Genomic DNA, 53,999 nt, shown 5'->3' with positions numbered 1-53,999 from the left:
TGTCCGGCACCGCTGCGAGGTCTACCCGGGCGCGCACCACGGATACACGCAGGCCGACACGGCCTCGTACGACAAGGAGGCCGCCGAGCGTCACTGGGAAGCGCTCCTCGACCTCCTCCAGCGGACCTTCTGACAAGCCGCCGCAGGCGCCCGGGGGTTCGTCCCGCGGGCGCCTTTCTTTTCCCTGACGTCGTCCTTATTGACATGCACGCAACTCCGGTGCCAGTTTGAGAGCGCTCTCAAGAACAGGTACGGACCAATTCGGCCCATCCCCTCGAGTGACCCCACACACGGAGGTGGAGCGTGCACCACAAACTCACCCGCCGTCTGACGGCCCCCACAGCCGCAGCGGCACTCATCGCCGCGGTGATCGCCATCCAGGCCCCCTCGTCCGCCGGGGCGGCGGTACCCGACACGATCCCGCTGCAGGTGACCAACAACTCCGGCCGCGGCGACGCGGTCTACGTCTACACGATCGGCACCCTGCTCTCGACGGGACAGCAGGGCTGGGCGGACGCGAACGGCACGTTCCACGCGTGGCCGACCGGCGGCAACCCGCCGACGCCCGCGCCGGACGCGTCGATCGCGGGACCGGCCGCGGGACAGTCGAAGACGATCCGGATCCCCAAGTTCTCCGGACGCATCTACTTCTCCTACGGACAGAAGCTCGTGTTCAAGCTGACCACCGGCGGTCTCGTGCAGCCCGCCGTGCAGAACCCGAGCGACCCGAACCACGACATCCTGTTCAACTGGTCCGAGTACACGCTCAACGACTCCGGCCTGTGGCTCAACAGCACACAGGTCGACATGTTCTCCGCGCCCTACGCGGTGGGCATCCAGGGGGCGAGCGGGAGCACGGCCACCACCGGTCACCTCAAGCCGGGCGGCTACAACGGCGTCCTGAACGATCTGCGCGGGAAGTCCGGCGGCTGGGCCGGGCTGATCCAGACCCGCTCCGACGGGACGGTGCTGCGGGCGCTGGCACCCGGACACGGACTGGAGTCCGGCGCACTGCCGGCATCCGTGATGGACGACTACATCAACCGCGTCTGGCAGAAGTACGCGTCGGCGACCCTCACCGTGACACCGTTCGGCGACCAGCCGAACACCAAGTACTACGGCAAGGTCTCGGGCGGCGTCATGAACTTCACCGACGGCTCCGGCAACGTGGTCACGACCTTCCAGAAGCCGGACGCGGACAGCGTCTTCGGCTGCCACAAGCTGCTCGACGCGCCCAACGACCAGGTACGCGGCCCCATTTCACGCACCCTGTGCGCCGGCTTCAACCGCTCCACTCTGCTGGTCGACCCCAACCAGCCGGACACCTCCTCGGCGAACTTCTACCAGGACGCGGTGACCAACCAGTACGCCCGCGCGATCCACGCGCAGATGGCCGACGGCAAGGCCTACGCGTTCGCCTTCGACGACGTCGGCAACCACGAGTCGCTCGTCCACGACGGCAGCCCGCAGCAAGCTGACCTGACCCTCGACCCGTTCAACTGACGGCAAGGGGCCTCACCCCCGCGGCGGACGAGGGTGAGGCCCGGATCCGCGCGGGCGCGATCAGCCGGTCGTGACGGCGGTGACGTCGACGCTGAGCGTGGCCTTGCAGCCGCTCGGAACGGTCACCGACTGGGACAGCGTGTCGGTGCGGCTGGAGCCGTGGCCGTCCAGCCAGGCGCAGTACGAGCCGCCGTGCACCGACTCACCACTGTCGTCAGATATGGACGCCCCTGGTCGCGGTGCCGGTGGCGCCGGCCGGGCTGTTGATCGACGGACCGGTGGGCAGCCCGCTCGCGGCGTACGTCAGCGAACCGCTGTGGGCACTGCCGGCCGAGATCTGCCGGCTCACCGTCGTGCCGACGGTGGAGGACTGGCCGGCCCGGGTTGATGACCCCGTGACACCCGACGAGGGCGGGGAGGCCGGCGTAGGTTCGCGCGTAGCGGGTGTGCAGGGTGCCGTCGTTGTCCTTGACCACCTCCCTCACGACCCGTTCCTCCTTGGCGCCCAGGCCGATCGTTCGGACAGTCGCGGTCGCCTTCTGCTTGGTGCTCTTGATGAGCGCGCTGCGCTGCGCCGGGGTCAGCTCTTCCTCCGGTCTCAAGGCGTGGAGGGGGGGTGGGATGGAGACCGGGGCTCCGACCGCTGTCCGCTTGCAGGGTTGCGTCTCACTCGTTCTCCACTGCAGCTGCCGCGTGGGGCCGCCTCTGTACGACGGGGCGGCCTGCCCGCTGGGGATACGGGCAGACCGCCGGGTGGTGCCGTCGAGGGGTCAGCTGAGGCCGAGGGAGGACAGAGCGGTGGTCCAGTCACTGGCGATGGCGCTGCGCGCGTCGTCGAGGCTGACGGTGCCGGCACAGACGGCCTTCTTGAGCTTGGTCTCCACCGAGTCCTTGCTGGCGGCGGTCTCGTCGCCGTACCGCGGCTCCGGCCACAGGTTCTGCGCGTCCTTGGGAGCGCCGCCGAGTTCGAGCGGCACGAGGTGGTCCTCCTCGTAGTCCGCCGTGCTGGTGTCCGAGTAGCCGTACTCCGCTATCTGCTTGACCTTCAGGGCGTTGGTGTACGAGCTGGAGGGGCGCACGGTGGCGGTCCAGCCGGACACACAGATCGTCGAGTCGATGGTGGACTGGGTGACGTCCGGGTTGTAGGCGCCGGGCTGGCAGGTCGGGTCCGGCAGCGGCAGGTAGGACTGCGAGCAACTGGCCGCGTGTGCGGCCGAGCCCGTGCCGATGATGAGGCCGGCGACGGAGAGGGTCAGGGATGCCGTGGTGGCGGTGAGGCGGCGCATGGCGCGCATGGGGGTTCTCCCGCGATGGGCCCGGGGTTCCGGGCGGGTGTGTGCATGACAGCAGCACCGGGTCTATGCGGGTAGAAATACGAAGTGAAGAATCAGTGACGTCGCTGAATCCTTGCCAGCCCTTGGCTTCCGGCTGCCCAACGTCTGGGGTGCGCTTGGGTGTTCGATAACACGGGGGTAACTCGGGGCTCGGCGCTTCGGGGATCGCGCTGAGCCTCGGCGGTCCAGGCTCGTGCCGCACCCACGCAGGAGACATGGGGGCGACACAGGCCGATGCGGCCCGCTGCCCGCGCGGGGCCGGGCGGGGAAGTGAAGCCAGGCTTGCAGGCCGCGCGACCCGAGAGGAGCCGGGTCATGTGCCTGCATCGAGCCCATCGCGAGCAGGCCAGTGGATCTCACCGACCCCGACTGGATGCGGACGACGCAAGAGAGCCCGAGCTCACTGGACGAGGCGGGCATCCGGCCGGAGGCCGGGGCGGCGTTGCGGGACGTGCTCTCACTCCACGAGGAGGGCGACGACGACATGCGGGCCGCACTGCGCGCCCTCTTGGGGTCCGGCTCGTCTGGGCGTCGAGTACGCCCCCTGGAGGTGATGGCCGCGAGCCGCACGGCCCGAAGACATCGGTGTTTGGCTGGAACTCGCCCCTTTGCGACCGGAGTCGACGCCTGAGAGTTGAGAGTTATTCAGTTACCAATGGTAGGCCCTTGCATTTACGCGGCTCTTACCCGTAGACCTGGCTCCACAAATTGCCAGTGCTCTGGGGGGAGTTGGCAGATGCAAGGCACGATTGACGGGTTCCGCTATGGTGCGGTGACCCCGGTGGCGGCCTATCTGATGGCCTGTCTGGGAGGGGCGCTGGGACTGCGGTGCATCGTGCGGTCCCTGCTGAACGAGGAGTCCTGGAAGCCGGGTTGGCTGGCGCTCGGCGCCGCCTCGATCGGCTGTGGGATCTGGACGATGCACTTCATCGCCATGCTCGGATTCCAGGTCGAGGAGACCGGGATCCGCTACGACACCGGGCTCACTCTGCTGAGCCTGGCCGTGGCGATCGTCGTGGTCGGCATCGGCGTGTTCATCGTCGGCTACCGGGGCGCCGGCAAGGTCACCTTAGGCATCGCGGGCGTGGTCACCGGCCTCGGCATCGCCGCGATGCACTACCTCGGCATGGCGGCGGTGGAGGTGAACGGGGACTTCCTCTACGACCCCCTCACCGTCGCCGTGTCCGTCGCCATCGCCATCGTCGCCGCGACCGCCGCACTGTGGGCGGCTGTCACCGTCCGGGGTTTCACGACCAGTCTCGGGGCCAGTCTGGTCATGGGGGTTGCCGTGTCCGGCATGCACTACACGGCCATGGCCGCCGTCAGCGTCCATGTGCACGGCAAGGGCAATGGGTCCTGGACGGGCGAATCGCCCAGCTCCTTACTGCTGCCCATGCTCCTGGGCCCCACCGTCTTCCTGCTGCTGGCCGGCGTTGTGGTCATGTTCGACCCGCTTCTGGTGCTGGGCGACGGCGAGTGGAACAAGTCGGCCCCGGCCCGCCGAACCTCCGTCGCCGATCACCCGGCCGCGCCCGCGCCTCAGCACGGCATCGCCTCGTTCGGCGGGTGGGTCGCTCCTGCACGGCCCCGGCAGGACCAGTACGGGACCCCCGCGCCGCAATGGGCACCTCCACCCAGCCGCGAGTGGTGACCTGCCGCCGGGTGCCGCTGGCAGCCGGGACGGACGGCCGACCCGAGCCGGGTGCGCCGGGCGGCACCCGCGGCCGGGGGGAGTCGCGCCGAACACCGGGAGCGGAAGACAAGCCGCTGAGCAGGTCGGTCCCTTCGCAGTTCCAGCTATTCGACTTCCGTAGTTCCGCGGCGAGTTGCCGCGGGGCGCGGTCGCCTGCCGTGCGCGGTACCGATGTGCGCAGGCACGCCCGGTCCGGCGCGCCGAGTGCCCGCACCCTCTTCCCGTCCGCCACTTGATCGTTGTTACGGTTCACGAGTGTCTGACTCTTCACGCGATACCGCCCAGGGCGCCGGCTGGGGCACCACAGAACGCGGCGACTACAAGCGGCTGATGCCGCAGCACGTCGAGAAGCTTTCCTGGCTCAATCCCAAGACGCTGTGGGCCGCCCGCAACGGCGTGCTGGCCTCCTGGTTCGGGGACCCCACGGGCCGTACCCGCAGCAGATGGGTGGCACAGCGCGAGGCGGCCGGCGCGCCCGCCGACAAGGTGATCCGGCGCGCGGACGCGGACCGGTTCTCCTTCATGGTGATCGGTGACACCGGCGAGGGTGACGATCCCCAGTACGCCGTCGTACCGGGGTTCCTGAAGGTCGGTCAGGGCACGGACTTCGCCGTCGTCGCCAGCGACGTGATCTACCCGGTGGGCAGTGCGGACGACTACGCCACGAAGTTCTTCCGGCCCTACCAGGACTACCAGGCGCCGATCTACGCGATACCCGGCAACCACGACTGGTACGAGGACCTCGGCGCCTTCATGCGTGTCTTCTGCGCGGACGCCCCGCCCCTCGCCCCCGAGCCGGCGCCGCGCCCCCTGAGCCGGGCCTGGATGCGCTCGCTCCTGTGGCACCGGCCGCGCCCCGGCGACGGTCAACACCTGGACGAGGCACGCCAGTTGCGCTCAGCGCCGGCCCAGCAGGCTGTCCAGCCCGGCCCGTACTGGGCCATCGATGCCGGACCGTTGCGGATCATAGGCATCGACACCGGTCTGCTCGGCACGATCGACGCCGAACAGGGCGCCTGGCTGCGGGAGGTGTCCCAGGGCCCCCGCCCCAAGATCCTGATCACCGGGTCGCCTCTGTACGTCGACGGTGAGCACCACCCCTGTGCCATCGAGGGCGGCAACGGCACCGTCGACGACATCGTCCGCGACCCCGACCACCACTATGTGGCGGCGATCGGTGGCGACATCCACAACTACCAGCGCTACCCGGTCCAGGTGGACGGCCGCACCATCCAGTACGTCGTCTCGGGCGGCGGCGGGGCGTTCATGCACGCCACGCACACCATCCCCCGCATCGGCATCGCGGACGTCACCGAGAAGGACTTCCGCTGCTATCCGCTGCGCGGCGATTCCCTCGCGTTCTACAGCAGGCTCTACGGGCGGCGGCTGCACCTGCGCCGCTTCTTCACCCTCACCGAGGACGAGGCGATGGCCGTGATCGCCGAGCGGCTCGGCATCCCGCCGACCCGCTCCCCGGGCACAGCGGTGCGCGTCACCCGCCGTATCCGGATCGTGGCCAGTCTGCTCGGCGCCGGCGGCCGCCCCGACCGCACGTCACGCTTCCGCCTGCCGGTGCGCAAGATCTACACGCAGCTGTTCTCGCCGAGTTCGGCGACGTACAGCCCGCCGTTCTTCAAGCAGTTCCTGCGTCTGGACGTCACGCCGGAGGCGGTCCACCTGCGCTGCTACGCGGCCACCGGCAACCGCGCGCAGGAGATCGAACCGCCTCTCGAGGACGAGGTCACGATCCCTCTGACCTGAGATGACCTGATCTTGACCTGAGCACGGGGAACAGTTCCCGCGCCCGCCTGGTTGGCACCGCCGTAATACTTGATACATCAAACAACCATGGAGGAGCCCGTGCCGCCGACCTCACGCCCCCTGCGCAAGCTCGGTTTCCTGACCATCGGCCTGTTCGACGAGGCGGATCCGCGCCGCGGCCACGAGTCCACGCTGGAGATCATCGAGCTGGGCGAGCGGCTCGGCTTCGACAGTGCGTGGCTGCGTCACCGGCATCTCCAGTACGGCATCTCGTCCCCCGTCGCCGTCATGGCTGCGGCCTCGCAGCGCACCAGCCGTATCGAGCTCGGCACGGCGGTCATCCCGCTCGGCTGGGAGAACCCGCTACGGCTGGCCGAGGACCTGGCGACCGTCGACATCCTGTCCGGGGGCCGCATCAATCCGGGCGTCAGCGTCGGCCCGCCGATGCACTACGACCAGATCAAGGAGGCGCTGTACCCGGACACGGCGGAGGCCGAGGACTTCTCCTACGAGCGGGTGCGGCGGCTGCTGGACTTCGTGCGCGGCAAGAGCGCCACGGATTTCAGCGGAGTGGAGGGGTTCGAGGTGTTCTCGGACCGGGTGCAGCCGCACTCCCCCGGCCTGGGGCGTCGCCTCTGGTACGGCGGCGGGAGCCTGAGTTCGGCGCGCTGGGCCGGCGAGCACGGCATGAACTTCCTCACCAGCAGTGTCGTCAAGGCGGAGAGCCCGCAGGGTACGGACGGGGAGGCGGACCTCGACTTCGCGGAGATCCAGCTGTCCCACATCCGCGCCTTCCGCGCCCATCATCCCGATGGCGACAATGCCCGCGTCTCACAGGGCCTGGTCGTCATCCCCACCGACTCCGCCTCGCCCGAACAGCGCGCGAAATACGAGGAGTTCGCTGCCAAGCGCACCCCTCGCACGGCCGCCCCGCAGGGCCCGGCCCGGCTGATGTTCGCGCCGGACATCGTCGGCAGCTCCGAGGAGATCGCCGAACGCCTCCACGCCCATGCCGCGTTCCGCGAGGTGGACGAGGTGGCGTTCGCGCTGCCGTTCACCTTCGACCACGAGGACTATGTGCAGATCCTCACCGACATGGCCACCAGGCTCGGGCCGGCGCTCGGCTGGCAGCCCACCGCCTGAGGCCCTGCGTCACCAGCGGCCGGGTTCGGTCCCGATGAGCGGCCGCGACGGCCTGCCGTCCACGCCGACCGGGACGTCACCCGTGAGCATCACCCGGTGCATGATCCGCGGGAAGCCGAGGTGGGCGTTGTCGCTGGGAGCGAGGTGGATGGTGGCCCGGTTGTCCCAGAAGGCCACACTGCCCGGCTCCCAGCGGAAGCGCACCGTGTACTCGGGCCGCACCGCCTGCTCCAGCAGCATGTCAAGCAGCGCCCGGCTCTCCGGGCGGGAGACGTCGGTGATCTGCTCGAGGTAATAGCCGTTGACGAACAGCACCCGCTCCCCCGTCTCCGGGTGGACCCGCACGAGCGGGTGCACGGAGGCGACCTGATGGTCCAGCAGGTGCCGCAGATAGGCGTCGTCGCCGGGCCGCGGCTGGTAGCCGACGCCGAGCCGGTGCTCGGCGCGCAGCCCGTCCACGAACTCCCGTACCGGGCCGGACAGTCCGGCGTACGCGGCCGCCAGGTTCGACCACGTCGTGTCGCCTCCGTACGGCGGGACGGTCTCGGCGCGCAGGATCGTCGCGGCCGGCGGGTCGATGCGGGCGCCGTGGTCGCAGTGCCAGCCGCGCAGCAGCGTGTGCCGGCGGCGCTGCAGCCACTCCTCGTGCTCCATGCCGAACTTCCCGCCGAGCTCCAGCCGGTCGGCGGTGGTCTCCACCTCGGGGAAGTCCGGCGGTGAGGCGCTGCCCCGCTTGCGCAGCACGACGGGCTCGCCGAAGCGGCGCGCGAACCCCACGTGCCCCGCGTGGTCCAGCCTCTGCCCGCGGAAGAACACCACCTTCCAGCGCAGCACCGCCGCCCGGATCGCGGCGACCACGGCGTCGTCCAGGTCACCGGCCAGGTCGACGCCCGTGATCTCGGCCCCGATGTGCCCGGCCACCGGTTTGACCTCGATGCCCGCGGTCCGTTCGACGCCCGCCACAGCATCCCGCTCAGTCGTCATGCGCACTCCGCCGATCGCCCGGACCGGCTCCGCTCGGCCGGTCGCCGTACCCGATCTTCGCAGGGAATACGACGGCCGTCCTGTGCCCCTGGTCCCGCACCTCCGCGCGCATCGGGAACGCTGCCGAGACATGGCCGGCCCCGCCCGGCGAGGCTGGTCCGCCCCCACGCCTCCTGTGGATCAGGCCCCAAATGCACGTGCGGGCTCCAGTGCCGCCGGACGTGCACCAGCCCGCCTTCCCATACGACGGCCGCCCTGTGCATCCCACTCCTCGGCGTGCACCGGAGCCGCTGCCGCGACACGGCCCGGCACACCCGGCGAGGATGGTCCGCCCCCCGACTGCCGGCCGTGCGGAGCCTCCTGCCGATCAAGCCCGCCACGCACGTGTGGGCTTCGGTGCCGTCCGGCGGTGGACGGTGCCGCCGGGCGTATACCAGCCCGCCTTCTTGCGCACCGCCGGAGAGAGGTCCTCGTCTCGGGCGCGCACCAGGGCGGCGACGGCTTGCGGGGCACTGTGCACCCACAGCCCGACGAGTTCGATGGCCATGGCCCTGACGTGGGGGTCCGGGTCGTGATGCAGGATCCGGATCGCGCGCGGCTGGAGCACGGCAGGGTCGGGGCGGCAGGCGTCCGCGTCCGGCTTGCAGCGGTCGCAGGACAGGGCGTGGAGCGCCGCCACCCGTACCCGGGCGTCCGGGTCGTCGAGCATGGCGGTCAGCTCGTCCGTCGCCCCGGGCACCAGCAGTTGGTCCAGCAGCCTGCAGCATTCCTCCCGCACTCGGGCAAGCGGATGCCTCAGCCCTCGGCGGATGTCGGGCACGGCTTCCGCCCCGCGCCGCAGGAGTTCACGAAAGGCGCCCGGCCGCCGTGGCTCACTGCCCAGTGCGTCGACGAGGGCGACGGTTTCGGCCGTCGGCATGTCGTCCTCCTTCCCCCCTCGTCGAGTCTGCGCGCCCGGCCGCGATGGCTCCAAGGGGTTTTCCGCGGCGCGAAGCGGTCGTCCTCACACGCTGAACTCCCGTATGACCGTGTTCCGGAACACCGCCGTCCCGTTGATCGTGAACAGCGCCAGACCGGTGTCGACCAGGTACGGGAACACCTCGCTGGAGTGCACGTAACGGCCGTCGTCGACGTACATCTCCACGGACGTCCGGTCCACGAGGATGCGCAGCTTCACCGTGCCCGCCGAAGGGCTGAACGGGGTGTGGCTCTCCTGCCACTTGCCGGAGGTCTCGGGGTTCACGGTGTTGCGGCGGTTGAGGAAGGCGTAGTCGTTGTAGATGCCGGCGTCGATGTGGCGTCCGCCGTCGGGTGAACGGCGCAGCTGGAGTCCGGCGCCGGTGAGCCGGTCCCAGGTGATCTCCGTGGTGAGCTCGTAGGAGATGCCCGTGTAGTCGAGCACCTTGGAGCCGTTGACGGTCACGTCGCCCAGGTTCACCGTGCGGGAGACGTACGCGTCGAGGGCGGCGACCGGCCGGGAGGCCAGGTAGTAGGTGCCGGCCGAGTCACGTTTCAGGGTGAGTTCGCGGACGATCGAGTCGGTGCCGTTGAAGCCGTCGCAGTCGATGGTGGGTGTGGTGCCCGCGTAGTCCCAGTTGTTCAGCCAGCCGATGGCGTGGCGTGCGCCGGGGTCCTGCGTGCCGTCTGGTTTCCGCTTCTCGAAGGTGACGGCGCCGTACCAGTCCCAGCCGTGGTCGAGCCATTGCGGGTCGGCGGCGTCGGCGGTGAAGGCGCTGCCGTCGAAGGCGCCCGTCCAGTACGCGTATGTGTTGGGCAGCCCCGAGTTCTTGCCGTTGGCGCTGACACCCAGCACCCATTTCACCGTGCCGTCCTCGGCGGTGATGCGGAACAGGTCGGGACATTCCAGCGTGCCGATCCCGTCCTTGATGAATCCGCCGGCGTACGTCCAGGACCTGAGGTCGGCGGAGTGGTAGAAGCCCACCTTGGTGCCCTCGGCGAGGGCCATCACCCAGCGGCCGCGGTCCTCGTCACGGATCACCTTGGGATCGCGGAAGTCGGCGACGCCGGGGTTGGGCAGGACCGGGTCGGTGCCGTGGTTGGTGAAGGTGCGGCCGCCGTCGGTGGAGTAGTACAGGAACTGCTCCTGGTGGTCGGTTCCGCCGCCGGGTGACATGGTGGCGATGACGATCACCGCGCCGGCTCCGAAACCTGCCGTGTTGTCGGTGTCCACAACCGCCGAGCCCGACCAGATGTCGCCGTTCGGGGTGGTGTCCTTCGGCACGGCGACGCCGCGGTCGGTGAAGGAGACCAGGTCGGTGCTGGTGGCGTGACGCCACGCGGTGCCCACGACGCCGCTCAGGTAATCGGCGTTGTAGAGGTAGTAGTAGTGGTACTCGCCGTCGATCCAGACCGGGCGCTGGGGGTCGTTCTTCCAGGCGTCGGGGACCGTGAAGTGGTAGGCGGCGCGGTAGCTCGCGCAACCCGCCTTGGTCGCCCTGGGTCTGGCGGTGGCCCGCGCTGCGGGAAGCAGCACAGCGGCTCCTCCGGCAGTCGTACCGGTCAGCAGGGCTCTCCGGGACATCCCACGCATCACTCTTCGTTCCTCTCGTCGTCGAGTGGAGAACGGCGGCTCATGTGGTGCAGGACTGTGCGGCCTAACTCGTTAAAGGTCAAGGGGTGCACGACTCTTGACAGGCCTGTCGCGGGCTTTCCATCATCTGGGGCATCAACCCTGATCTAACACGAGTTAGGCATGTTGGATGACCGACTCGCACGTCACCCGCCGCACCCTGCTGCGGTACGGGGCCTACGGAGCGGGTGCCGCCGTGCTGGCGGGCACCGCCGCGAGCTGGGACCGGCTCACCGGAGCCGACATCCCCGGCCGCGACGACGGCTCCCTCGTCGTCGCCACCCTCGGCCCCGCCTACGGCCCGGAGGCCATCCGCACCCTCACCGAGGGCTTCCGGACAGTGCACCCCGACATCAAGCTGCGGATCAACGCCGTACAGGCCGTCGACTGGTCGGACTTCTTCGCGAAGATCCTCACCCAGATCGCGGCGGGCACCGCGCCCGACCTCGTCTACGTCGCCACGGAGGGCGTGCAGCTGTTCGCGCGGCGCCTCGGGGTCCCGCTGGACCGCTGGGTGCAGCGGGACGCGGCCGAGCTCAAGGAGTACTTCGCCGACGTCCACCCCTCGCTGGTGGAGTCGATGATGTACGAGGGGCACCTCTACCAGCTGCCCGTGGAGTTCAACGCGGCCGACATGTATCTGAACCGGCAGGTGCTGGAGCGGGCGGGCGCGGACTTCCCGGCGCCCGACTGGACCCGCGACGACTTCACCGCACTGCTGCGGGCCATGAAGAAGTCGAGCGGCTCGCAGTTCACGCCGTACTTCTGGACCAACCGGCTGTGGGGCGGCGTGGTGCCCTGGCTCTTCGCGGGCGGCACCAATCTGCTCACGGAGTCCAAGGCGCCGGGCGGCGCCTGGCTGTGGGACTCCTTCTATCCGGCCGCCCAGCGGCAGGGCCGTGGCGGTGGCTTCCGCTGGACGCGCCCGCAGGCCACCGCCGGGCGCGTGGAGGAGGCGTACGACTATCTCGCCTCCCTCATCCAGGAGGGCCTGTGCACCCGCCCCGAGGGCGGCAACGGCCAGAACCTCGTTGGCGTGTTCTCCACCGGCCGGGTCGGCGTCACCCCGGCGGGCGGCTTCTGGGCGGGCGGCCTGCACCTGGCCGGGATGCGGCCGGACGCCTTCGACGTGCAGTACTTCCCGCGCTGGCGCACCCAGCGCCACCAGTTCGGCGCGGCGGGCTATGCGCTGCTGCGCACCTCCAAGAGGCAGGACGAGGCCTGGGAGTTCATCAAGTACGCCGCCCGACGGGACACCCTGATGCGGCTGTTCGACACCAACCAGACCACCCCGGCGCGCCGCTCGATGCTGACCGCCGCCCGCTACCGGGAGAGCGGCCCGAAGCACTGGCAGGTCTTCTACGACACCCTCGACAAGTTCCCCGACACCGGGCCGATCCCGGCCCCGCCGCAGGTCGCCGAGGTGACCGAGGTGCTGCTCAAGCACACCGGTACCGCCCTTGCCTCGCCGCGCTCGGTGCGCCCCGCACTGCGCCGGATGCAGGGCGACCTGGAGAAGGCCATGGAGCGTGACGCATGACGAACACCCAGGTCCCCGCCGTACGGCCGCGGGCCACCACGCCGGCCGTCAATGTGCCGCGGCCCTCTCCGCTGCGCACCCGCGGCACCCGGCTGCTCGCCGCCCTCTTCCTCGCGCCCACGATCGTCGGCATCGTCGTGTTCACGGTCGTGCCGATCGTGGGCTCGGTGGTGCTGAGCCTGTTCCACTGGAATGTGATCGACTCGCCGAGCTTCGCGGGGACGGCCAACTACCGTGAGGTCTTCACCGACTCGACCGTGCGGGTCTCCTTCCTCAACACGCTCGTGTTCATGGTCTTCGCGGTCGCCGCGCAGCTCCTGATCGCCCTCGCGCTGGCGCTGACCCTGAACGGGCGCATGCCGGGGTGGCTGCGCTCGGTGTTCCGCTCGGCGTTCTTCTTTCCTCTGGTGCTGTCCGCCGCGTCGATCTCCGTGGTGATGAAGTACCTGTTCAACCAGGACTTCGGGGTGGTGAACTGGCTGATCGGGCTGGTCGGGATCTCGCCGGTGCCGTGGCTGACCTCGGAGCACGCGGCGCTCGCGACCGTGATCATCGTCTATGTGTGGCAGCAGTTCGGCTTCTCGTTCCTGCTGTTCATCGGCGGTCTGAACAACATCCCCAAGGAGGTCCACGAGGCCGCTTCCCTGGACGGTGCGACCGGTCTGCGCAAGCACCTGCATGTGACGCTGCCGCTGCTGTCGCCGACGCTGCTGGTGGCGACCGTGGTCGGTGTCATCAACGCGCTGCAGGTCTTCGAGCAGCCGTATGTGCTCACCAACGGCGGGCCCGGCGACTCCACCCGCACGGTCGTGATGGTCATCTACGAGACCGCGTTCGAGCAGCTGCGCTTCGGTGAGGCGTCCGCGGTGGGCGTGCTGCTGTTCGTGCTGATCATGGCGGTGACCGCTCTGCAGTTCCGGCTCAGCCGGCGTTTCGTCCACTACCAGTGAGCCGGGTGACCTCCATGAGCCAAGCAACCCTGTCCCTGAGCCGTGCCCGGTACTCTCTCGGGCCGTGGGCGCGGATCGCCGCCCTGGCCGTGTGCGCGCTGCTGACCCTCGGCCCTGTCATCTGGACCGTCTCCACCTCGCTGCGCACCCCGGCCCAGTCCTTCGACCTGCCCCCGAAGATCATCCCGACGCATCCGACGGCCGAGGCCTACCGCGGGGTCTTCGACCAGATCGACGTATGGCTGCTCGCCCTCAACTCGACGCTGGTGACCGCGCTGATCGCGGTCGGCCAGATGATCACGGCGGGCCTTGCCGGGTACGCGTTCGCGCGCCTCGAATTCCGTTTCAAGAAGCCCCTGTTCGGGCTGGTCCTTGCGACGATGATGGTGCCGCTGCAGGTGACCATCGTGCCGGTGTTCCTGGTGCTGAAGTCGATGGGCCTGACCGACACCCTGCTCGGTCTGATCATTCCGGCCTTTCCGACCGCGTTCGGCACCTTCCTGATGCGCCAGTACTTCCTCGGCATGCCCAAGGACCTGGGCGAGGCCGCCATGCTGGACGGTGCCGGGCCCTGGCGGGTCTTCCGCTCGGTGTACGCGCCGCTGGCCGCGCCCGGCCTCGCCATCGTCGGCGTGCTCGCCTTCAACTACCACTGGAACGAGTTCTTCCGGCCGCTGATCCTGGAGACCTCCGGGCAGAACTACACGCTGCCGCTGGGTCTGGTCTCCCTCCAGGGCAACCTGGGCACCGGCTCCATCTCGGTGGTCCTCGCCGGTGTCGTCCTCTCCATGATCCCCGCCGTCGCCGTGTTCGTCGTCGGCCAGCGCCCTCTGCGCGAGGGCATCACGTCCGCAGGAGTCAATCGTTGAGCAACGACGCCCCGCGCTTCCGGGTCCGTCCGCCCGCCGGCTGGACCAACGACCCGAACGGGCCGTTCCGCTGGCGGGACCGCTACCACCTCTTCTACCAGCACAACCCTGAGGCGCCCGTGCACACGGACGTCCACTGGGGCCACGCCTCCAGCGCCGATCTCGCGCACTGGGAGCACCATCCCGTCGCGCTCGCCCCGACGCCCGGCGGCCCCGACGAGGCGGGCTGCTGGTCCGGCTGCGTGGTCGACGACGACGGTGTGCCGACCGCCGTGTACACCGGCGTCGACCGCCACCACACCGGCCTGGGCACCGTCTGTCTGGCGCGGGCGGTGGTGCCGGAGGACGAGACCCTGACCGACTGGAAGCCGCTGCCGACACCCGTGGTGACGGGCCCGCCCGCCGGTCTGGACGTGGTGATGTTCCGCGACCCGTTCGTGTTCCGCCACGGCGGACGGCGGTGGGCTCTGGTCGGCGCGGGGCATGCGGACGGGACCCCCTCGGTCCTGCTGTACGACTGCGACGACCTGCTCGACTGGCGCTTCGCCGGGGTGCTCCTCGACGGCAACGACCCCGTCGCGGCGGAGGTGTTCGGCGACAAGGCGGTCGGCTGGGAGTGCCCTCAGCTGTACACGACGGCGAGCGGCGAGTGGGTGCTCGTGCTGTCACTGTGGGACGGCGACCCGTGTTCCACCGGCTACCTGACGGGTCGTCTGATGCGGTACGAAGAGGGCGAGTTGCGCTTCGGGGCGCGAACGGGCGGACGGCTCGACCACGGGCGGGACTTCTACGCGCCTGCCGTGCTCCAGGAGCCGGACCGGGCGCTGATGTGGGGCTGGTCCTGGGAGGCCCGCGCGCAGAGTGAGGTCGAGAGCGCCGGCTGGGCCGGGGTGCTCACCGCGCCACGCGTCGTGGACGTCCATCCGGACGGCGCGCTGCGTGTCGTACCGGCACCGGAGCTCCAACTCCTGCGCGCGGCCGAGCCGTTCGTCACCGCCCCCGCGCGGGTTGCGCTCCCGCAGTCGTACGACCTGACCGTCACCGCCCAGGGGCGGACCACCGTGAGCCTGCTGCGGTCGGCCTCCGGTGCGGAGCTGACGGTCCGGCTGGATCCGGACGAAGGCACCGTGACCCTGGATCGCGGCGACTGGCCGCGGACGCGGCCCGACGGGTCGGCGCCGATCGTGGTGCGGGCGCCCGCCCAGCAGGTGCGGATGCTCGTCGACGGTTCCCTGCTCGAGCTGTTCGTCGACGACCGGGTCACCGTCACCGAGCGGGTCTATCTGCGCCCGGACGACGTGCCCGAGCTGGTCGTGGCGGGGAACGCGGAAGCCGTCACCGGGTGGGAGCTGGTCCCACCGACGCACGGGTGATCACCGGGCAGGCCAGGCGCCGCACCGTGGCGGGTGGCGTCCGTCCGGTGTCGATGGCGTTCAGCAGCAGCCGGGCGGCCGCCTCGCCCATGGCCCGGTGGGGCAGGGCGACCGTGGTCAGGGGCGGGGAGAGGAACGCGGCCATGTGCTCCTGGTCGTCGTAGCCGACCACCGAGAGCTTGCCGGGGACGGCGATGCCCAGGCGGGTCGCGGCGTGCAGGACACCCGCCGCGACCCGGTCGTTGTAGCAGAAGACGCCGGTGGGCCGCCGGTCGGCCGGAGTGCCGTCGAGGATGCGCAGCGCGCCCTCGAACCCGCCGGAGATCTCGCCGCCGCTGCGCACGACCCACTCCTTGGGCACGGTGATCCCCTCCGCGCGCAGGGCGTCCCGGAAACCGCGCAGCCGCTCCGTCGACGCGATGTCGTCACAGCCGCCGATCATGGCGACCTTGTGGTGGCCTTCCTCCAGCAGCAGCCGGGCCGCCGTACGGCCCCCGGCGCGCTCGGCGGGGATGACGGCGGGCAGGGAGTCGTCCTCGGGCAGACAGTTGGCGAGGACGGAGTGGGTGCGGTGCAGCCCTTCGGGGACGCGGACCCGGCGCAGCGACATGGCGGCGTAGATGATGCCGTCGACGCGGCGGTCGAGGAGTTCGGCGACGGCCGCGTCCTCCTTGGCCGGGTCCCCGCCGGAGTCGACGGTCAGCACGAGGTGCTCGCTGCCCCAGGCGGTCTCCATGGCGCCGCGCAGCAGCCGGCCCGCGAAGGGCGAGGAGGCGATCTCGTCGGTGATCAGGCCGATCACGGCGGTACGGCGGCGGCGCAGGCCGCGGGCGACGGGGTCGGGGCGGTAGCCGAGCTGGGCGGCGGCCTGGCGGATGCGCTCCTGGGTGGCGGGCGAGAGGTTGCCTTCGGCGCGGCCGTTGAACACGAAGGAGACGGCGGTGTGCGACACACCGGCGAGCCGGGCGACGTCGCGTGACGTGGGCCGTCCTGATCCCCCCGGCCCCTTGTCCTCGGTGCTGCCCATCCCGTGCGCTGCCTTCATCCCCTACCCGTCCGGTTGATCACAGCTCACCCTATCCGTGACGCTGGGGGTACGGCACAGTCGAGGGAAAGGTCCCACCGTGGTCAGCATCCCGACGCACACGCTCAACGACGGCACGAAACTCCCCGCCATCGGCCTGGGCACCTGGCCGATGAGCGACGCGGAGGCGGAACGCGCCGTGTCCGAGGCTCTGAACCTGGGCTACCGCCTGGTCGACACGGCCACCAACTACCGCAACGAGTCCGGAGTGGGCCTCGGCGTCGCCCGCAGCGGCGTCCCCCGCGAGGAGGTCGTGGTCACGACGAAGCTCCCGGGCCGCCACCACGGCTACGAGGAGACCCTCACCTCCTTCGAGGAGTCCCGCCGCCGGCTCGGCCTGGAGTACGTCGATCTGTATCTGATCCACTGGCCGCTGCCCCGCGTCGACAAGTACGTCGACTCGTGGCGCGCCATGGTCAAGCTCCGGGAGGACGGCCTGGTGTGCTCCATCGGCGTCTCCAACTTCACGGCCGAGCACATCGAGCGGCTGGAGAAGGAGACCGGAGTGCTGCCCTCCGTCAACCAGATCGAGCTGCATCCGTTCTTCCCGCAGGACGAACTGCGCGCCTTCCACGCCTCCAAGGGCATCCGCACCGAGAGCTGGAGCCCGCTGGGCCGGGGCACGGACCTGCTGGACGACCCCACCGTCACCGGTGTGGCCGACGCGCTCGGGGTGACGCCGGGGCAGGTCGTCCTGCGCTGGCACACCCAGCTGGGCGCGGTGCCCATCCCGAAGTCGTCGAACCCCGAGCGGCAGCGGACGAACCTCGACGTCTTCGGCTTCGAGCTGGATCCCGCCCAGCTGGACGCGATCGCCGACCGGCCCCACCGGCGTCTCGGCGGGGACCCCGAGGTGCACGAGGAGTTCTGAGCCGCCCGCGGGGTACCCGGGGCCCACGAGACAGGGCGCGTGAAAGGAGCCGGAGGTGGGTGAGCAGGACCGGCTGCGGGAGTATCACGGCAAGCGCGACTTCGGACGGACCAAGGAGCCGCAGGGGCGGTCGGCAGCCTCGGGTGCCGAGCCCCGGTTCGTCGTGCAGATCCATGACGCCAGCACCCTGCACTTCGACTTCCGGCTGCAGGTCGGCGACGTACTGAAGTCGTGGTCGATCCCGAAGGGCCCCTCCGGCGATCCGCAGGACAAGCGGCTCGCCGTGCCCACGGAGGACCATCCGCTGGAGTACGAGGAGTTCGAGGGCGTGATTCCGCAGGGCGAGTACGGCGGCGGCACCGTGATCGTGTGGGACCACGGCAGCTACGAACCCCTCAGCCACGACCGCAAGGGGCGGCCCGTCGACTTCGGGGAGTCGCTCGAGCGCGGGCATGCCCGCTTCCGTCTCAAGGGGTCGAAGCTGCACGGGGAGTACGCCATGACCCGCTTCCGCGGCGGGAAGGACGGGGACACCGAGGAGGCCTGGCTGCTGGTGAAGGCGGGCGGAGGGGCTCACGGGCACGGGACGCCGGATCCACGGCGGGCCCGCTCGGTCAGCAGTGGCCGTACGCTCGCCCAGGTCGCGGCGGCTGCCGGGGAGCAGTGAGCGGCGTGTCCGGCCTGCTGGACTCGCTGCCGGACCAGGAGCAGGGGCTGCTGCGCACGGGGCGCCCGGGCGCGGAGCTGGCCGCCCGGCCGATGCTCGCGACGCTCAGTGACCGGCGGGACTTCGACAGCGGGTGGATCTTCGAGCGGAAGCTGGACGGCGTACGGCTGCTGGCGGTGCGGGACGGCGGGCGGGTCACGCTGCTGTCGCGGACAGGGCGTCGCCTCAACGACACGTATCCGGAGATCGTGGCTGCCCTGGCCGCCCAGACCTGCACGGACTTCACCGTGGACGGGGAAGTCGTCGCGTTCACCCGGGGCCGCACCGACTTCGCCCGGCTCCAGCAGCGCATGGGCCTGACGCGCCGAGCGGACATCGAGGCGAGCGGTGTCGCGGTGACGTACTACGTGTTCGACCTGCTCGGGCTGGAGGGAGCCGACCTCACCGGGCTGCCTCTCAGGACCCGGAAGTCCCTGCTGCGCCGCGCCCTGACCTACCGCGCACCGCTGCGGCTGACCTCCCACCGCAACGAGGGCGGCGCCGACCTGCTGGCCGTCTCCTGCGCGCACGGCTGGGAAGGCCTGATCGCCAAGCGGGCCGACGGTGACTACCAGCCACGCCGGTCCACCGACTGGCTGAAGCTCAAGTGCTCCCAGGGGCAGGAGTTCGTCGTCGGAGGGTTCACCGAACCGGCGGGCAGCCGGGTCGGTCTGGGGGCGTTGCTCCTCGGCTACCAGGACCACGGGAAGCTGCGGTACGCGGGCAAGGTCGGCACCGGCTTCGACCGCGCCACCCTGCTCTCGCTGCGGGAGCGGCTCGACGAACTGCGCACCGCCGACCCGCCGTTCGAGGGCCGGGTGCGTGAGGCGGGCGCGCGGTGGGTGCGGCCGGCGCTGGTGGCGCAGATCGACTTCACCGAGTGGACACGGGACGGGATGCTGCGGCATCCGCGGTTCCTGGGGCTGCGGGACGACAAGAAACCGGAGGACGTGGTGCGGGAGCGGCCGACCACGTGAGAAACGCGGCCTGGGGCCGACTCTGGGAGTTTCACGGCGGATTCACTCATTCTTGCCCCAACAGGCCGCCCGGGCCTCTATGTTCACGGCGGTACTCGATCTTCCTCTCGTCCCGGAAGGCCTTTCCATATGCGCTACGCGCTCCGTACCGCCGTCGTCGGCGCGGTCGTCGTCGGCTCCGTCGTGACCTGCGGCACCGCCGGTGCCACACCTCCCGGTCCGGGAGTAACCGGCAAGCTCATCAGCAAGACCACGGTCGGGGACACCGACTACGTGCTCCGGGAGATAACGATTCCGCCCCACCAGAGCACCGGGTGGCACTACCACGACGGCCCGGTCTACGGCTTCGTCGAGCAGGGCACCCTCACCCACTACCACGCGGACTGCGCGGTGGACGGCGTGTACCCGAAGGGCTCCGCGCTCCGCGAGCCGGGCGGCCCGAGCGACATACACCTCGGGCGCAACGAGGGCGACACGCCGCTCGTCATCGAGGCGCTGTACGTCCTGCCGCACGGCTCGCCGTACTCGGAGGACGCGCCCAACCCTGGCTGCTCCTTCCAGTGATCACACCGGGGGCAGGGCCTGTTCGGCCCAGATGGTCTTGCCCCGGCCCGTCTGGCGGCTGCCCCAGCGCTGGGTGAGCTGGGCGACCAGCAGCAGTCCGCGGCCGCCCTCGTCGAAGGCGTGGGCCCGGCGCAGATGCGGTGAGGTGGAACTGCCGTCGGAGACCTCGCAGATGAGGCTGCGGTCGCGGATCAGCCGCAACTGGACGGGGGGCGCGCCGTACCGGATCGCGTTGGTGACCAGTTCGCTGACGACCAGTTCCGTGACGAAGGCGGCCTCGTCCAGGCCCCAGGCGGTCAGCTGCTCGGTGGCCGCCTGCCGGGCCGCGGCCACTCGTTCCGGATCGGGGGTGATGTCCCAGGTGGCGACCTGGTCCTCGCCCAGCGCCCGGGTACGGGCCAGCAGCAGCGCCACGTCGTCACTGGGCTCCTCCGGCAGCACCGCCTTGAGGACCGTGTCGCACAGCACGTCGAGGGTGTCGGCGCGGGCGGTCAGTGCGCGGCACAGTTCGGCCTGCGCGTGGTCGACGTCGCGATCGCGGTCCTCGATCAGGCCGTCCGTGTACAGGGCCACGACGGATCCCTCGGGCAGTTCCAGCTCCGTCGACTCGAAGGGCAGCCCGCCGACGCCGAGCGGGGGTCCGGCCGTCATGGACACAAGGCTCACGGTGCCGTCGGGCAGCAGCAGGGCGGGCGGTGGATGTCCGGCTGCGGCGAGGTCGAGGCGGCGCGAGACGGGGTCGTAGACGGCGTAGAGGCAGGTGGCGCCGAGCTCCGCGACCTCGTCGCCGGTGTCGTCCGACGCCAGGTGCGTGACCAGGTCGTCGAGGTGGGTGAGGAGTTCGTCCGGCGGCAGGTCCACGTCCGCGAGGGTGCGTACGGCGGTGCAGAGGCGGCCCATGGTCGCCGAGGAGGGGATGCCGTGTCCCACCACGTCGCCGACGACCAGGGCGACGCGGCTGCCGGAGAGCGGGATCACGTCGAACCAGTCGCCGCCGATGCCGACCAGTGAGTCGGAGGGCAGATAGCGGTGGGCCACCTCGACCGCCGCCTGTCCGGGCAGCCCTCTGGGCAGCAGGCTGTTCTGCAGGGCCAGTGCGGTGGTGCGTTCGCGGCAGAAGCGGCGGGCGTTGTCGATGCAGACGGCGGCGCGGCTGGCGAGTTCCTCGGCGAGGACGGCGTCGTCGTCGCCGTAGTCGTCGGGATGGGCGATGCGGACGGCGACCGCGGCGCCCAGGGTGGTGCCGCGGGCCCGCAGCGGTACGGCGAGCATCGAGTGCACGCCCCTGCGGTGCGGGCGGCCCGCGGGGGCTCGCGCGTTGCGCTCGGCGACCCAGCGCATGAACTCCGGCTCACCCGCGTGGCTGAGGACGGCCCGCCCGCTGCGCAGCGCCTTCGCGGGCGGCGAGAACGACGGGTAGATGTCGGTGTCGCCAATGTGCACGGCCGCTTCCGGTGTGCCCTCGGTGACCGAGCCGTGGGCGACGCGGCGCAGCACGACGTCCACCTCGGGCAACGAGGGGTGCTCGTCCGCGCCGAGGACCCAGTCGAGCAGGTCGACGCTGGCGAAGTCGGCGTAGCGGGGCACCATCAGTTCGACGAGTTCCTCGGCGGTGCGCACCACGTCCAGGGTCGTACCGATGGAGGCCGCCGCCTCGTTCAGCAGCGCAAGCCGCTCCCGGGCCCAGTACTGCTCGGTGCTGTCGAAGGCCGCCATGCCGGTTCCGACGACCTTGCCGTCGGCGTCCCGGACCGGCCACATCTCGGTGATCCAGGCGTGCTCCCGGTTCGAGGACGGCGCGTGCGCGTAGCTCTCGTACCGGACCGGCCTGCCCGTCTCGATGACCTGCTCCAGATGCCGGAGAAATCCCCGGTTGTACCCGACGTCCTGAACGGTGTCCATGAAGTACCGGCCGAGCAGGGTCTCGGCGGGCACCCCCATCACCTGGCAGGAAGCGTCGTTGAGCCGCTGATAGCGCTGGTCGGCGTCGAACACGGACAACGACACCGAGGCCTGCTGGAAGGCCTGCCCCGCAAGCGTCGGCTCCGGCCCGCCGGACTGCTCGGCGGTCACCACGTATCGGTCGGGTGAGTCGTCCCCGCCGGACAGGGCGCATGCGCGAAGGACGAGAGGCACCGAGGAGCCGTCACGGTGCCGGACGACGACGGTGCCGGTCATGGCGGCAACGGCGCCGGGCGACGGATCCTCGGCGAGCAGATCCCGCACAGCCCGGCCCACGGCCTCCTCGGCGGGGTACCCCGTCAGCCTCCGGGCACCTTCGCTCCACCCGGTCACGATGCCCCGGGCATCGACGATCGCCGCAGCGGGGGCGTGCTCCATACAGTTCAGGATGGTTCTTTTGTCGCACTGCTTCAACCGAAACGGAGGGCCGGGCGGGCCCTCCGTTTCGGTTGCTGTCACTTCTGCCGGTCGCGCAGGGCGGCCAGGGCCCGGTCGGCGTGGGTGTTCATCCGCAGCTCGCTGCGGACGATCTCCAGGACCGTGCGGTCCTCCGCGATGACGAAAGTGACCCGCTTGGTGGGGGCCAGGCTGAAGCCGCGCTTGACGCCGAACCGCTCGCGGATGGCGCCGTCCGCGTCGGACAGCAGCGGCATGCCGAGGCTGTGGCGGCCGGTGAACTCCTGCTGCTTCTCGACGGAGTCACCGCTGATTCCCACGGGCCGCGCGCCGGCGGCCGCGAACTCGGCGGCCAGGTCACGGAAGTGGCAGGCTTCCGCGGTGCAGCCCGGGGAGAGGGCGGCGGGATAGAAGAACAGCACGATCGGTCCGTCGGCGAGCAGCTCGGACAGCGTGCGGGTGGTGCCGGTCTCGTCCGGCAGCTCGAAGTCGTCGATCTTGTCGCCGACGTTCACAGGCTCGCCCACCTATCGGCCCTCCCCGTTCTTCGCGACGCTGCGCGCCCACAGCACGAGGGGCACCTGCAGCGGCAGCCGTCCGATGGCCGCGGCCTTCTGCGGGGTGGGGCGGTGCCGCCAGTCGACGGCCATCTTCACGTTGGCGGGGAACACGCCGACGAAGAACGCGGCGGCGGCGAGAGCCGCGGGCTTACGGGTGCGGGGCAGCGCGATGCCCGCCGCGAGGGCCAGCTCGGCGGCGCCGCTGGCGTACGTCCACGTCCTGGGCCTGCCCGGCAGGGCCTGTGGGATGGTCTCGTCGAACTGGCGCGGCGAGGCGAAGTGGGCGACACCCGCGGCGGCCAGCAGGCCGGCGAGCAGCAGGGGCGAGCGTTCGGACCGTGGCACGGTTCCTCCTCTGATGACCTGCTGCCGGATGTTACCCGAGGGTAGAAGGGGTGGTTCCGGCGGCCGGGTCCGGGGCGACGGTCGTGACGGGTGTGCCGTCGGCCACCATGCGCAGGGCGTGGTGAAGCCGCGACCGGGTGTGCCACTGCGGGAAGGTCATGCCGAACTCGTGGCGGAAGAGGCGGCGGAGGGTGCGTTCGCCCGGCCCCGGTGGCGGCGCGAGGGTGGCGAGGGTGCGCGGGTCGGCGGGGTGGGCGTGGACGATCGCACAGACAGCGACCAAGCGCGGGTCGGTGGGGGGTGGGCAGGCGCATCGGCTGCGGGGGGCGAGGTACGCAGCTGGTCGCGCAGGATGCGAGCGCGCGGTGACGTTCGGCGGTGTAGTCGGGCTCGGGCGCGGGGACCCCGTCGCCCACGGCCACCGGCGGTGGCCGGGGGGGCGGCGCTGTGCGCTGCCGTGGTGCGTTCGTCGGGAAACCGCGGCGCGCTCGCCCGCGCGACCGCGGCCATCGGCGACGACTGGGCCTCGTTCCTGCGGCTGCCCGGTGCGATCGTGTGCCGCTCGATCGTCTTCGTCGGGCTCACTGCCTTCGTCTCGCTCTACGCCCACCGACGGACGGGCGGCGGGGAGGCGGCCGGAACGGCGGCACTGTGCGTGCTGTTCGGGGGCGGGGCGCTGGGCGCGGTCGCCGGGGCCGCCCCGCGGACCGGTTCGGGCGGGGCGCGGTGGTGCGCCGGTCGTACGCGCTGACTGTCCTGGCCGTCGCGAGCCTGATCCTGGTACCCGGCCCGGCTGTCTACCTGTTCGTGGCGCTCACCTCGGCCGGCCTGTACGTCCCCTCGCGCTGCACATCACGCTCGGCCAGGACTTCCTGCCGCGGCGGCCGGGTACGGCCAGCGGGGTCACCCTGGGGATGACGGCGAGTGTCGGCGGTCTCGGCGCCCCTGTCCGGGAGCCCGCTGCGGCGGCACCCCGCGCGGTGCGGCGTCGGATCAGGCGGTGCCCGCCGGCGCGGCCGTCTGCTCCTGCGTCTCCATCTCGACGGCGGCGGTGAGGAAGTCGTCGACCATGCGATGGAAGAGGGTGGCCAGCTGGCGCAGTTCCTCCGGTTCCCAGTGGGACAGGGCCGCCTGCATGCCCCGCGAACCGGCCTCACGGATGCGGTCGATGGCCTGCTGCCCGGCCTCGGTCAGCTCGATGCGCTGGGCGCGTCGGTCGTCGGGGTCCGGGACGCGGGTGACATAGCCGGACTTCTGCAGCTGCTGCACGGTGCGGGTGACGTGGGACGCCTCCACTCCCAGCCGGGCGGCCAGTTCCCCCGGGCGCAGCGGCTCCGAATCGGCGATCTGCCGCAGCAGCGCCACGGCCGCACGGTCCAACGGCACACCGGCCAGGGCCATCAGCCGGTCGTGCTGCCTGGCGCGCGTGCTCAGGTAGGTGATGCGGGTGAGCGCACGCTCGATCTCGATCACTTCGTCCGAGGCGGGGGTGTCGGGGATCTCGGGGAGCGGTGGAGTGGGCATGCGATCCACTTTACCCTATTGTTGCGTAACTCAAGTAATCGACTACGTCCCTGGGCCCGGGCACTGAGCTCCCGTGCTGCGAATGTCGAGGCCGCCCGGCCCGGTGACGGTCACCGGCTGCGGGTCGTCCCCCGGGGCGATGACGCGTTGTGCCGCGACGGTCGTGCAGATGAGCTGCGCTGCGGCGAGGGCGCCCGAGTCCCCCGGAACGGCGGACAGCCGGATGGTCACGCGGCTGTCGCGGGAGGTCATCGTCACCCGGGACATCAGGGACGCCTCGGGCGGCAGCACCGTGTAGAGGCCCTCGGCCTGTTCCGCCCGGGTCGGCCCCTTCAACAGCACCCGTACGGCCGAGTCGACATCGACCGGCCCGGCAAGGCTGCGATCCACGCCCCGCAGCGTACGACCGGCCACGAAGTAGACCCGCAGCGTCGGCGCGACCCCGCTCGCGGGTCCGCCCGCCTCCACCACGCCGGTGGTGGGAATGCCGCAGGAGGCCAGCGCGCCCAGCATCGGAAGCCACAGCAGGAATGCGGATCTGCGTGCGGCTCTCATGACCTGCCCCCTCGCGCCGACGCGTCGCCGTCGGCCTGCCCCTGCGCCTGCGCCACCTGCTCGTTGTACAGCGGGAGTTCGACGGTGAAGACGGCGCCGCCCCCCGGCCGGTTCGCAGCGCTCACGCTGCCCCCGTGCACACGGACGTTCTCAGCGGCGATCGCCAGGCCCAGGCCGCTGCCCTCCGTGCGGGTGCGGGCGGCGTCCGACTTGTAGAAACGCTCGAAGACATGGGGCAGCACGGCGTCGGGGATGCCGGGCCCGCTGTCCAGTACCTCGATGACCGCCCGTCGCTCCGCCGCCGGCCGTCCCGCCTCGGACAGACGCAGACGAAGATCCCGGCCACGGGGCCGGACACGTTCACCACCGCGGCCGGGAGCAGCGCGAAGGTCGGGACCGGCACGGCGCTGCGCTACCGGGTCGAGGTCGAGAAGAACATCGACGTGTCCGCCGCCGCCGTCGCCAAGGAGGTGGAGCGCATACTCGCCGACCGGCGGGGCTGGACGGCCGACGGCCACTCGGCGTTCCAGCGGGTCTCCGGCGGCGCCACCGATTTCGTCGTACGGGTCGCGACCCCCGGAACGGTGGACAAGACGTGCCTCGCCGAGGGGGGTCTGGACACCGAAGGCACATACAACTGCAGCGTCAATCACAAGGTGATGGTCAACCTGGAACGCTGGCTGCTCGCCACCCCCGTCTACTCCAAGGACGTCACCGCCTACCACGCACTGATCATCAACCACGAGGTCGGCCACTTCCTCCGACACGGCCACGTCACCTGCCCTGGCCCCGGACAGCCCGCCCCGGCGATGATGCAGCAGATCAAAGGCATGCACGGCTGTGTGCCCAATGTCTGGCCGTACGACGAGCGCGGACGGTACCTCACCGGCCCCGCCGCCCCCTGAAGGTCAGACTCCCGGCACGGTCGCGCCGGTGCGCACGGCCTCGCCCCGGACGGCTCCGCCCGCGATCGCCTGCCGCCACGGCCGGAGGGCCCTGGGCGGCATGCCCACCGCAAGCGCACCGCTCACCCGCTCGCCGGTGCGGTTGGCGGCCACGAACCTGCCCTCGGCCAAGTCCCCTTCCACGCCGTCGCCAACGGCCAGGCCGCCGCCCTCCAGCCACTCGGTGTGGGGCTGCGAGCCGATCCCGACCAACACCTCGTCGCCCTCGACGAGTTCGCCGTCCGCGATCCGCACCCCGCTGTGCGTCACCTCGCCCACGGTGACCCCGCAGCGCAGATCCACGCCCCGTTCGACATGGGCGCGGGCGAGCGCCGCGCCGACTTCGGCGCCGACGGCGTGGGCCAACGGCACGGGCGCGGGTTCCAGGAGGGTGGCCTTGGCGCCCGGCCGCCAAGCCCCGGCGGCGGCCTCGGCGCCGAGGAATCCGGCACCCACCACGACCAGGCCAGCCCCGGTCCGAGCCGGTCCCGCAGGAGTACGTCGTCGAGGGTACGCAGCACGTGCGCGCCCGCACCGGGCAGCCGGCGCGGACGCACGCCGGTGGCCACGATCAGCCCGTCGTACGGCACCTCCGTGCTGTCGGCCAACTGAACCGTGCGCCCGGTGAGTTCGAGGCCGGTGGGGGCCACGCCGAGGCGCGGGGCCAGTCGAGTGCGGCCAGGTCGGCGGGCGGGTGCAGGGCCAGCCGCTGGGGCTCCCACTCAGCGGCCAGTACCTGCGTGGGCTGCGGCGGGCGGTCGTGATCCATCCATGCTTGCCTGACGCAAGCAACCCCGCCGTCACCTGTTCCGGCCGGCGGGACGACCCGCCCGGAGCCCGGGAGACGGGGCGAGGCGCTCACCCGCAAGGGCCTGTCCGATGCGCCCGCGGCCGAACCGGTCGTACAGGAGTCCGTCTGCGTCTGACCTCGTGCCCTTCCGCCGAGAGGGTCGGCCGCGTCGCGGGACACGGACGCTCCTCGCCCGTCGTTCCCGGCGGGCATCGCACACCATGGCTTTGAGGACCCGACCGGAGAGACGCGATGAGCATCCCCTGGCAGCGATACGCGGACGTACACGCGCGCACCGTCGTCACCATGACGGCTGCGTTCCTGCTCGCCGACTTCCTCCTGAGCAGCGGGATCCGCACGCCCGGCGCGCGCCGGCAGGACGCCGCGGCCCCCGATCCGGGGCGCGGCTTCGAGGTCGGCACCCGCCCGCCCCCGTACCCCACCGCTCCCTGACGCCCAGAACCCCCGTGACCCACCGTACGGGGACCATGAGACGACAAGAACGGACACCATGACCATCCGCGTGCTGCTCGCCGACGACCAGGCCCTCCTGCGGGCCACGTTCCGGATTCTGATCGACTCCTGCGACGACATGGAGGTGGTCGCCGAGGCCACCGACAGCGCCGAGGCCGTCGCCCTCGCGCGCGTGCACCGCCCCGACCTCGTTCTGATGGACATCCGCAGGCCCGGCACCGACGGCCTGGCCGCCACCGCCGCGATCTGCGCCGACCCCGAACTGTCGGGGACGCGCGTCCTGATCCTCACCACCTACGAGATCGACGAGTACGTCGCCCAGGCGCTGCAGGCCGGCGCGAGCGGGTTCCTCGGCAAGGACGTGACCGCGGACGCGCTGCTCGACGGCATCCGGACCGTGGCCGCGGGCGACTCGCTGCTCTCCCCGCTCGCCACGCGCGCGCTGATCACGCGCTTCCTGTCCGCCCCCGCACAGGGTGCGCGCCTGGCGGCGTCCGAGGACCTCAGTGCGCTCACCGCCCGCGAGCGGGAGGTGACGGCCTGGGTGGCGGAGGGCCACTCCAATGAGGAGATCGGCGAGAAGCTCTTCGTCAGCCCGCTGACGGTACGCACCCATGTGCACCGCGCGATGACGAAGCTGGGTGCCCGCGACCGCGCCCAACTCGTGGTCATCGCCCACCAGTCGGGGCTTGCACGGGCATCCCGGCCCGCGGAGCGCTGAGCACCGCAGACCGCCGGCTCAGCCTGCGGAGAGCTTGTCCAGCCACTGTTCCAGCAGAGCCGACTCCGCCGGTGTGAAGACCGGGGACTGCGCGGCCCGCAGGCGCGCCGCGAGCGTCGCGGCGGCGACCGGAACGGCGCTGTCCTGCTCCCCCGGCTCACCCGTGCCCGCCGGGCGGGTCAGCGAGTCGAGCACGCTGTCACGCAGCCGCTCGGAGAACTGCGGGTCGGGGTACTGCTCCGGCCTGGTCAGCATCGACAGGGCAGCCCCCACATTGGCAGACATGATCATCTGTGTGGCGAGGGCGGGCGGAACGGTGAGCCTGCCCGCGGCGGCGCACCGTTCGAGGATGCCGTGCAGCAGGGCGTGCGCCTCCTGGGCCGCCGCGGGCGGGGCCGTCAGTTCGGGCGAGTACATCAGGCGGTAGTGGTTGGGGTGCTCCAGTGCGAAGCGCATGTGGTTGTCCCAGCCGCTTCTCAGGTCGGCGACCGGGTCGTCGCTGGGCCGCGCCGCCCGTTTGGAGGCGAGGTATTCCTCGAAGCCCCGGTCGACGACGGCGGCCAGCAGCCCGGCCTTGTCGCCGAACAGCCGGTAGAGCATCGGCGCCCCCACCCCGGCCGCCTCGCACACCGCACGCGTCGAGACATCGGCGACCGGCGCTTTGGCCAGCAGGTCCGTGGCCGCTTCCAGGATTTTTTCCCTCGCATCCATGCGTCCAAGGTACGCCATTCGTAGCGTCGATACGAAATTGGCAATACCGACGCTACGAAGCTGTGTTATCGTCGATACGAGCAAGTCGTAGCAACGCTAACAATTGAAGGGTGCAACCATGACCACTCAGTCCCCCACGGGCCGTCGTGTCGCGATCGTGACGGGCGGATCGCGCGGCATCGGCCGGCAGGTCGCCGAGCGGCTCGCCGCCGACGGCTTCGCGGTCGTCGTCGGATACGCGGGCAACAAGGACGCGGCCGACGACGTCGTACAGACCATCGAGGCCGCAGGCGGCTCCGCGTACGCCGCCCGCGCGGACGTCGGCGACGAGACAGCGGTGGCCGCCCTGTTCGACCTGGCGGAGGCCACCTACGGCGGCATCGACGCGGTCGTGCACGCGGCTGGACGGATGCCCCTGTCCCCCATCGCCGAACTCGACCTCGGCGAGCTCGACGCCCTCTACCACACCAACATCCGCGGCACGTTCGTCGTCGACCAGCAGGCCGCCCGCCGCCTGCGCCCGGGCGGAGCGCTCATCAACTTCTCCACATCGGTGGTGGGCCTCGCCTTTCCCGGCTACGGCGCCTACGCCGCGAGCAAGGGGGCGGTCGAGGCGCTGACGCTGATACTCGCCCGGGAACTGCGCGGCCGAGACGTGACCGTGAACGCGGTGGCGCCCGGCCCCACCGCCACCGAGCTCTTCCTCGACGGCAAGGACGAGGAGACGATCGCCCGTCTGGCCGCGCAACCACCGCTGGAACGCCTGGGGACGCCCCAGGACATCGCGGGCGTCGTGTCCTTCCTGGCCGGCTCCGAGGGCCGCTGGATCAACGGACAGGTGGTGCGGGCCAACGGCGGCATCATCTGACGGCCCGCGCCGTCCTTCGACAACCCGAGAGTTCGAGACTTCGAGAGTTCGAAAGGAACATCCGTGAGCGACAGCAAGGTCATTCTCGTCACCGGTGCCTCCAGCGGTTTCGGCGCCCTCACCGTCCGCGCGCTCGCCGAGCGCGGGCACACGGTCTACGCGGGCATGCGCGCCCTCGGCAGCCGCAACGCTCAAGCCGCCGCCGACCTGGCCTCCCACGCGGCCGAGCACGGAGCCGACCTGTACGCCGTGGAACTGGACGTGACCCGGCAGGACAGCGCGGACGCGGCCGTCGCCCGCGTCGTCGACGAGCAGGGCCGCCTCGACGTCCTGGTCCACAACGCCGGGCACATGGTGCTGGGCCCCGCTGAGGCCTTCACCACCGAGCAGCTGGCGGATGTCTACGACACCAATGTCCTCGGCACCCAGCGCGTCAACCGGGCGGCCCTGCCCCTGCTGCGCGCGCAGGGACAGGGGCACCTCGTGTGGATCGGTTCCTCCAGCACACGCGGCGGCTGCCCGCCCTTCCTCGCCCCGTACTTCGCGGCGAAGGCCGCCATGGACGCCCTCGCGGTGAGCTATGCCGCCGAGCTCATCCGGTTCGGGATCGACACCTCGATCGTCGTGCCGGGCGCCTTCACCTCGGGCACCAACCACTTCGCGCACGCCGGCGCACCGGCCGACGCCGACCGGGCCGCCGCCTACGACACCCGCTACAAGGCGCTGATGGATGACGTGAACGTGCGACTGGCCGGGCTGATACCGCCGGACGCGAACGTCGCCGAGGTGGCCGAGGCCGTCGTGCGGGCCGTCGAACTGCCGCCCGGCAGGCGGCCGTTGCGGGTTCACGTGGATCCGAGCCGCGACGGCAGCGAGGTCGTCTCCGCCGTGGCCGACCGCGTCCGCGCGGAGTTCTTCCGCAGGGTGGGCCTCGACGACCTGCTGACGCCGGCGAGCAGCCTTTAGGCAGCGCCGTTCACAGGCGTCCGCAGGCAGCGCCGTTCAGGGGAACCCGGCCGTCGGGGCGAATGGCGGCGGACCGCACCGTCGACAACTCACCCCGTGACGCTCCCCCTGATCCCGCCCATGCTCGCCACCCCCGGTTCCCTGCCGACCGCCGCGCAGGACTCCCGCTGGGCCTACGAGACCAAGCAGGACGGCCAGCGCGTGGTGACCTACCTCGAAGGGGACGGCAGCATCCTGCTGCGGGCACGGTCCGGAGAGGACATCACCGCCGCATATCCCGAGCTGCGACCGCTGGGCGGGGCGCTCGGTGCCACACCTGCCGTGCTCGACGGGGAGGTGCTGGCACTGGACGAACAGGGCCGCGCCGACTTCCAGTTGCTGCAACCCCGCATGGGGCTGGCGCACGCACCCGGCAGAGCGGCACGGCAAGCGGCGAAGGCGCCCGTGCACCTCGTCCTGTTCGACGTGATGCACCTGGGCGGCCAGGACCTCACCGCGCTCCCCTACGCCCGGCGACGCGAGCAGTTGGAGCAGCTGGGGCTCCACGGCCCGTTCTGGTCCACCCCGGCCGCCCTCGTCGGGCACGGCGAACAGGCCTTGCAGGCCACCCGTGAGCACGGCCTGGAGGGCCTGGTCTGCAAGCGGCTGGACTCGGCGTACGAGCCCGGGGTGCGTTCCCGGGCCTGGATCAAGATCCGCAACATGCGCAGCGAGGACGTCGTGGTGGGCGGCTGGCTGCCCGGCAAGGGACGGCTGTCGGGGCTGCCCGGCGCCGTCCTGGTCGGTCAGCGGGCCGCGGGACGCCTTCGGTACGTCGGGAGTGTGGGCACCGGCTGGAGCGAGGCCGAGCGATCCCAGCTCGCCGCGCTGCTACGGACCGCCGCGACCGACGTGTGCCCCTTCGATCCCGTGCCGTCGGTCGCGGGGGCCCGCTGGGTGGTGCCACGGCTGGTGGGAGAGGTCCGCTACAGCACCCGCACCCGGGCGGGACTGCTGCGCCAGCCGTCGTGGCTACGGCTGAGGCCGGACCTGGCACCCGAGGACGCATCGGCCGACATCCTGGACGGCCCTGTCTGAACCCTGCCACCCGACGCATCGCCACGCGATGCGCTGAACCAACGGTGGATACGCCGTCACGCGGGGTGGCCCGGGCTGATGTCCCGGGCGTCGTCGAGCCGGAGCAGGGGTCCGTCCGCGCGGCTGCCCCAGTCCTCGGGGGTGAGGACGAAGCCGACGTGGTCGCCGCCGTCGACGCGCTGTTCGACGCTGCCGACGAACCAGGCGGCGGCCTCCTCCAGGACGACCGAGCCGCCGTGTCCGCGCGTCCAGGGCACGTGCGTGAATTTGTCGGTCCGATCCCCCGTCTCCCCGCCGAACAGGGATGCCAGCTCGTGCTGTTCCCGGGTGAGCAGATGGACGGCCAGGCAGTCCGCGGCACGGGCCACCGCGTACGTGTGGTTGACCCTGGAGATCCACACCACGAACCGCACCGGCCGGATGGAGCACTGGGAGGAGAAGGAGACCAGACAGCCCGACCGCTGCGTGCCCGCCGCGGCCGTGACGACACACATGTCGGGACTCAGCCGACCCATGAACGCGTCGAGGTCTGTCATGTCCCCTCGCTCCTCACCCTCGTCGACGAACCACGGTCCCGGGCGGGACCACCGCAGCCGGCCGTCAGAGCGGTGTGCCCGGGTCCTCGGGCCGGATGCGGCCACGCCAGCCGCCGGTGGCGCCGCCCTCGCTCTCCACGTAGTCCTTGAACCGGCGCAGATCCCCCTTCACCCGCCGGTCGATCAGGCCCAGCGCGTCCGCGCTCTGCTCCGCGACGCCCCCGGGTGCGACCTCCATCACGAGTTCCACGCGGGTGTGCGTGTCGTCCAGTCGCTCGAACCGGACCGATCCCCTCTGTTGCGTGTCGCCGCCGACGGACCGCCAGGTGATCCGGTCGTCCGGCAGCTGATCGACGATCTCGGTGTCGAACTCGCGCCGCACCCCGCCGATGCTGGTGGTCCAGTGGTTGTGCCGGTCGTCGAGCTGCCTGACCTCGTCGACGCCCTCCATGAAGTTCGGGAACTGCTCGAACTGAGTCCACTGGTTGTACGCCATGCGCAGCGGAACCTCCACGTCCACTGCTTCCTTGACCGTGCCCATCGATGCCTCCTTGCCCGCTTCTTGCCGGGGCCGGCCGCGCCCCGCGACCGCCCTCCTGCGCGTGCGTGACACCGGGTACCCAGCAAAGGCGTCGGTGAGCGCATGCGGGGAACCCGGAGGGTCATGGCTGAGCACCCAGACCCCGATGACGTCGTGCTGTCGCCGCACGAACGGCTTGCCCTGCGGAGTATCGAGGCGGAACTGCGCGGCGACCGGCGCCTCGCCCGAAGCATGCGCCGCCCCCCGATCTCCCGGCTCTGGCTCCCGCTGTCGGTGGCCGTGCTGTCGTGTGCCTCGCTGGTCCTCGTCGTCATGGGGATCCGCACCTCGGACCCGGTCGTCATCTGGTGCTTCGCCGGCCTGTGGCCCTTCACGCTGTTGCAGGCCTTCCGGCTGCTGTGGCGCGCGAGCAGGGGCACGGATCGCATCACCTCATGGCTGTGAACCAGCCCTGCACGGCACCGGTCGGCTCTGCGACCGACGGCGTTGGGGACGGTCGCGTGTGCGGGCGGTCGCGTGTGCGGACGATCGCTGCGGGCACTCGGCGGTCATGACCGCCGAGACGGAAATCCACGGATCGTACTGGCTCGAGACGGCGCCGCCGGGTGAACCCGCTCCTCCGCCGGCCGGTGACATCTCCGTCGACGTCGCCGTGGTGGGCGGTGGCATCGCAGGCCTGAGCACGGCGTGGGAACTGGTCCGGCAGGGACGCAAGGTGGCCGTACTGGAGGCGGGCCGCCTCGCCGCCGGGGTCACCGGCCACACGACCGCCAAGCTGACCGCTCTGCACACGCTGACCTACGACCATCTGCGCCGCACCCGCGGCCCGACAGGGGCACGCCTGTATGCGCAGTCGCAGAGTGCCGCGATCCGGCACGCCGCCGGGATCGTCGACGAACTCGGCATCGACTGCGACTGGGAAGAGGCCGCGGCCTACACCTACGGCGAGCAGCCCCGGCTGGTGGGAAAGCTGCAGGCGGAGGCGGAAGCAGCGCGGGAGGCGGGTCTGGCTGCCGAGTTCGTGACCGAGACCGAGCTGCCTTTCCGGATCGCCGGCGCGGTCCGGGTGACGGATCAGGTCCAGTTCCATCCCCGCAAATACCTGCTGGCCCTCGCCGAGGACCTACGCCGGCGGGGCGGCGCTCTGTACGAGCACACACGCGTCGTGGGTCTCACGGAGGGCGAGCCCTGCGTCCTGGCGACGGACGCGGGCGTGTCGGTGCGGGCGGACGAGGTCGTGATCGCCACCCACTACCCGGTCTTCGACCGTGCCCTGCTCTTCACCCGGCTCTCCCCACGCCGCGAACTGGTCGTCGCCGGGACCATCGACGAGGACCGGGCGCCGCGCGGCATGTACATCACGCCGGAGCGGAACACACGGTCCGTGCGCAGCGCGCCCCTCCGTGACGGGAAACGCCTGCTGATCGTCACCGGGGAGCACTTCACGCCCGGCACCGCCGATGTCGAGGAGCGGTTCGCGCGGCTCTCCGCCTGGGCCGAGGGCCATTTCCCGGGGCTCGCGATCAGCCACCGCTGGGCCACGCAGGACAACGACGCCACCGACTCCGTGCCGCTCGTCGGACCGCTCTGGCTGGGCAGCCGTCACACCTACGTGGCCACCGGGTTCGGTGGCTGGGGGCTGAGCGGCGGCATCATGGCGGGCCGTCTGCTCAGCGATCTCGTCCAAGGCCGTGAGGTCGCCTGGGCCGGCCTCTACGATCCGCGCCGTCTGCTCTCGGTGGTCCGCGAGGGAGCCTCGTTCCTGAAGCATCAGGCACAGGTGGCGCGGCACTTCGTCGGCGACCGGCTGCCCACGACGGGGCCTTCGACGGCGGCGGACATTCCAGCGGGGCGGCGGTGCCGTGGTGCGGGTGGGAGGGCGGCAGTGCGCCGTGCACCGTGACGAGAACGGTCAGCTGCGGGCGGTGGCGGCCCGCTGCACCCACATGGGCTGCCTCGTCGCGTTCAACCGCGCGGAACAGGCCTGGGAATGCCCCTGCCACGGCTCCCGGTTCGCCCCGGACGGGCAGATCCTGCAGGGCCCGGCCGTACGGCCACTGGAGCAGCGCGACATCTGAGACGACCGCCTGCGGCACTACCGGCGGCTCACACGCGTTGCGCCGACCGGTTCGCTTCCCGCACCGGCAGGTTGTAGACGTGAAACGCCTGCCGGATGACCGGCTGCGCCACGTTCCGCACCTGCACTCCGCCGGTGGTCATCCCGTGCTCGGTGCCGGAATGGGCGTGTCCGTGGACGGCGAGGTCGGCGCCCTCGGCGTCGATCGCCTCGGCCAGCAGATAGCTGCCGAGGAACGGATAGATCTCCAGCGGCTCGCCCGCCAGCGTGTCCGGCACGGGCGAGAAATGAGTCAGCGCGATCCGCACGTCGCACTGTGCCCGGGCCAGTTCCCGCAGTCCGGTCCGCAGGCCGTCCGCGCACTGGCGGGAGTACCGGACGAACTCCTTCATGACGGGCTCGCCGAACTCTCCCGCGCACCTGCCCGCGAACCCGCCCCCGAACCCTTTGGTCCCCGCGATCCCGACACGGGTGTCGCCGCTGGTCACCACGGTCGACCGCCCTTCCAGGACCCGTACGCCGGAATCCTCGAGGACGGCCGTCACCTCGTCCGGGCACCCGCCGTGATGGTCGTGGTTGCCGAGGACCGCGACGACCGGCACCGCCAAGTCCTCGACCTCCTTGGCGACGACCAAGGCCTCCTCCGGTGTGCCGTGGCGGGTGAGGTCGCCGGCCAGCAGCAGAAGATCCGCGCAGTCGGGCAGCGTCTCGAACGCGGGACGGAGCACACCGTGGCTCTCCGGTCCCAGGTGGATGTCCCCGACGGCTGCCACCCGGGTCATGCGAGGTCCTCCGCGTCGTCCGGCGGGGCGGTTCGCGCCGTGACGATGTCGCAGTGCAGCGGCACGTCCGGGAAGGCCTCGCGAGCCAGGCGCAGGATGTCCTCACGGCACCGCGCCGAGGGGACCGTCCCGGTGAGCAGGACGGCCTCGCCGCGCAGTTCGGCGCGTACACCCAGTTCGCCGGGCAGACCTTCCGCGAAACGTTCGGTCAGATGGGCGACCCGGTAGTCGAGGCCCCCCGGGGTGCCGGAGGAGGGCTGGACCGTGTGCTCGCTCATGGCTGTTCCTTCGAGGGTTCGGCTCGCTGCTCCGGCTCGGGCTCGATGACGTCCAGGCGCTCCAGGAGGAACAGGAAGGCCGCGGGCATGGGCTGGTCGCCGCAGGTTCGCCGTACCTCCTGCCAGTCGACCTTCTCCCGCAGCGAGCGGGCGACCGGGAGTACGGCCCCGAAGTCGCAGTGGTGTTCCGAGAAGGCCTTGAGCAGGCTCACCAGCATGTCCGTCGGCGACAGCACCGGCATGCGGACCGAGTCGACGGGCAACTCCCGGGCGCGTGCCAGCAGTTCCGGGGTGACGGGGTGGTCGGACAGTTCGAAGATGATGTCGACGCTCTGGCCGAGGCAGCTCGCCTTCAGCAGCCAGTCCTCCGGGGCGTGGTGGACGGTGAGACCACCCTCGCGCAGCGTGGCCGCCACGGCATCGGCGTCCTCGGGGAGGACGCAGAAGTCGACGTCGTGCTGCAGCCTTCCGCTGACGCCATGGGCGTAGGCCGCCACGCTCCCGGCCAGGGCGAATCCGTGCTCCTTCTGCTTGAGGAGAGCGGCGACCTGTTTGGCCGCCTCCAGGATCGCCTGGGTGCGGTCACGGGGCAGGTCGTCGTCCCGCCCTGGGGCGGGCGACGGCTCCCCCGGGGCGAGGCGCAGGCCGGTGGGGCCCGAGTCGTCGGCGCGGGCCGCGCCGTGCGCGTCGTGCACCATGGGCGCTCCCTTCGCGATTCCCCGGCGTCGGGGCAGGGCACGAGCGGATCTGTCTGCCCCCGCCCGTGCGCACGTCCGGGTACCCCCGGGCCACCGGCGCGACACGGTCCGGAGCCCTGTCGGCGGGCGGTGTCAGTCGTCCCCGGCTTGGTCGGGCGCGGCCTCGTTGAGGTGGACGATGAGCAGGGCCACGTCGTCGGCGGGGTCGGAGGCGTGACGGATGAGGGCGTCGGCCATGACGTCGGGGTCTTCGGGATCCGTGCGTGCAACGAGTTCGGCGAGCGTGCCGACGGCGTCGTCCAGGTCGACGCCGGGCCGTTCGATGAGTCCGTCCGTGTACAGAACGAGGACGCAGCCGGGGTGCAGGGGGTACTCGGCGGCCAGGTAGTCGGCCCGGTCGTCGATGCCGAGGAGCAGTCCGGGAGGCGGACTCAGGACCTCGGTGTGGCCGTCTGCATGGCGCAGCACGGCAGGCGGGTGGCCGGCGCTGGCCAGGCACAGGCCGTGGCGGCCCAGATCCAGGTGGGCGTAGAGGCAACTGGCGAACCGGCCGGGGTTCAGGCCGACGAGCAGGCGGTTGGTCCGCCCGAGCACATCCCCCGGGGAGGCCCCGGCCGCCGCCTGGCTGTGCACGGCGGTGCGGACCTGTCCCATCAGGGCCGCCGCGTCGATGTCGTGTCCCTGGACATCACCGATCGCGGCGGCGAGGGTGGTGTCGTTCAGCCGGATCAGGTCGTAGAAGTCACCGCCCACCTCCACCCCGTGGCCGGCCGGCCGATAGCGGGCGGTGACCCGCAGCCCGGGCAGGCAGGGCAGGCGCCGGGGCAGCAGCGCGGCCTGGAGCTGGTGGGCCACGGCGAACTGGGTGTCGTAGAGACGGCCCCGTTCGAGGGCCTGGCCGACGAGGCCGGCCAGCGCGGTGATCACCGCGCGCTCGGTGGGCGGGAAGTGCCGGGGGCGGTCGTAGGCGAGGACGAGCGAGCCGACGGCCCGGCCGGAGGCGATCAGCGGGAGGAACGCCCAGGACGTCTTGTCGTCGACGTGGACGGCTTCGGGATACGACCGCCTCAGTTCGTCGAAGCCCCGGAAGAAATGCGGGCTGCCGGTCTCCATCACGCGCACGGCGGGCATGTCGGCGTTCAGGGGCATGTGGTCGAAGCGTTCCATGAGTTCGGCGTCGTAGCCGCGGTGGCCGAGGATTCTCACCCTGCCGTCCCGTGGCGCCATGACGGCCATGGCTGTCGCGCCGAGGGCGGGCATGAGCTGGTCGGCGGCCTGGTCCACCACGTCCTGGACGCCGAGGGCCTCGGTGAGCGTGGCGGCCATGTGCATCAGGTGGTACAGGGAGCCGGCCCGGCTCGGTCCATGTGCGGCGGGTTCGGCCGTCCCGGCGGGACGGTCGGGGGCACTGTCGGGGTTCACCGCGCTCGGCGACAGCTCGTCGCGGGGGTCACCGCGGGTGATCCGCACGCTGATGCCGGAGGGGTCCGGGTAGAGCGCGAAGGCCAGCCGGGTGTCCGGGGGGCGCACCGCGCTGAAGGTGGTGGGCCGTTCGCTCACCAGCGTCGACCGGTAGGCGTCCTCGATCTCGGGGACGTCCATCCACGGCAGGACTTCCCAGGGCGGTGCGCCCAGCAGGGTGTCGGCGTCGGCGCCGAGCAGGCGTGCCGCCTCGGGCGTCACGAAGGTGAACCGGCCGGTGTCGTCCAGCGCGCACGCACCGCCCGGCAACCGGGCGATGAACGCCGCCTGTTCGCTGCCCTCGGCGCGCAGAGCATGGGCGCGGGAAGGGTGGGGCAGGATCCGCGGTTCACCCGGCGCCGGCGGAGCGCCGCGGTCCGCCGCGTCGCGCAGCAGGCGGCCCAGACGCCGGCAACCGGCGTCGATGACCGCGCGCTCCGTGCCGCTGAGCCGGGGCGGATGAGCGGCCGGCCACAGCAGCACCAGTCCGCCCACGACCGAGCCCCGGGCGGCGATGGGAGCGGCCGCCAGGGCGAAGGCGTACGGCAGAACGAGCGAGGTGCGCGGGTAGTGGCGGGCCATGTCCTCCATGTCGCTGATCCACACCAGGCGGCCGGCCCGCACGGCGTCCGCCACCGGAATGGAGTCCGCCAGGCCCACCCGGGTCCACGGAAGGGCCATTTCACGGGGCACCCCCGTCAACGCCACCAGCCACAGGGCGTCACCGTTGCGGGGCAGGACGTAGAGCATGCCCCTGGAAGCCCCGCAGTCCCGGACCACGTCCAGCAGCGCCGTGTCGACCGACTCGGGTGCGACATGCGCCGCAGCGTCGCTCTGGCTCACAGCACCTCCCGTCGAACATCCGACGAGTTCCCAGGTCGACCGGCCCAATGCAGGGGGCGGCGGGCGAATGCGGGGTCGGGGACGGAGAGCCCTTCGTCCCGTTTTGGTGATATCCGATCAGCGCAGGGGACTCGGATGCCGTGACTTTCACGAACCCTGATCCCGAGCCCGAACGTACGACGGGGCTGGAACCCGGAGGCGGTGTGCCCCCCCGGTGAAACGCCTCCTGCGGAGAGCAGCCTGCCCGAGGCCGGTCCGCGCGAAGTGCACAACCCGGCCAAGGGCTGGGCCAAGGCGCCACTGGCGGTGATCCTCGTGGTGACCGTGCTCGTGGCGGCCTTCTTCCTCGCCTTCGCCCTGGCCCTCGTCCTTTGATCGTTCTCACGTTGTCCAGGAAGACGCGGGGCGCAGCACGGGCCGTACAACGCGCATGGGAACAACCGGGCAGGGAACGGGACCTCGCCGCGCAGGCGCTGAAGGCCGCCTTCGCCGCCTGGGCGTCCTGGGCGGTGGTGGGCTGGTGGCTGCACGCGCCCATGGCCTTCGTGGCGCCCTTTGTCGCGATCCTGCTCGTCGAGTCGACGGTCTACCAGTCCGTCGCCCATGCCCTGCAGCAGCTGGCGGCGATCGCCTCGGGAACCGTCATGGCCACGCTGCTGGTGCTGTTGATGCACAACAGGATCGGCGCCATGGGGCTCGTCCTCCCCCTGGTGGTGCTTCTCGGTTCATGGTCGCGGCTCGGACGGCAGGGGATCTACACGGCCACCGGCGCACTCTTCGTCCTCACCGACACGCAGGTCAGCCTGACGGGGTGCGCCGCCCGGATCGGCGAGGCCGTGTTCGGAGCGGCGGTCGGCATCACGGTCAACGCGCTGATCCGGCCACCCGTCTACCTGCGCAACGCGCACGCCGCGATCCACGAAGCCGCACAGGAGACGGGCAGGCTCCTCGAAACGGCGAGCGGCCGTCTCGTCGACGGCCAGTGGGACGTCGACGAGACGCAGGCATGGCATCGGCAGGCCCTGCACCTTCAGCACCTCGTGACGCGGTGCCGGTCGGCCGTCGGCTGGAGCCGGGAGAGCCTGTGGGGCAACGTACGCCGCCGCACCCTCGCCTCGTCACGGCCGAACAAGGACTACGAGGACGCGACGGTCGTGCTGGACAACGCCGCCGTGCACACGACGGAACTCACCCGCACCCTGCTCGAGGCGGCCGCCCGGGACCGGCAGGCGCACTGGTCCCGGCTGCCCCTGATCCGCGGTTACGCCGACTTCCTGGCCCGGGCGGCCCAGATCGTGAGGCTCTCCGCGGACGGCGGAGCCGGCCAGGACCGGGAAGACACTCTGCGGCAGGCCGTCCGCGAGATGCGGGCCGCGATGGACGGGCTGCGCCGGCAGCTGCCCGACCTGGTCCTCGGCGAGCCCGAGGAGGCCTCGGCGTACGGCGCCCTCCTCCTGCAGGCCCAGCGGCTGGCCGGAAACCTCGAGGCGTCGGCACGGCAGGAGGCTCCCCCTGGCCACGTCTGAAGCGGCATGCCGTTTTGTGCAGGGGGGCAAGGGAACCCGTTCGGCACGACATCGAGACCCGGGCACTGTACGGCGACAGTGTGCCTCAGCCCCGCGGGCCGAGGACTGTGAAGCCGCCCCGGTGACACCGGGCAGTGTCGGTTCTCCCGGTGCCATCGGTTGGAGTACTGGTGGATCATGGCTGTTGACGGTGCCGGCGGCGACAGGGAGCCGTCCGAGGCCGAGGAACGCGCGCGGTTCACCGAGAGGCTGACGGCCGCGGCCAGGGGTCTCAGTCCCGACGACGTCCCCCAGGCGCTGTGCCGCGCCTGTGTGGCCCTTCTGCCCGTCACCGGCGCGTCCGTGTCGATCGCGAGCGGCCCGACGGTGCGCGCCACCTGGTGTGCCAGCGACTCGACGGCGGCCCGACTGGCGGAGACGCAGTACACGCTCGGTGACGGCCCTTGCCAGTCCGCGATCGAACGCGCCGCGGCCGTGCTGGCGGACGACTTGACCAAGGCTCCGGACGCCGGCCGCTGGCCCGTCTTCGCCCACGAGGCCGTCGAGTTGGGCGTGCGGGCGGTGTTCTCACTGCCGCTCGGACTGGGCGGGGCGACGATCGGCACGCTCGACCTGTATCGCCACACGCCCGGTGCGCTGTCGTCGCGCGACCTGCGGATCGCGCTGTGGGCGCGGGACGCCGTCACGTTCGCCCTCATGAACCTTCATGCCGGGTACGACGGGGACGAACGAGCGAGCGAAGAAGGAGTAGCGTCGTGGATGGAGGCTTCCGAGGCCGACCACAGTGAGGTCTACCAAGCGGTCGGCATGGTGATGGTGCAGCTGAATCTGGCCGCCGAACAGGCTCTGGACCGGATGCGCGCGCGGGCTTTCGCCCAGGGCCGGACGGTGACCGAGGTGGCGCATGACATCCTCGTGCGCGCGCTGCGGCTCGGGTCCGAGAGCGAGGGCGGCAGCGAGGACGCCGGCCGGCGGGACGCCGGTGACGACGGACGAGAGGGCAATCGGTGATGAACCGGGAAAAGCAGCTCGCCGAGGCGCTCGTGGGGCTGGCCGACTCCCTCGCCGACGACGTCGACCCCGTCGTACTCCTCGACCGGCTGGCTCTGAACTGCCTGGACCTCGTCGGCGCCGACGCGGTCGGGGTCATGATCGCCGGAGTGCGTGGCGAGCTGCGCCTGATGGCCGCCACGGACCAGCGCGCGGCTCTCACGGAGCTCTTCCAGCTCCAGATCGACGAAGGTCCCTGTGTGGACTGCTATCGCAAGAGCGAGCGTATCGACGCTCCGGACCTCGGCGAGAGCGCCCACCGCTGGCCGCATGTCGCGCCGTACGCACGAGAGCACGGATTCCGGGCCGCACATGCGCTGCCCCTGCGCGTGCACCACCAGACGGTGGGGGCCTTGAACCTTCTTCTCACCACCCCCGGCGGACTGCCCGCGCTCGATCTGCACCTGGCTCAGGCGCTGGCCGATGTGACCACGGTCGCCCTTGTCAACTGGAGCCCGCACCCGCTGCGTCCCACCGACGTCAGCAGCAGCGTCCAAAGGGCCGTGGCCGCCAAGGCGACCGTCGACATCGCCACCGGCATGATCGCCGAGTACGGCGGCCTCTCGCTGCCCGACGCCCGCTGCGCCCTGGGGGCCTGGGCGACCGGCAACGGCCGCCGGCTCACCGAGGTCGCCCACGGTCTCGTGCAGCGCACGGTGTCCTTGACGGACGTGCTCAGCGACCCTCGCTGATTCCGCTTCTCAGCGGGCCACGGCCGTCGCCCACAGGGCGGCCACGACCACGACGGCGGCTGCCACCGTCATGACGCCGCGCACCACCGGCGACCACCGCTCCACCACGGATGTGTCCTGTCCCATGTCGTCGCGGGCCCGGACAGCGGCCAGGCGCTGCGGCGGCCGACGCGCTTCCTGATGCATGTGTCCCACTCCCTCGTTCCCGACGGCCGGCCGGGTTCCCGCCTCGGCGACTCCCATGCCGGCCCGCTACGGCAGTGGTGTGCCTCCGGTCGCGTTGAGGATCTCCGCTGTGACGAAGCCGGCCTCCTGCGAGGCCAGATAGACATAGGCGGGGGCCAGTTCGGCGGGCTGGGCGGGGCGGCCCAGCGGGCTCTGTTTGCCGAACTCCACCGTGTCGGGCAGGGTCGCGGGGATCAGGGGCGTCCACACCGGGCCGGGTGCGACGGCGTTGACGCGGATGCCGCGCTCGGCGAGCATCTGGGCCAGCCCCTGCGTGAAGGTCACGATCGCGCCCTTGGTCGTCGCGTAGTCCAGCAGATGCGGACTGGGCTTGTAGGCCTGCACCGACGTGGAGTTGATGACACTGCCGCCCTTCGGGATGTGCGGCAGGGCGAACTTGGTCAGCCAGAACATGCCGTAGACGTTGGTGCGCATGACCCGGTCGAACTGCTCGGTCGTGATCGCCTCGATGCCGTCGGGCTGCGACATCTGGTAGGCCGCGTTGTTCACCAGAACGTCGATGCGCCCGAACTCGGTGACGGCGCGCTCGATCAGCGCCCGGCAGTTCTCCTCCTCCCGGATGTCGCAGGCGACGGCCACCGCCTTGCGGCCGGCGTCCTCGACGAGCCGGGACGTCTCACGTGCGTCGTCCGCTTCTTCCTTCACGTGGGTGAAGAGCACATCGGCGCCCTCGCGTGCGAAGGCCAGCGCGACCGCACGCCCGATGCCGGAGTCGCCGCCGGTGATGACGGTCTTGCGGTCCTTGAGGCGGCCGGCGCCCCGATAGGTCTTCTCCCCGTGGTCGGGCGGCGGGTCCATGGGCCCGGTCCACCCCGGATGGGGCTGGTCCTGCGCCGGGAACTCGGGGCGCGGGTGCTGCGTCGTCGGATCCTGCTGCGTGTGCTGCGAATCGGCCGCGTCGGCCTCCTGACCTGTGGGGGCGGGTCCGGACGGCCATCGGGTTCCCGTCGCGCTGCGGCCGAAAAGCCCGAGGTGGTCGAGATCGCCCCGGCGCCGTCGACGGGCCCGGCAGGACCGCCGTGCGCCCTCCCGCCGGACGGTCCCCCGGGAGGTGTGCGCTCGTAGTGCACGGAGTAGCCCTGGTCTCGCGCCCCGGGCGTCGTCGGCCGCCGTGCGCACGTCCGTCGTCCCTGCCGAGTGATTCGGGTCCCCAATGAGGCGGTAGCGGTCAAAGACCCTTCTGCGACGGTCTATCGTGGCCGCATGTCCGTCCCCGAAATGATCCGCATCGTCTCCCGCGACTCGCCCATGGCGCTGGCCCAAGTGGAGCGTGTGCGCGCCGAGTTGGCGGTCCTGCATCCCGGTATGCGCACCGAGGTCGTGCCGGTGAAGACGACCGGTGACAAGTGGATGGGTGTCCTGTCCAAGGTGGAGGGCAAGGGGGCGTTCACCAAGGAGGTGGACGCCGCGCTGCTCGCGGGCGAGGCAGATCTCGCCGTGCACTGCCTCAAGGACGTGCCCGCCGACCGGCCGCTCCCGGCCGGCACGACGTTCGCCGCGTTCCTGAAGCGGGACGACATCCGTGACGCCCTGGTGCACCCGGACGGGCTCACGCTGGACGAGCTGCCGGCCGGCACCCGCATCGGCACCTCCGCGGTGCGCCGGGTGGCCCAGCTGTCCGCCACCCACCCCCACCTGGAGTATGTGCCGTTCCGCGGCAACGCCAACCGCCGGCTGGCGAAGCTGGCGGCCGGCGAGGCGGACGCGCTGCTGCTCGCGGCGGCCGGTCTCGAACGCATCGGACGCCAGGACGTGATCAGCGAGGTGCTGTCGCCGGACACGGTGATGCCGTCCATCGGCGCGGGCATCCTCGCCCTGCAGTGCCGTGAGGGTGACCGCGACCTCATCGACGCGGTCAGCGCACTCGGCGACCCGCACACGCACCAGGAGGCCACCGCGGAGCGGATGTTCCTGCACGTCCTGCAGGGGCACTGCAACAGCCCGATCGCCGGGTACGCGCGCGTGGAGGCCAGCGGTGAACTGTCGCTGCGGGCCTGTGTGTTCACCCCGGACGGCAAGACCCGGCTGAACGCCCACGAATGGGCCGGACGGCTCGACCCGGCCACCCTGGGCACGTCGGTGGCCGTGGCGCTGCTGCGTCAGGGTGCCCGCGAGATCATCGACGGCATCCCGCACTGAGCGGGCTCCGGGGCGGGCGAAGGTCAGGCGGTGCCCTCTTCGGCCTGGCCCCGGAGGAAGTTGCTGACCTGGTGCGCCAGGCCACCGTCCCGGCTTCCGCACGTGTGGGCGCCGACGGGCTCCTCGTGCAGGCCGATGCCGCCCGTCCACAGCCGGCGGTCGGTCCACTCCTCCTCGACCCGCAGCTGGATCTGCACGTCGACCTGGCTCAGGCAGGCGTCCGGGCCGGCCGCGTACAGCACGGCGGTGGCCCGGCGCAGCGGGTAGACGTCGAAGCCCTCGATGAACTGCGAGTTGCGCCAGTCGATGAACGCGGCCTCCCCGTCGGACCCCAGGCGCACGTCGATCTGGCCGTCCTCGAGGTGGATCCCGAAGGAGCGGTTGCCGCGGTTCTCGACGGTGACCCGGAGGCTGAAGTACGTCAGCCCGGCCGCCGCGTCGTCGCGTCCGCGTGGGGGTTCGGCGGCTTCCAGACGGTGGACGCGGACACGCAGGCCGGCATGCTCGTCGTACTCCTGCCAGTCCCCGACCACGTTCGGCTCGTACACAGTCCACCTCATCGACCTCAGAGAGCTGCTTCCTATCTGTGCGCTCAGGGCACTGTCAAATGAGCAGAATGCGCTGTGGCCAGCGCATTCACCCCCTTTGATCACTGATCAAGCCGTGCGCAGGAACAACGGGCGGAACAAGCCCCACGTACGCGCATGTGTGCGTGGGGCACATCACGTTCCACGGGCGGTGCTCAGCGGGCCAGCCGGCCGAGGAGCGAGGAGGCCGCGGTGATGCCGAGCGCACCGGCCACGAGCAGTACCGCGAAGTCGAGGGCCACGTGCGCGTGGGTGCCGAGGAGGAGGCCGCGCAGGGCGTCCACCTGGTAGCTCAGCGGGTTGACCTTGCTGACGGCCTGGAGCCAGCCGGGCATGACGGACACCGGGTACAGGGCGTTGGAGCCGAAGAACAGCGGCATCGTGATGGCCTGCCCGAAGCCCATGAGACGGTCGCGGTTGAGGACGATGCCGGCGATGCTCATCGACAGGCAGGAGAAGAACGCGGATCCGAGGATCACGATCGCGGCGACGCCGAGCAGCTTCAGCGGGTTCCAGGTCAGCGCCACTCCGAGCACCGCTGCGATGAGGATGACGACGACGGCCTGGATCAGGGACTTCACTCCGGCCGCGAACGCCTTGCCGGTGATCAGGGCCGAGCGCGGGGTGGGCGTGACCAGCAGCTTGTTGAGGATGCCGGCGTCGCGCTCCCAGATGATCTGGATGCCGTAGAAGATGGCGATGAACATCGCGGACTGGGCGATGATGCCGGGTGCCAGGTAGTCCACGTAGGGGATGCCGCCGGTGGGGATCGCCTTGATGCGGGTGAAGGTCTGGCCGAAGATCAGCAGCCACAGGGCGGGCTGGACGGCGCGGGTGTACAGCTCGGTGCGGTCGTGGCGCAGCTTCTGCAGTTCGACGGCGCACATCGCGGACACGCGGGCGGGCAGCAGCCGCCAGCCCGCTCGGGGCCGGGGCGGCCGCAGCAACAGGTCGATGCCGGGCGCGCCGGTGGGGTCAGCCGACGCGGTGCGCGGTGCGGCGGGTGCTTCGGACATCGCGGAAACCTCCTGCCTGGTCGTCGAGTCCGCTGCCGGCGACGTCACGGAAGACGTCCTCCAGGGTGGGCAGCGGGTCGGTGGCCGCCGCGCCCGCGGCGCGTCGGCGCTCGCCGAGCCCTTCCCTGAGCTCGTCCGGGGTGCCGAGGGCCCGGATGCGGCCGCGGTGCATCAGGGCGACCCGGTCGCAGTACTGGTCGGCCTCGTCCATGTAGTGGGTGGTCACCAGCACGGTCATGCCGGTGGCGGCGCGCACGGCGTTGATGTGGTCCCACACTCCGGTGCGGGCTATCGGGTCGAGGCCGATGGTCGGCTCGTCGAGAATCAGCAGCCGGGGGGCGCTGACCAGCGCCTGCGCGAGTTCGAGGCGGCGGACCATGCCGCCGGAGTAGGTGCCGGCCAGCCGGTCGGCGGCGTCGGCGAGGCCGACGGCCGCCAGGGCCTGGCCGACGCGGTCGGCGCGTTCGGCGCGGGGCACGTCGAAGACGCGGGCGAACAGGGCGACGTTCTCCCGGCCGGTGAGTCCGGCGTCGGCGGACAGCTGCTGCGGTACGTAGCCGAGCAGGCGCCGTACGGCCATGCGGTCCCTGGCCGCGTCGTGGCCGAAGACGCGGACCATGCCGGCGGGGACCGGCAGCAGGGTGGTGATGCAGCGGATCGCGGTGGTCTTTCCGGCGCCGTTGGGCCCGAGCAGGCCGAAGACCTCGCCCTCGCCCACCGACAGTTCGAGTCCGTCGACCGCGTGCGTGTCGCCGAAGGCGTAGGCGAGTCCGGTGCAGGTGACGGCCTCGGCCTGCCCGGTGTCGGCGTTCCGCGTCATGTCTGTTCGGCCTCCTCGTGCAGGGTGTCGGCGAGCCTGCGCAGGGCGGGGATCGCCGTGTGCAGGGCCTCGCGGTCCGTGTCGTCGAGACGGGACAGCCCGCCGCGTACGAGTTCAGCGCGCCGTTTGCGCCATTCGGCGAGCCGGGCCTCGGCCGCCGGTGTCGGCATCAGCCGGGCGGCGCGCCGGTCGGCGGGGTCGGTCTCGCGGATCAGATACCCCTGCCCGGACAGCTGGTTGACCAGTGTCGAGACCGAATTGCCCGCCAGGTACAGCTCCTTGGCGGCGTCGGATATGCCGATGCCGGGCCGGGTGACGACCAGGCGCAGCAGCTCGACCTCGGCGCCGCGCAGCTGCGGGGCGATCTGCGGGCGCAGGCGGCGCCGGACGAGCCGCTGGACGCCGATGAGGGCGTCGATCAGCTCGTCCGGGAAGTTTTCGGGTTCCACATCAGCAGATTATCTCTGTAGCAGAGGTAATGAACCCAAGGAACGGTCAAGCACATAGCAATCGTCCTCAATGTCCTGATTTGTTTGTGATGACCAGATCCCGGGCATGAGTACGTAGTGCTTCGGACAGGAGGCACGTCCGTGGGAGCCGGTCGGGCCCCGGATGTCTCCGCAGGTCCGAACCGCATCTCCCATGGCGCCCGTCCCCCATGCACCGCCTCACGGAGGTGCGCATCATGCGTGTCGCCAGCGCCAGCACGAAACCCCATCCGCACGACGACGCCCCCGACACCGCCGAGGCCTTCGCCCGGCTCGCGAGGCTGCCCGACGGGCCGCGACGCAGGCAGCTGCGGGACCAACTGGTCCAGGCCTGGCTGCCGATGGCCGAGCGGATCGCCGTCCGGTTCAAGGGGCGCGGAGAATCCCTGGAGGACCTGTACCAGGTCGCGGCCCTCGGACTGGTCAAGGCCGTCGACCACTACGACCCCGCCCGCGGCCACGCCTTCGAGGCGTACGCGGTGCCGACCATCACCGGTGAGATCAAGCGGCACTTCCGCGACCACATGTGGACGCTGCACGTGCCGCGCCGGGTCCAGGACCTGCGCAACAGGGTGCGGCAGGCCGCGAAGGAACTGTCCCAGACGACCCCGGGGCGCAGACCGACCGTCACCGAGATCGCCCGGCACACCCACCTGAGCGAGGGCGAGGTGCGCACCGGGATGGAGGCCCTGGAGTGCTTCACGGCGCTGTCGCTGGACGCCGAGATGCCCGGCACCGACGGATACGCCCTGACGGACGCGATCGGCGGCCCCGATCCGGCCTACGACGTCGTCGTCGACCGCGTGGCGGTCAGGCCCTGTCTGCAGGCGCTCCCGGAGCGGGAGCGCACCATCCTGTATCTCCGCTTCTTCGGAGGCATGACGCAAAGCCGCATCGCCCAGCAGCTGGGCATCTCACAGATGCATGTCTCCCGGCTGCTCAGCGGCTGCTTCGACCAGCTCCGCGCGGAACTCCTCGCGGAGACCCGCTGAGCGCCCTGCCGTGCGGCCGCACGGGCCCCGTCGCCTCAACGCTCCGGTGGAACCTCGGGGATCTGCGTGGGGCCGTAGCGGTCCAGGGCGTCCTCGAGTTCGGCCTTGATCTCCGGGGGCAGGTCCCCGTGGCGCCCCCAGATGAGAATGAGCTCGGCGACATTGCGGAGCTTGATGTTGGTGTGCTGGGAGACGTCCTTCAGCACTGCCCAGCCCTGCTCCGGCGCCACCCGGCCGAGCGCGACCATCATCCCGATCGCCTGGTCCACGACGGCGTGCGAGACGACGGCTTCCTTCAGCTGATCGACTTCTTCCTGCAGCGCGAAGATGCGATCCGTCTCGTCGGCAGGTTCATGCGGTACCTGTGCCACTCATCCATAGTCCCACTCACCCGGCCCGCTGCCACCGGCGAGACCGCCACGGCACCCGTTTCGGCCCCACTCACGGGGTACTCGGCAGGCGCATCGTGCGGTTCCGGTTGGACACTGGTACGAGACCGGTGGCTGCCGATCGACGAGACCAGGACGCAACTGCCATGAACCACGACTCCTCACGCCCGCGCGGCGTGACGCGCATCGTCACCTCGGCCTCCGTGTTCGGGGCGCCGTGCTGGGTGAGCCTGACCAGTCGCGACGTCGACGCCACCGAGGACTTCTACGGGGCCGTCCTGGGCTGGGAGTGGCGCTCCGCCAAGCTCGGGGACCGCTTCCGGATGGCCCTGGTGGACGGCACGCCCGTGGCCGGGATCGCCGCCGTCGCCGACATGTGGCAGATGGCGGTGGCGTGGACGCCGTACTTCGCCGTGCCCAGCGCGGACGAGGCCGCGGCGCGGGCCCAGGAGCGGGGCGGGACGGCCGCGGTCGGCCCGATCTCGTTCCCGCCGGGGCGGGCAGCCCTGCTGGCCGACCGGGACGGGGCGACCTTCGGGATCTGGGAAGGGGCGCTGATCGCCGACTGGGAGAAGTGGCGGCACGCGGCCCCGGCCTTCATCAGACTGCACACACGCGACGCCTTCGACGCCGCGATCTTCTACGGCGAGGTGCTGGACTGGGCCGGGCGGCCCGGCTGCTGCGAGGTCCAGTACGAGGGCGGCGAGGTGGTGCTGCGCAGCCAGGGTGACATCGTGGCGCGCATCGAGTCCGGGGCGCTGGGGGCGGCGCCCGACCCCACCATCCGGCCCCATTGGCAGGTCCACTTCGCGGTCGAGGACGTGGCGGCCTGTGTACGGGCCGCCGAGGTGCACGGCGGCAGCGTCCTGTCGAAGGGCAGCGACGAGGCCGTGCTGCGCGACGCCGACGGCGCCCAGTTCACGGTCACCTCGCGCCGCGAACGCTGAGGAGACGCTCCGCCGGGTCAGCCGGGCGCCCACGGAAGCGCCCCGTCGTGTCGTCGGCCGGCTTCTAGCGCCGTCGCTTGTCGCGCCCTGCGGCGGAGCCGCGTTCCGATACAGCCCCGCGCCCCTTCGGGGAACAGGGGGGTCTCGACAGGAGCACCAGGCTGCGGCGCTCGACCAGGAGCCCGGTGTTCGCCTTGTACTCCGACTCGTCCGGCGGCCCGTGCGGCTCGGCGGTGTCGATCAGGGTCGTCCAGCGTTCGCCGTACGTGACGTCCGGCAGCCGGAACTCCACCGGTTCCCAGTAGCTGTTCAGCAGAAGCAGGAACGAGTCGTCCACGACGGGACGCCCGCACGGGTCGGGTTCGGCGATGGCATCACCGTTGAGGAACACGGCGACGGAGTGCGCGTCGGAGCGCTGCCAGTCCTCCTCCGTCATCTCCTGCGCGTCCGGCGCCAGCCACACCAGGTCCGGCAGCGGCCGGCGCGGCAGGGTCGTGGTCTCGCCGCGGAAGAAGCGGCGGCGGCGCAGCACCGGGTGGGCGGCACGCAGTGCGATGACATACCGGGTGAACTCGGCGAGGTCCCGCTGCTCCTCGGTCAGCTCCCAGTCGATCCAGGAGACTTCGTTGTCCTGGCAGTAGGCGTTGTTGTTGCCGCGCTGGGTGCGGCCGAGTTCGTCGCCGTGGCCGATCATCGGGATGCCCTGCGAGAGCAGCAGGGTGGCCAGGAAGTTGCGCTGCTGGCGGGCGCGCAGCTCCAGCACGCCCGGATCGCCGGTGTCGCCCTCCACGCCGCAGTTCCAGGACCGGTTGACGCTCTCGCCGTCCCGGTTGCCCTCCCCGTTGGCCTCGTTGTGCTTGTCGTTGTACGAGACCAGGTCGCGCAGGGTGAATCCGTCATGCGCGGTGACGAAGTTGACGCTGGCCCGGGGGCGGCGCCGGCTGTGCGCGTACAGGTCCGCGGAGCCGGTCAGCCGGGAGGCGAACTCGCCGAGGGTGTGCTCGCCGCCGCGCCAGAAGTCCCGTACGGCGTCGCGGTACTTGCCGTTCCACTCCGACCACAGCGGCGGGAAGTTCCCCACCTGGTAGCCGCCCTCCCCCACGTCCCAGGGCTCCGCGATCAGCTTGACGCGGCTGATCACCGGGTCCTGCTGGATCAGGTCGAAGAACGCCGACAGCCGGTCCACCTCGTGGAACTGCCGGGCCAGCGTGGCCGCGAGGTCGAAGCGGAAGCCGTCGACGTGCATGTCGGTGACCCAGTACCGCAGGGAGTCCATGATCAGTTGCAGTACGTAGGGGTGGCGCATCAGCAGGCTGTTGCCGGTGCCGGTGGTGTCGTAGTAGTGGCCCCAGTCGCCGTCCACCAGACGGTAGTACGAGGCGTTGTCGATGCCGCGGAAGGAGAGCGTGGGGCCCTTCTCGTTGCCCTCGGCGGTGTGGTTGTAGACGACGTCGAGGATGACCTCGAGGCCGGCCGCGTGCAGCGCCTTCACCATCGACTTGAACTCGGTGACCTGCCCGCCGCGGGTGCCGTGGGCGGCGTAGCCGTTGTGCGGGGCGAAGAAGCCGATCGTGTTGTAGCCCCAGTAGTTGGACAGGCCGCGGCCCTGCAGCACCCCGTCCTGGACGTACTGGTGAACCGGCATCAGCTCCACCGCGGTGACGCCCAGCTTCGTCAGGTGCTCGACGACCGCGGGGTGCGCGAGTCCGGCGTAGGTGCCGCGGAGTTCGGGCGGGACGTCCGGGTGGGTGCGGGTCAGGCCCCGTACATGGGCCTCGTAGATCACGCTGTCGGCGTACGGCTGCCGTGGTGGCCGGTCCTCGCCCCAGTCGAAGGCCGGGTCGGTGACCACACCGAGCATGGTGTGCCCGGCGCTGTCCGAGCGGGACCGGCCGTGCGGGGCGCGCTCGAAGAGGGAGGCGTGGTTGTCCACCTGCCCGTCGACCGCCTTGGTGTACGGGTCGAGGAGGAGTTTCGCCGGGTTGCAGCGGTGGCCCAGCTGCGGGTGCCAGGGGCCGTGCACCCGGTAGCCGTAGCGCTGTCCGGGCCCGATGTCGGGCAGGTAGCAGTGCCAGACGAAGCCGTCGACCTCGGTCACGGGGATGCGGTGCTCTCCGCCGTCGTCGACGAGGACGAGCTCGACGCGCTGGGCCACCTCGCTGAAGAGCGCGAAGTTGGTGCCTTTCCCGTCGTAGGAGGCACCCAATGGGTAGGGGTGCCCGCTCCAGACGGGCACCCCTGGCTTGCGGCGGCGCTTCGCCGTCACCGGGCATCCTCCAGGATGCCGTCCGGCTCGCGCACCTGCCCGGCGAGAGCCAGGGCCGGCATCTCGCGGGGCACCTGGAGCACTTCGCGCAGGCTCGGTGCGGGCGCCAGGGGCACCAGGGGCACCCGTTCGCCGGCCCTGGCCCGCTGCGAGAACCAGATGACCTTGCTGCCGGTGTCCGTGGCGCAGCAGCCCCAGCCGTCGCTCATCGCGGCGATCCGCTGCAGACAGGCCCGCAGGTCCTGGTCGGGACGCAGGTCGCAGTCGTTCTCCCCCACGGCGGTGATCAGATGCTGTCCGTTCCACCACATCTCGACCGATGTGTTCTTGTCCGTCGCGTGCTCGTCGATGGCCTTCAGCAGCAGCTCGGCGCCGCTGGTGACGGGCTCGACCAGTGTCTCGAGGTCCCAGAGCCGGAGATGCGCGGCCAGGATGCGCCGTACCTGTCCGACCCGTTCGGGGCTGACTTCCACATCGAGGTGGTAGTAGCAGGGCACTGCGGTCTTCATCTTCGTTGGCTCCTCACCCGCGAAGCTCCCGCTCCCTCTCGCCCCTGCGGGACGAGCCCCGAACGCGAAGCGTGAGCGTTGATCGCTTCTGAGTCACCTCAAGAGTGGGTGAACTAGACCATTCGTGCAACACGAGCGCCCGCCGGGGCGGGGACACCCACCCGAAATGGTTGAAGATCCAACAAGACGCTGAGTCGTCACCCGTGCACCATGTGTGAAGACCTCGATACCCGTGACGGATTCGTGCGTGCCCACGCGCGGCCGCCGCCCGACGGTCGGGACACGTGCGATCGAGCCCCGGAGAAAGTGAAGAGCGTCATGCTGCTACCGGCCAAAGCCGAAGTGGCCCGGCAACTGCGGCGGTACCGGGCCTGGGAACGCGTCATGCTCGCGTCCCCCGCCGACCGCGCGGTGCGCGCCACCTTCGAGGACTCGGGCTACACCTTGTGCGTGCTGATGGGCAAGCGCTGTGCCCGCGAGGCCGCGGACGCCGCCGAGCGCTATCTGGGGTCCACCCTGGGTGCCTATCTCCGGGAGCAGAACGAGCGGCCCCGAACCGGTGCGGCCGAGCGGCGCGGGCCCCCGCAGGCACAAGAGCATTTCGCCGCAGGGAGGTAGAACCCCCTGCGGCTCAACGCGTATCTCGCAGTTTGTATCCCTCGACCAGGCCAAAGGCCCGGTCTCCAGCACGGCGGAGGTGAGACCCATGAGTTCGATTCCGGCCATCGGCCGCATCCCGGTGCGGGACGTCCACCCGGCGGTGGAGTGCGGAAGGCGCCCGGCCAAGGCGGTCGTCGGGGAGACGTTCGAGGTCACCGCGACCGTGTTCCGGGAAGGCCATGACGCGGTCGCCGCAAACGTCGTCCTGACGGACCCGGAGGGCCAGCACGGCCCGTGGACGCCGATGCGGGAACTGGCCCCCGGCTCCGACCGCTGGGGCGCCGAGGTCACACCCACCTCCGAAGGTCACTGGACGTACCGGGTGGAGGCCTGGAGCGACCCGGTGGCCACATGGCGGCGCACCGCCCGCATCAAGATCCCGGCGGGCATCGACACCGGACTGGTGCTGGAGGAGGGCGGCGACCTGCACGAGAGGTTGGCCGCAGGGGTGCCCGAGGGCCCGGGACGTGCCGCGGTGCTGGCGGCGGCGGAGACGTTGCGCGACGATTCGCTGCCGGTCGCCACCCGTCTGGCGGCGGCGTTGACGCCGGAGGTGGACGCGGTGCTGGCCCGCCATCCGCTGCGGGAGTTCGTCACCGCCTCCCAGACCCTGCCGCTGCT

The 53,999-nt window shown here is 71.2% G+C and carries 59 protein-coding genes and 3 pseudogenes (1 of these 62 running past the window's edge); 31 read left to right on the top strand and 31 right to left on the bottom strand.

Features of this window, described 5'->3' with window-relative positions; translation table 11 throughout:
* Together ACFY1U_RS33100 and ACFY1U_RS33095 are read left to right on the top strand one after the other, a co-directional pair.
* Positions 1 to 133: the end of a dienelactone hydrolase family protein gene (locus tag ACFY1U_RS33100; RefSeq protein WP_390697831.1), read on the top strand. The gene continues 623 nt to the left of window position 1, outside the view; 133 of the gene's 756 nt are visible here — the last part of the coding sequence; its start codon lies off the left edge, out of view; it ends in the stop codon at positions 131 to 133.
* A gap of 170 nt (positions 134 to 303) precedes the next feature.
* Positions 304 to 1,503 carry a glycoside hydrolase family 64 protein gene (locus ACFY1U_RS33095; protein WP_390697830.1) on the top strand — a complete coding sequence of 400 codons (1,200 nt, stop codon included), beginning with the start codon at positions 304 to 306 and terminating at the stop codon, positions 1,501 to 1,503.
* 60 nt (positions 1,504 to 1,563) lie between these two features.
* Here ACFY1U_RS33095 and ACFY1U_RS33090 read toward each other — a convergent pair whose 3' ends face one another.
* The 3 genes from ACFY1U_RS33090 to ACFY1U_RS33080 form a co-directional block, all read right to left on the bottom strand.
* Positions 1,564 to 1,701 carry a hypothetical protein gene (locus tag ACFY1U_RS33090; protein ID WP_390698075.1) on the bottom strand — a complete coding sequence of 46 codons (138 nt, stop codon included), beginning with the start codon at positions 1,699 to 1,701 and terminating at the stop codon, positions 1,564 to 1,566.
* Positions 1,702 to 1,717: 16 nt separating this feature from the next.
* Positions 1,718 to 1,852, bottom strand: a complete 135-nt coding sequence (locus tag ACFY1U_RS33085; protein ID WP_390698074.1) for a hypothetical protein — start codon at positions 1,850 to 1,852, stop codon at positions 1,718 to 1,720.
* A gap of 421 nt (positions 1,853 to 2,273) precedes the next feature.
* The gene (locus ACFY1U_RS33080) at positions 2,274 to 2,798 is read right to left on the bottom strand and encodes a hypothetical protein (protein WP_390697829.1); all 525 of its coding nucleotides are present in this window, start codon (positions 2,796 to 2,798) and stop codon (positions 2,274 to 2,276) included.
* Positions 2,799 to 3,573: 775 nt separating this feature from the next.
* Between ACFY1U_RS33080 and ACFY1U_RS33075 the strand changes: the two genes are divergently transcribed.
* The 3 genes from ACFY1U_RS33075 (at position 3,574) to ACFY1U_RS33065 (ending at position 7,434) form a co-directional block, all read left to right on the top strand.
* Entirely contained in the window at positions 3,574 to 4,488 is a 915-nt protein-coding gene (locus tag ACFY1U_RS33075; RefSeq protein ID WP_390697828.1) for an MHYT domain-containing protein, read from the top strand.
* 297 nt (positions 4,489 to 4,785) lie between these two features.
* Positions 4,786 to 6,291, top strand: a complete 1,506-nt coding sequence (locus tag ACFY1U_RS33070) for a metallophosphoesterase family protein (protein ID WP_390697827.1) — start codon at positions 4,786 to 4,788, stop codon at positions 6,289 to 6,291.
* Between the two features lie 99 nt (positions 6,292 to 6,390).
* The gene (locus ACFY1U_RS33065) at positions 6,391 to 7,434 is read left to right on the top strand and encodes an LLM class flavin-dependent oxidoreductase (protein WP_390698057.1); all 1,044 of its coding nucleotides are present in this window, start codon (positions 6,391 to 6,393) and stop codon (positions 7,432 to 7,434) included.
* A 9-nt stretch (positions 7,435 to 7,443) separates the two neighbouring features.
* Here the strand turns inward: ACFY1U_RS33065 and ACFY1U_RS33060 are convergent, their stop codons facing one another.
* From ACFY1U_RS33060 to ACFY1U_RS33050, 3 genes are all read right to left on the bottom strand, one after another.
* Entirely contained in the window at positions 7,444 to 8,418 is a 975-nt protein-coding gene (locus ACFY1U_RS33060; RefSeq protein WP_390697826.1) for a TauD/TfdA dioxygenase family protein, read from the bottom strand.
* Positions 8,419 to 8,785: 367 nt separating this feature from the next.
* Positions 8,786 to 9,337, bottom strand: coding sequence for a HEAT repeat domain-containing protein (locus tag ACFY1U_RS33055; RefSeq protein WP_390697825.1), 552 nt, complete (start codon positions 9,335 to 9,337; stop codon positions 8,786 to 8,788).
* Positions 9,338 to 9,421: 84 nt separating this feature from the next.
* On the bottom strand, positions 9,422 to 10,969 hold the full coding sequence (locus tag ACFY1U_RS33050; RefSeq protein ID WP_390697824.1) for a glycoside hydrolase family 32 protein: 1,548 nt from the start codon (positions 10,967 to 10,969) through the stop codon (positions 9,422 to 9,424).
* Between the two features lie 169 nt (positions 10,970 to 11,138).
* Between ACFY1U_RS33050 and ACFY1U_RS33045 the strand changes: the two genes are divergently transcribed.
* The 4 genes from ACFY1U_RS33045 to ACFY1U_RS33030 are packed head-to-tail and all read left to right on the top strand — an operon-like array spanning position 11,139 to position 15,740.
* Positions 11,139 to 12,548 (top strand): extracellular solute-binding protein, encoded by a 1,410-nt coding sequence (locus ACFY1U_RS33045; protein ID WP_390697823.1) that lies wholly within the window; start codon positions 11,139 to 11,141, stop codon positions 12,546 to 12,548.
* Positions 12,545 to 13,498 carry a carbohydrate ABC transporter permease gene (locus ACFY1U_RS33040; protein WP_390697822.1) on the top strand — a complete coding sequence of 318 codons (954 nt, stop codon included), beginning with the start codon at positions 12,545 to 12,547 and terminating at the stop codon, positions 13,496 to 13,498. Before ACFY1U_RS33045 ends, ACFY1U_RS33040 begins: the two co-directional genes overlap by 4 nt.
* 14 nt (positions 13,499 to 13,512) lie before the next feature.
* A complete protein-coding gene (locus ACFY1U_RS33035) occupies positions 13,513 to 14,367 on the top strand; it encodes a carbohydrate ABC transporter permease (RefSeq protein WP_390697821.1) in 855 nt (284 codons plus the stop codon).
* The gene (locus ACFY1U_RS33030; protein ID WP_390697820.1) at positions 14,364 to 15,740 is read left to right on the top strand and encodes a glycoside hydrolase family 32 protein; all 1,377 of its coding nucleotides are present in this window, start codon (positions 14,364 to 14,366) and stop codon (positions 15,738 to 15,740) included. The genes ACFY1U_RS33035 and ACFY1U_RS33030 overlap by 4 nt, the downstream gene beginning before the upstream one ends.
* Here the strand turns inward: ACFY1U_RS33030 and ACFY1U_RS33025 are convergent.
* Positions 15,703 to 16,767, bottom strand: a complete 1,065-nt coding sequence (locus tag ACFY1U_RS33025) for a LacI family DNA-binding transcriptional regulator (RefSeq protein WP_390697819.1) — start codon at positions 16,765 to 16,767, stop codon at positions 15,703 to 15,705. The two genes, ACFY1U_RS33030 and ACFY1U_RS33025, sit on opposite strands and share 38 nt — an antisense overlap.
* 97 nt (positions 16,768 to 16,864) lie before the next feature.
* Between ACFY1U_RS33025 and ACFY1U_RS33020 the strand changes: the two genes are divergently transcribed.
* The 4 genes from ACFY1U_RS33020 (at position 16,865) to ACFY1U_RS33005 (ending at position 19,942) form a co-directional block, all read left to right on the top strand.
* Complete coding sequence (locus tag ACFY1U_RS33020; protein WP_390697818.1) at positions 16,865 to 17,695, top strand: aldo/keto reductase; 831 nt, start codon at positions 16,865 to 16,867, stop codon at positions 17,693 to 17,695.
* Positions 17,696 to 17,750: 55 nt separating this feature from the next.
* Entirely contained in the window at positions 17,751 to 18,362 is a 612-nt protein-coding gene (locus ACFY1U_RS33015; protein ID WP_390697817.1) for a DNA polymerase ligase N-terminal domain-containing protein, read from the top strand.
* Between the two features lie 5 nt (positions 18,363 to 18,367).
* On the top strand, positions 18,368 to 19,378 hold the full coding sequence (gene ligD, locus ACFY1U_RS33010) for a non-homologous end-joining DNA ligase (protein WP_390698056.1): 1,011 nt from the start codon (positions 18,368 to 18,370) through the stop codon (positions 19,376 to 19,378).
* A gap of 129 nt (positions 19,379 to 19,507) precedes the next feature.
* A complete protein-coding gene (locus tag ACFY1U_RS33005; protein ID WP_390697816.1) occupies positions 19,508 to 19,942 on the top strand; it encodes a cupin domain-containing protein in 435 nt (144 codons plus the stop codon).
* Here the strand turns inward: ACFY1U_RS33005 and ACFY1U_RS33000 are convergent, their stop codons facing one another.
* From ACFY1U_RS33000 to ACFY1U_RS32985, 4 genes are all read right to left on the bottom strand, one after another.
* On the bottom strand, positions 19,943 to 22,282 hold the full coding sequence (locus ACFY1U_RS33000) for a SpoIIE family protein phosphatase (RefSeq protein ID WP_390697815.1): 2,340 nt from the start codon (positions 22,280 to 22,282) through the stop codon (positions 19,943 to 19,945).
* Between the two features lie 77 nt (positions 22,283 to 22,359).
* Positions 22,360 to 22,827, bottom strand: coding sequence for a peroxiredoxin (locus ACFY1U_RS32995; protein ID WP_390697814.1), 468 nt, complete (start codon positions 22,825 to 22,827; stop codon positions 22,360 to 22,362).
* The gene (locus tag ACFY1U_RS32990; protein WP_390697813.1) at positions 22,828 to 23,205 is read right to left on the bottom strand and encodes a DoxX family protein; all 378 of its coding nucleotides are present in this window, start codon (positions 23,203 to 23,205) and stop codon (positions 22,828 to 22,830) included.
* A 31-nt stretch (positions 23,206 to 23,236) separates the two neighbouring features.
* On the bottom strand, positions 23,237 to 23,488 hold the full coding sequence (locus ACFY1U_RS32985) for a helix-turn-helix domain-containing protein (protein WP_390697812.1): 252 nt from the start codon (positions 23,486 to 23,488) through the stop codon (positions 23,237 to 23,239).
* 177 nt (positions 23,489 to 23,665) lie between these two features.
* On the opposite strand from ACFY1U_RS32985, the gene ACFY1U_RS32980 reads away from it, so the two are divergent.
* Positions 23,666 to 23,956, top strand: a complete 291-nt coding sequence (locus ACFY1U_RS32980; protein WP_390697811.1) for a hypothetical protein — start codon at positions 23,666 to 23,668, stop codon at positions 23,954 to 23,956.
* Positions 23,957 to 24,198: 242 nt separating this feature from the next.
* Here ACFY1U_RS32980 and ACFY1U_RS32975 read toward each other — a convergent pair whose 3' ends face one another.
* The 3 genes from ACFY1U_RS32975 to ACFY1U_RS32965 are packed head-to-tail and all read right to left on the bottom strand — an operon-like array spanning position 24,199 to position 25,607.
* Entirely contained in the window at positions 24,199 to 24,729 is a 531-nt protein-coding gene (locus tag ACFY1U_RS32975) for a MarR family winged helix-turn-helix transcriptional regulator (RefSeq protein WP_390697810.1), read from the bottom strand.
* 42 nt (positions 24,730 to 24,771) lie between these two features.
* On the bottom strand, positions 24,772 to 25,284 hold the full coding sequence (locus tag ACFY1U_RS32970) for a hypothetical protein (protein WP_390697809.1): 513 nt from the start codon (positions 25,282 to 25,284) through the stop codon (positions 24,772 to 24,774).
* Positions 25,281 to 25,607, bottom strand: a complete 327-nt coding sequence (locus ACFY1U_RS32965) for a sensor histidine kinase (RefSeq protein WP_390698055.1) — start codon at positions 25,605 to 25,607, stop codon at positions 25,281 to 25,283. Before ACFY1U_RS32965 ends, ACFY1U_RS32970 begins: the two co-directional genes overlap by 4 nt.
* On the opposite strand from ACFY1U_RS32965, the gene ACFY1U_RS32960 reads away from it, so the two are divergent.
* On the top strand, positions 25,515 to 26,189 hold the full coding sequence (locus ACFY1U_RS32960) for a DUF3152 domain-containing protein (protein ID WP_390697808.1): 675 nt from the start codon (positions 25,515 to 25,517) through the stop codon (positions 26,187 to 26,189). The genes ACFY1U_RS32965 and ACFY1U_RS32960 overlap by 93 nt on opposite strands.
* Before the next feature lie 3 nt (positions 26,190 to 26,192).
* Here ACFY1U_RS32960 and ACFY1U_RS32955 read toward each other — a convergent pair whose 3' ends face one another.
* Positions 26,193 to 26,684 carry an FAD-dependent oxidoreductase gene (locus ACFY1U_RS32955; protein WP_390697807.1) on the bottom strand — a complete coding sequence of 164 codons (492 nt, stop codon included), beginning with the start codon at positions 26,682 to 26,684 and terminating at the stop codon, positions 26,193 to 26,195.
* A 586-nt stretch (positions 26,685 to 27,270) separates the two neighbouring features.
* Here ACFY1U_RS32955 and ACFY1U_RS32950 point away from each other — a divergent pair.
* Positions 27,271 to 27,471: a hypothetical protein gene (locus ACFY1U_RS32950; RefSeq protein WP_390697806.1), complete on the top strand. Its 201-nt coding sequence runs from the start codon at positions 27,271 to 27,273 to the stop codon at positions 27,469 to 27,471.
* A 58-nt stretch (positions 27,472 to 27,529) separates the two neighbouring features.
* Entirely contained in the window at positions 27,530 to 28,213 is a 684-nt protein-coding gene (locus ACFY1U_RS32945; protein ID WP_390697805.1) for a response regulator, read from the top strand.
* An 18-nt stretch (positions 28,214 to 28,231) separates the two neighbouring features.
* Here the strand turns inward: ACFY1U_RS32945 and ACFY1U_RS32940 are convergent, their stop codons facing one another.
* Entirely contained in the window at positions 28,232 to 28,924 is a 693-nt protein-coding gene (locus ACFY1U_RS32940; protein WP_390697804.1) for a TetR/AcrR family transcriptional regulator, read from the bottom strand.
* Positions 28,925 to 29,042: 118 nt separating this feature from the next.
* On the opposite strand from ACFY1U_RS32940, the gene ACFY1U_RS32935 reads away from it, so the two are divergent.
* The 3 genes from ACFY1U_RS32935 to ligD (ACFY1U_RS32925) all read left to right on the top strand — a co-directional run bounded on the left by ACFY1U_RS32935 (position 29,043) and on the right by ligD (ACFY1U_RS32925) (position 31,835).
* Entirely contained in the window at positions 29,043 to 29,792 is a 750-nt protein-coding gene (locus tag ACFY1U_RS32935) for an SDR family oxidoreductase (RefSeq protein ID WP_390697803.1), read from the top strand.
* Between the two features lie 63 nt (positions 29,793 to 29,855).
* Positions 29,856 to 30,758, top strand: coding sequence for an SDR family oxidoreductase (locus ACFY1U_RS32930; protein WP_390697802.1), 903 nt, complete (start codon positions 29,856 to 29,858; stop codon positions 30,756 to 30,758).
* A gap of 120 nt (positions 30,759 to 30,878) precedes the next feature.
* Positions 30,879 to 31,835: a non-homologous end-joining DNA ligase gene (gene ligD, locus ACFY1U_RS32925; protein WP_390698054.1), complete on the top strand. Its 957-nt coding sequence runs from the start codon at positions 30,879 to 30,881 to the stop codon at positions 31,833 to 31,835.
* A gap of 56 nt (positions 31,836 to 31,891) precedes the next feature.
* Here ligD (ACFY1U_RS32925) and ACFY1U_RS32920 read toward each other — a convergent pair whose 3' ends face one another.
* Together ACFY1U_RS32920 and ACFY1U_RS32915 are read right to left on the bottom strand one after the other, a co-directional pair.
* On the bottom strand, positions 31,892 to 32,371 hold the full coding sequence (locus ACFY1U_RS32920; RefSeq protein WP_390697801.1) for a flavin reductase family protein: 480 nt from the start codon (positions 32,369 to 32,371) through the stop codon (positions 31,892 to 31,894).
* 64 nt (positions 32,372 to 32,435) lie between these two features.
* Complete coding sequence (locus ACFY1U_RS32915; protein ID WP_390697800.1) at positions 32,436 to 32,912, bottom strand: SRPBCC family protein; 477 nt, start codon at positions 32,910 to 32,912, stop codon at positions 32,436 to 32,438.
* Positions 32,913 to 33,035: 123 nt separating this feature from the next.
* Between ACFY1U_RS32915 and ACFY1U_RS32910 the strand changes: the two genes are divergently transcribed.
* Both ACFY1U_RS32910 and ACFY1U_RS32905 read left to right on the top strand, forming a co-directional pair.
* Positions 33,036 to 33,356: a DUF3040 domain-containing protein gene (locus ACFY1U_RS32910; protein WP_390697799.1), complete on the top strand. Its 321-nt coding sequence runs from the start codon at positions 33,036 to 33,038 to the stop codon at positions 33,354 to 33,356.
* Positions 33,357 to 33,462: 106 nt separating this feature from the next.
* Positions 33,463 to 34,990: pseudogene (locus ACFY1U_RS32905) on the top strand (FAD-dependent oxidoreductase).
* Positions 34,991 to 35,018: 28 nt separating this feature from the next.
* Here ACFY1U_RS32905 and ACFY1U_RS32900 read toward each other — a convergent pair.
* The 4 genes from ACFY1U_RS32900 to ACFY1U_RS32885 all read right to left on the bottom strand — a co-directional run bounded on the left by ACFY1U_RS32900 (position 35,019) and on the right by ACFY1U_RS32885 (position 39,051).
* Positions 35,019 to 35,771, bottom strand: coding sequence for a metallophosphoesterase (locus ACFY1U_RS32900; RefSeq protein ID WP_390697798.1), 753 nt, complete (start codon positions 35,769 to 35,771; stop codon positions 35,019 to 35,021).
* Complete coding sequence (locus tag ACFY1U_RS32895; RefSeq protein ID WP_390697797.1) at positions 35,768 to 36,049, bottom strand: hypothetical protein; 282 nt, start codon at positions 36,047 to 36,049, stop codon at positions 35,768 to 35,770. The genes ACFY1U_RS32900 and ACFY1U_RS32895 overlap by 4 nt, the downstream gene beginning before the upstream one ends.
* Positions 36,046 to 36,747 (bottom strand): nucleotidyltransferase family protein, encoded by a 702-nt coding sequence (locus ACFY1U_RS32890; RefSeq protein ID WP_390697796.1) that lies wholly within the window; start codon positions 36,745 to 36,747, stop codon positions 36,046 to 36,048. The genes ACFY1U_RS32895 and ACFY1U_RS32890 overlap by 4 nt, the downstream gene beginning before the upstream one ends.
* Before the next feature lie 132 nt (positions 36,748 to 36,879).
* Complete coding sequence (locus ACFY1U_RS32885; RefSeq protein ID WP_390697795.1) at positions 36,880 to 39,051, bottom strand: SpoIIE family protein phosphatase; 2,172 nt, start codon at positions 39,049 to 39,051, stop codon at positions 36,880 to 36,882.
* 140 nt (positions 39,052 to 39,191) lie between these two features.
* Here ACFY1U_RS32885 and ACFY1U_RS32880 point away from each other — a divergent pair.
* The 4 genes and pseudogenes from ACFY1U_RS32880 to ACFY1U_RS32865 all read left to right on the top strand — a co-directional run bounded on the left by ACFY1U_RS32880 (position 39,192) and on the right by ACFY1U_RS32865 (position 42,319).
* A pseudogene (locus tag ACFY1U_RS32880) lies at positions 39,192 to 39,426 on the top strand (DUF6480 family protein).
* An 11-nt stretch (positions 39,427 to 39,437) separates the two neighbouring features.
* Positions 39,438 to 40,577 carry an aromatic acid exporter family protein gene (locus ACFY1U_RS32875; RefSeq protein WP_390697794.1) on the top strand — a complete coding sequence of 380 codons (1,140 nt, stop codon included), beginning with the start codon at positions 39,438 to 39,440 and terminating at the stop codon, positions 40,575 to 40,577.
* A gap of 177 nt (positions 40,578 to 40,754) precedes the next feature.
* Positions 40,755 to 41,588: a GAF and ANTAR domain-containing protein gene (locus ACFY1U_RS32870; protein WP_390697793.1), complete on the top strand. Its 834-nt coding sequence runs from the start codon at positions 40,755 to 40,757 to the stop codon at positions 41,586 to 41,588.
* Entirely contained in the window at positions 41,588 to 42,319 is a 732-nt protein-coding gene (locus tag ACFY1U_RS32865; RefSeq protein ID WP_390697792.1) for a GAF domain-containing protein, read from the top strand. The genes ACFY1U_RS32870 and ACFY1U_RS32865 overlap by 1 nt, the downstream gene beginning before the upstream one ends.
* A 9-nt stretch (positions 42,320 to 42,328) precedes the next feature.
* Here the strand turns inward: ACFY1U_RS32865 and ACFY1U_RS32860 are convergent, their stop codons facing one another.
* A complete protein-coding gene (locus ACFY1U_RS32860; RefSeq protein ID WP_390697791.1) occupies positions 42,329 to 42,505 on the bottom strand; it encodes a hypothetical protein in 177 nt (58 codons plus the stop codon).
* 66 nt (positions 42,506 to 42,571) lie between these two features.
* Positions 42,572 to 43,441: pseudogene (locus ACFY1U_RS32855) on the bottom strand (SDR family oxidoreductase); the annotation flags it as partial.
* Positions 43,442 to 43,768: 327 nt separating this feature from the next.
* On the opposite strand from ACFY1U_RS32855, the gene hemC reads away from it, so the two are divergent.
* A complete protein-coding gene (gene hemC / locus ACFY1U_RS32850) occupies positions 43,769 to 44,704 on the top strand; it encodes a hydroxymethylbilane synthase (RefSeq protein ID WP_390697790.1) in 936 nt (311 codons plus the stop codon).
* 23 nt (positions 44,705 to 44,727) lie between these two features.
* On the opposite strand, the gene ACFY1U_RS32845 is transcribed toward hemC, so the two are convergent.
* The 4 genes from ACFY1U_RS32845 to ACFY1U_RS32830 form a co-directional block, all read right to left on the bottom strand.
* Positions 44,728 to 45,252, bottom strand: coding sequence for a hypothetical protein (locus ACFY1U_RS32845; RefSeq protein WP_390698053.1), 525 nt, complete (start codon positions 45,250 to 45,252; stop codon positions 44,728 to 44,730).
* 194 nt (positions 45,253 to 45,446) lie between these two features.
* Positions 45,447 to 46,307: an ABC transporter permease gene (locus ACFY1U_RS32840; protein ID WP_390697789.1), complete on the bottom strand. Its 861-nt coding sequence runs from the start codon at positions 46,305 to 46,307 to the stop codon at positions 45,447 to 45,449.
* Positions 46,267 to 47,127: an ABC transporter ATP-binding protein gene (locus ACFY1U_RS32835; RefSeq protein WP_390697788.1), complete on the bottom strand. Its 861-nt coding sequence runs from the start codon at positions 47,125 to 47,127 to the stop codon at positions 46,267 to 46,269. The genes ACFY1U_RS32840 and ACFY1U_RS32835 overlap by 41 nt, the downstream gene beginning before the upstream one ends.
* Positions 47,124 to 47,576 carry a MarR family winged helix-turn-helix transcriptional regulator gene (locus ACFY1U_RS32830; RefSeq protein ID WP_390697787.1) on the bottom strand — a complete coding sequence of 151 codons (453 nt, stop codon included), beginning with the start codon at positions 47,574 to 47,576 and terminating at the stop codon, positions 47,124 to 47,126. The genes ACFY1U_RS32835 and ACFY1U_RS32830 overlap by 4 nt, the downstream gene beginning before the upstream one ends.
* A gap of 236 nt (positions 47,577 to 47,812) precedes the next feature.
* Between ACFY1U_RS32830 and ACFY1U_RS32825 the strand changes: the two genes are divergently transcribed.
* Entirely contained in the window at positions 47,813 to 48,607 is a 795-nt protein-coding gene (locus ACFY1U_RS32825) for a SigB/SigF/SigG family RNA polymerase sigma factor (protein WP_390697786.1), read from the top strand.
* A 35-nt stretch (positions 48,608 to 48,642) separates the two neighbouring features.
* On the opposite strand, the gene ACFY1U_RS32820 is transcribed toward ACFY1U_RS32825, so the two are convergent.
* Positions 48,643 to 48,978 (bottom strand): ANTAR domain-containing protein, encoded by a 336-nt coding sequence (locus ACFY1U_RS32820; RefSeq protein WP_390697785.1) that lies wholly within the window; start codon positions 48,976 to 48,978, stop codon positions 48,643 to 48,645.
* A 164-nt stretch (positions 48,979 to 49,142) separates the two neighbouring features.
* On the opposite strand from ACFY1U_RS32820, the gene ACFY1U_RS32815 reads away from it, so the two are divergent.
* Positions 49,143 to 49,943: a VOC family protein gene (locus ACFY1U_RS32815; RefSeq protein ID WP_390697784.1), complete on the top strand. Its 801-nt coding sequence runs from the start codon at positions 49,143 to 49,145 to the stop codon at positions 49,941 to 49,943.
* Between the two features lie 64 nt (positions 49,944 to 50,007).
* Here ACFY1U_RS32815 and glgX read toward each other — a convergent pair whose 3' ends face one another.
* Together glgX and ACFY1U_RS32805 are read right to left on the bottom strand one after the other, a co-directional pair.
* Positions 50,008 to 52,209, bottom strand: coding sequence for a glycogen debranching protein GlgX (gene glgX, locus ACFY1U_RS32810; protein ID WP_390697783.1), 2,202 nt, complete (start codon positions 52,207 to 52,209; stop codon positions 50,008 to 50,010).
* The gene (locus ACFY1U_RS32805; RefSeq protein ID WP_390697782.1) at positions 52,206 to 52,718 is read right to left on the bottom strand and encodes a pep a2; all 513 of its coding nucleotides are present in this window, start codon (positions 52,716 to 52,718) and stop codon (positions 52,206 to 52,208) included. The genes glgX and ACFY1U_RS32805 overlap by 4 nt, the downstream gene beginning before the upstream one ends.
* A 318-nt stretch (positions 52,719 to 53,036) precedes the next feature.
* Between ACFY1U_RS32805 and ACFY1U_RS32800 the strand changes: the two genes are divergently transcribed.
* Positions 53,037 to 53,336, top strand: coding sequence for a DUF5133 domain-containing protein (locus tag ACFY1U_RS32800; protein WP_365838193.1), 300 nt, complete (start codon positions 53,037 to 53,039; stop codon positions 53,334 to 53,336).
* 88 nt (positions 53,337 to 53,424) lie between these two features.
* Positions 53,425 to 53,999: maltotransferase domain-containing protein (locus ACFY1U_RS32795; protein WP_390697781.1), on the top strand; the 575-nt coding region annotated here is incomplete at its 3' end.

It is taken from the genome of Streptomyces sp. NPDC001351 (assembly GCF_042896045.1).
Taxonomy (GTDB): domain Bacteria; phylum Actinomycetota; class Actinomycetes; order Streptomycetales; family Streptomycetaceae; genus Streptomyces.
The sequence above is the reverse complement of the archived record's forward strand: the minus strand, read 5'-3'. Positions and strand labels throughout refer to the sequence as shown.

Bases quoted from the DNA above. Each gene is read 5' to 3' on its own strand.
- ACFY1U_RS33080 (WP_390697829.1), bottom strand. From the start codon at position 2,798: ATGCGCGCCATGCGCCGCCTCACCGCCACCACGGCATCCCTGACCCTC.
- ACFY1U_RS33075 (WP_390697828.1), top strand. From the start codon at position 3,574: ATGCAAGGCACGATTGACGGGTTCCGCTATGGTGCGGTGACCCCGGTG.
- ACFY1U_RS33060 (WP_390697826.1), bottom strand. From the start codon at position 8,418: ATGACGACTGAGCGGGATGCTGTGGCGGGCGTCGAACGGACCGCGGGC.
- ACFY1U_RS33055 (WP_390697825.1), bottom strand. From the start codon at position 9,337: ATGCCGACGGCCGAAACCGTCGCCCTCGTCGACGCACTGGGCAGTGAG.
- ACFY1U_RS33050 (WP_390697824.1), bottom strand. From the start codon at position 10,969: ATGCGTGGGATGTCCCGGAGAGCCCTGCTGACCGGTACGACTGCCGGA.
- ACFY1U_RS33045 (WP_390697823.1), top strand. From the start codon at position 11,139: ATGACCGACTCGCACGTCACCCGCCGCACCCTGCTGCGGTACGGGGCC.
- ACFY1U_RS33040 (WP_390697822.1), top strand. From the start codon at position 12,545: ATGACGAACACCCAGGTCCCCGCCGTACGGCCGCGGGCCACCACGCCG.
- ACFY1U_RS33035 (WP_390697821.1), top strand. From the start codon at position 13,513: ATGAGCCAAGCAACCCTGTCCCTGAGCCGTGCCCGGTACTCTCTCGGG.
- ACFY1U_RS33025 (WP_390697819.1), bottom strand. From the start codon at position 16,767: ATGGGCAGCACCGAGGACAAGGGGCCGGGGGGATCAGGACGGCCCACG.
- ACFY1U_RS33005 (WP_390697816.1), top strand. From the start codon at position 19,508: ATGCGCTACGCGCTCCGTACCGCCGTCGTCGGCGCGGTCGTCGTCGGC.
- ACFY1U_RS33000 (WP_390697815.1), bottom strand. From the start codon at position 22,282: ATGGAGCACGCCCCCGCTGCGGCGATCGTCGATGCCCGGGGCATCGTG.
- ACFY1U_RS32975 (WP_390697810.1), bottom strand. From the start codon at position 24,729: ATGCCCACTCCACCGCTCCCCGAGATCCCCGACACCCCCGCCTCGGAC.
- ACFY1U_RS32970 (WP_390697809.1), bottom strand. From the start codon at position 25,284: ATGAGAGCCGCACGCAGATCCGCATTCCTGCTGTGGCTTCCGATGCTG.
- ACFY1U_RS32960 (WP_390697808.1), top strand. From the start codon at position 25,515: ATGGGGCAGCACGGCGTCGGGGATGCCGGGCCCGCTGTCCAGTACCTC.
- ACFY1U_RS32950 (WP_390697806.1), top strand. From the start codon at position 27,271: ATGAGCATCCCCTGGCAGCGATACGCGGACGTACACGCGCGCACCGTC.
- ACFY1U_RS32945 (WP_390697805.1), top strand. From the start codon at position 27,530: ATGACCATCCGCGTGCTGCTCGCCGACGACCAGGCCCTCCTGCGGGCC.
- ACFY1U_RS32940 (WP_390697804.1), bottom strand. From the start codon at position 28,924: ATGGATGCGAGGGAAAAAATCCTGGAAGCGGCCACGGACCTGCTGGCC.
- ACFY1U_RS32935 (WP_390697803.1), top strand. From the start codon at position 29,043: ATGACCACTCAGTCCCCCACGGGCCGTCGTGTCGCGATCGTGACGGGC.
- ligD (WP_390698054.1), top strand. From the start codon at position 30,879: ATGCTCGCCACCCCCGGTTCCCTGCCGACCGCCGCGCAGGACTCCCGC.
- ACFY1U_RS32920 (WP_390697801.1), bottom strand. From the start codon at position 32,371: ATGACAGACCTCGACGCGTTCATGGGTCGGCTGAGTCCCGACATGTGT.
- ACFY1U_RS32915 (WP_390697800.1), bottom strand. From the start codon at position 32,912: ATGGGCACGGTCAAGGAAGCAGTGGACGTGGAGGTTCCGCTGCGCATG.
- ACFY1U_RS32910 (WP_390697799.1), top strand. From the start codon at position 33,036: ATGGCTGAGCACCCAGACCCCGATGACGTCGTGCTGTCGCCGCACGAA.
- ACFY1U_RS32900 (WP_390697798.1), bottom strand. From the start codon at position 35,771: ATGACCCGGGTGGCAGCCGTCGGGGACATCCACCTGGGACCGGAGAGC.
- ACFY1U_RS32895 (WP_390697797.1), bottom strand. From the start codon at position 36,049: ATGAGCGAGCACACGGTCCAGCCCTCCTCCGGCACCCCGGGGGGCCTC.
- ACFY1U_RS32890 (WP_390697796.1), bottom strand. From the start codon at position 36,747: ATGGTGCACGACGCGCACGGCGCGGCCCGCGCCGACGACTCGGGCCCC.
- ACFY1U_RS32870 (WP_390697793.1), top strand. From the start codon at position 40,755: ATGGCTGTTGACGGTGCCGGCGGCGACAGGGAGCCGTCCGAGGCCGAG.
- ACFY1U_RS32865 (WP_390697792.1), top strand. From the start codon at position 41,588: ATGAACCGGGAAAAGCAGCTCGCCGAGGCGCTCGTGGGGCTGGCCGAC.
- ACFY1U_RS32860 (WP_390697791.1), bottom strand. From the start codon at position 42,505: ATGCATCAGGAAGCGCGTCGGCCGCCGCAGCGCCTGGCCGCTGTCCGG.
- hemC (WP_390697790.1), top strand. From the start codon at position 43,769: ATGTCCGTCCCCGAAATGATCCGCATCGTCTCCCGCGACTCGCCCATG.
- ACFY1U_RS32840 (WP_390697789.1), bottom strand. From the start codon at position 46,307: ATGTCCGAAGCACCCGCCGCACCGCGCACCGCGTCGGCTGACCCCACC.
- ACFY1U_RS32835 (WP_390697788.1), bottom strand. From the start codon at position 47,127: ATGACGCGGAACGCCGACACCGGGCAGGCCGAGGCCGTCACCTGCACC.
- ACFY1U_RS32825 (WP_390697786.1), top strand. From the start codon at position 47,813: ATGCGTGTCGCCAGCGCCAGCACGAAACCCCATCCGCACGACGACGCC.
- ACFY1U_RS32815 (WP_390697784.1), top strand. From the start codon at position 49,143: ATGAACCACGACTCCTCACGCCCGCGCGGCGTGACGCGCATCGTCACC.
- ACFY1U_RS32805 (WP_390697782.1), bottom strand. From the start codon at position 52,718: ATGAAGACCGCAGTGCCCTGCTACTACCACCTCGATGTGGAAGTCAGC.
- ACFY1U_RS32800 (WP_365838193.1), top strand. From the start codon at position 53,037: ATGCTGCTACCGGCCAAAGCCGAAGTGGCCCGGCAACTGCGGCGGTAC.